The sequence below is a fragment of the Oscillibacter sp. genome, from assembly GCF_032060045.1.
Taxonomy (GTDB): Bacteria; Bacillota; Clostridia; order Oscillospirales; family Oscillospiraceae; genus Oscillibacter.
This window is the reverse complement of sequence record NZ_DAMBZJ010000005.1, coordinates 70,960-113,607: the sequence shown is the minus strand read 5'-3', so window position 1 is coordinate 113,607 and position 42,648 is coordinate 70,960. Positions and strand designations below refer to the sequence as shown.

Sequence of the window (42,648 nt, the reverse complement as noted above, 5' to 3'; positions counted from 1 at the left end):
CCTGAACCCCCGCTGCCGTTTTACCGAGGTGTCCAACTTACACTTGCAATTTGCGGATTTTTAAAAACCAATTCGCGGTCGCCTAAATTCATGCAAGACTTTCCAGTTGATAAATCTCAAGAGTTGGGTGGGTTTTCATAAATTGCAGCAATTGTTCTGCGTCCGCATTTTGCAAATCTTTCTTTTGCAGAAGGATAAAACTCTTTTCCCAGTTGACCAAAATAATATCCCTGCAAAACACGGCCTGCAATAAGTCTTCAAAGGACACTATTTTCCGATCATTCTCCCAAATACCCGTGTCTTGGAAACTAACTTTTTTGCGTTTGCCAGCATCAAGCGACCTATATCCGGACCAAATTCGCTCCGTTTCCTTATGTAGACGTTTATCGGAATCTATCCGGGGCTGAATCAGATAGAAAATTCCCAGTAAAAAAGCCACCGCGCCTGCAATCAGCACAGACATAAGCTCCTTTGGAGCCATAATACCCGGAATGAGGGCAAACAGTCCCAGTATAACTAAAAACGCTCCGTAAACTTTGGATCGTTTCCGACTTCTTTCAGAGATACTTTTCGAACCCTTTGGAACGGCGTTCAACTTGTCGATCGCGACCCACATCTTGGGGCATTCTTTCCTGCTTTTCATTTCCGTCAATTTTTTAAGTGCATCAAATAGCTGCGATTTGCCGCATTCTTCATAAGGACTCAACAAAAACGTGAATAGCATGTAGTACCTGCCAACTCCTTTTCCTATAATTTATCAGTAAGCGCAGATCGCACCCGGAAGCCGCGCTCCTCGTTTCGCGCCAAACACAGACAGGAACCGTGTTTGCGTTTAAAAAAGCGATCCAGCCTGAATGCCATGGGTGTTCTTCATACCTCCGCATATAGCATAAAGCAATACAGAGGAGGCATGTTGAAAAAGCCAAAGTGTGGCCATCAGAATACAGCAAAGCCTGCCTCTTATAATATTTTCAGCATTGTACGATCAGGCTCAAAAAGTTTGTCTACTGTCGTTCCCAATAGGTTTGCCAGCTTAAAAGCCAATAGCAGTGTCGGATCATATTTGTCATTTTCGATTGCATTTATGGTCTGACGTGTGACACCTAGCGCTGTAGCTAAATCTTCCTGCCTATAATTTTTTTCTTTCCGTCGTTCTCTTATGCTGTTCTTCATAGTGCTCAACGCCCCATGGTAACATACAGGATTCCACCAAAGACTATAAGAAAAAGGAATACCACAACCGAAATTAGCAGTTGCTTTTTCCCGCTGTTATCGTCAACTCTTATCTTCTCGATGCTTGTGACCAGAAAGTATACCAAAAACTGTAGAATGAAAAGAAAAAAGGGCAGTGAAGTTTCTTGGCCTTTCACGAAGTTATATCCCGCCCATATTAAGAGCGAGAATACCGTAAAGGCCCAACTCCATTTAATTCCTTTCTGGTTTATTCTAAGCTCCATCTCATCCATTTTTCTCATAAGAAATCCCCCTAAATGTCAAACAAGTTTTACATTTAGAGAATACAACGGATCCGAAAGAATGTCAATAGTTTTTTACATTTAAGGTGGACAGCTTTTTACAGTCCACTTTTTCAAGTCCAAGGCCACTACGTATTATTTACTCACGATCCATTGCATGACACCGGTATCATTCCAATTGCGACAGTACCTTGTGGGCAATGTAGAGCGCCAGCACAGCCAAGCAGGCGATAAAAATGTTTACGGTAAAAAGCGTTGCCCGTCCCAGCCACGCAACCAGCAGGAAGACTCCCATCAGTCCACCTCCTACGAAAAAAGCCTTCCATCGGTCGTTCTTCTTTTTTTTACCAATCTGAAATGCATGTTTCATGAAAATTTCTACAATGAAAATGGCTGCTGCAACAATAATGCCAATGGATATGACACTTCCAATCGAAACAGAAATTTGATAGTTCCGCGGATTTCCTGAAATAAAATCGTGGATCAGGGCAATTGTTTCATTGGCCATCACAATTTTGATCGCGCCAATAATGGACAGGGACCAACAAACAGTGTCAAAAATGTCAATGATTCTTTGCTTTAGGGTTGTCGGAGGCAGGCTGGCAATCACGTCATCGCAAAAAGCCTGATAATCCTCTCCGATAACGGCGCGGATATTCTCTCCCCGCTGTTGAGCTGAAAGTACCATTTCCGTTAAATCATGGCGTACAAGCTCCTGATGATATACCGAGATGTTGGCTCCACGCAGGTAACAGATCATGTCGGTAAATGCTTCCTTGTTCTCTGGGTTCACCTGTTTATCTAAAAAATTATTCATCCGGTTCAGTTCTTTTGTTTTTTGGTTCATATGATGATCCTCCATTTTGGAATAATTTGTTTACTGCATTTTCAAGTTGGATCCAGTTGGAATAGAAACAATCCATTTCTTCCTTTCCGGATTTTGAAATAGAAAAGTATTTTCGCTTGGGACCGACCGGAGATTCCAGATACTTTGAAATAATAAATTCATTTTTCTCCAGTCGCAGTAAAAGCGGATAGATTGTCCCTTCTGAAATATTAGAAAATCCGTATTCCTGTAATTTTTCGGATATCTCATACCCATAGGTTTCTTTCTGGCTGATTACTTTTAAAATGCAGCCCTCCAGGGTTCCTTTCAGCATTTGTGACGGAATCATTCTTTCACCACCTATCTTGCATTGCAATGTAGATTGCTATATTGTAATGCATAATAGGGTCGATGTCAATCCCTTTTGATGTTCCCGCTTAAGCTTGTTGATTGCAAAAGAAGCAGGCATCCTTTCATGGTAAAGGATGCCTGCTTCTCTCGTAGTTTTCAAAAAGCCTCATTTCTGGTTCAAGGTCCCATCTTCTTGCCGGTACGCTTCATTATTATCTAACCGCTCTTTATTGCCCACCTTTATTAGCAATATAACGGCGAGCGCCATAAACGGTAGTCCGCCAATAAGGCCGGTGATTGCCGGGCCAAGCAGTGGATTATATCCGCTCTTTGCAAAAATAATCGGCAGTGACGCGCCCGCGTTTACCGTTGAGTGAATCATGGCGGCCGGGAAGGCACTTTCCAGTTTGATTGTGATATAGCCTTCAATAATTCCAAGCATTACGCAAAAAACGATCATCGCCAAAATGCCGAACCACGGATAGCCCCAATAATCGGTTCCGTAATTGTGCCCCATTACGATAATAGGTAAGTGCCAGATTCCCCATATTACGCCTGTAATAATTAACGAGGCTCTGTCAGATAAAAACATGCGCAGTTTAGGGAGCAGATACCCCCGCCAGCCAAGTTCTTCGCCCATGGTCGGTATGATATTTACAATCGGGCCGATGGCAACAAAAATCAAAAACTGAACGCCCAAGAGCGCGGATGCACTAGGCCCATGCGCACCACTGGAAGTGACCATTGCCATTAAAGCCGTAAGCTCTGCGTCAAACGAATCAGGGAAAATCAGAAAATAAACCGCTCCGCTCAGCAACAGCAAGACTGTCGGGCCGAAGTACAGAAGCAAATAATCTCTCATATGCCCCTTGAAGTGGGGGCGCAGATACATATTTTTAAAGCCTTCTTTTGTTATAAGCCGTGTTAATACATTGGATAGTGCAGGCATAAACATGGCAACTGCCAAAATTACTGCGGATGCCCCGCTTCCATAGGTCAACCCGCAAAGCGGTACCAACAAAAAGACAATCCAGGCAAGGATAATTGTAAGGGTAATGAATATAATCAGTCGTTTTTTTGTCATCAATTTATCGTGTTCCATAATAACAGTTTCCTTAATTTCTTTATTCGCAGTTATGTCGAAGCTTTTCCGTGATACTCTGAAAACGCTGCTCATCGGAAAGCACCGAAAACGCCGGATTATTAACGATCACATCCGACATACTTTTCCTGATTGTTTTTTCATCTCGTGGAAGATCCCCTCCCAGATCAAGCTGATCCAGCCAGCCGTCCAGACGGTCAAAAAAAGCATCCCCATGCAAGCACAACGGATAGATATCGCTTGTTACGATCTCGGTGTACTTTTGCAGCATTTCAAGGGCCTTATCATGATGCTTCTGGGCAATAAACCCCTGCGCCGCGGAAATATAAAGGCCGACCAGGACGCCGGGATGAAGATGCCTCATGTCAAACGTTTCCGCTACGACGAGCGAGCGCCGCAGTACCTCCTCAAATGTGCACGGGTCATCTGCACATAGCATAAGGTAAGCCGGTAAAAAATTGAACAGGACGACCAGATTCTGAAAAATTCCAACTTGTAAAACGGATTTTGCTTCCTCAGTGCGCCCTGTCATCTGGTAAGCGGACGCCAAAATTGATTCAGGGGGCAGCGCAGGCGCGATTGTTCCGTCAAGCAGCGAAAGTGCGGTATTGGGATCACCGGAAACAAGACCGCACAGGGCCTCCATATACAAAGCCTGTCTGGTTATGGATACGTCCTCGCACTCCTCTTTAATCCGGGCAAAAAGGCTTCTTGCCTCCTCCGTCACGGACGCGGATTTCTGAGAGTCCTTCAGCAATTCCAGATGATTGACCATCAGCGTCCCAATTTGCAGCAGCAGTGGAAAGCATGAATGGTATTTTTTAATAATCCCCCGGCAGGTTTCCATCACGCAATCAAACGGTTTTGATGCAAAATCATCTGACAGGCTCCGGTACAGTTTACGAATCTCCTCTTTTGCCATCTGCGGCTTATAATCTATCAATTCGTCAACGCTGATGTTAAAGTACGCCGCCAGTTGGGGAAGAAGGGCAATATCGGGATAGCTTTGCCCCGTCTCCCATTTGGAAACCGACGCTTTGGACACTCCCATGTAATTGGCCAGCTCATCCTGCGTGATACCCCTTTCTTTACGCTTATTAATAAGGACTTTTGCAATATTGATCTCCTTCATTCGAATCACCTCTGAAGTTAGTTTAGTTGTCAGGCAGAAGAAAATCAATGGATTTGCAGTTGATAACGGTTGAATAAATCAACCGTTGCGATACTTTTGGCCTGCACTGTTATTGTAATGCATTAGTTGGGTCACTATACAGCAAATAAATCGGGTCTGAAATATCAAAAGCAACATGCCGATTTACATTCTTGGCATGTTGCTTATTATTTGTGGGCCACGTCAATTCTGGCTATCCATGCTATTATTAGACAGGAATTTGAACCATTACGCCCTCAAGCTATATAATTAAAAATTCAAAATAATTACGGCGGTTCGGGTTATGCGCATGGCATGCAATTTCAGCAGCCCGTTAAGTTGGTAGTTGCTTCTTCGATACTTCCTGCTGGGCCTTTTTACTCAACAATGAGTATACCAATTTATAGGAAGCGTACACTATATCTGCAAGTACATTCTGTGGCACATTCCCATCCAGATATACAGTACTCCAATGCACCTTATTCATATAGTAACCCGGCACGATGTCCTCGTATTCGCGGCGTAGTATATCACTGAATATAGGCTCCAGTTTTAAGGTAATAATGGGGCGCCCATTTCGGTCGTCAATACCGATATAGGCATACATCTTACCACCTAATCGATATTTGTATGCTTGCCATATCGGTTGAAATTCTTTTTCAGTAGCTGGAAGTTTTATCAAGTATTCATCCAACCACTGGTAGTTTTTCATACTGTCCTCAGCCCATGGTGTTACGCTGTTTTTCATATCAGCCATTCTGTTCTCCTCATCTAATAAGTTCCCTATCAATCTTAAAAACCAAATAACAAATTTTTAAATAATGTATATCCTTTAATTTTACCATGAACAAAACGAAAAGTCATGTATGAGTTCAAATCCTCATACATGACTTTATGTTGTATTATTCGGTCAAAACACACATGTTATCAACAGCATACCAGATTTTATCAACAAAACGCATTTCCGAACTTCACGATCTGCAAAGAATGAAACTTATGTGGTTTGTGCGCTCCGTCTCAGATTTGCAGCCGCGTTCATGATTGCTTCTTTCCACTCTTTGCGTTTGGAAACTGTAATCTTTAGTAATTCATCGTTTGTTGTATCAATAATTACCGCTTTTTGAAGCAAGCCGAATTTACCATCCCGAACTGCTTTTATTTGTTCCAACGGAATGGAAATAACGCCGTTTTTGCTCGTCATTTTATTGACAATAGCAGCGGTTAAAGACGTTTTCAAGTTGAATCCTTCCAGCTTTTCAGGGATTGCCAATAGCCGCCGATCCGTGAGATAAATATATGAAGTTGTACTCAATTTTCCAAAGAACTGCTTATCTTCGGTTGTATAAGTACCTAGTGCGGACATAAGTTTATTTTCCACGGTGTTACCTTTAAAATCCGTCCCGCATCGTGGACAGCACGTTGTTTCTTGGCTGTGATTCTCATCTACATAATCACAGATGAGACATTTTTCATTCTTCATAAAGTGTAGGTCTCCTTTTCATGAATTGATACATATTTTATTTTACCATATATGTCAAATTTAGTTATTTTTATTTTGTGACATTTCCGGCAAACACAATAAGATAGCACCCCCACTAAGTACCCAGTCATAATCGCACATTCAGGCTTCTCGCCCCGTTTCGCCGCCAACGGTAACATGGTCTATGCCATCAAGATACGGTGTTAAATCTATCGCTTCTAAAAGTGGAGCGCAGGCAATAAAACGCCGCTTTATCGGGTAGAATAAAAAGAGCGGAAGCCTTTCGTCTGCTAACTTTTAGTTTTCAACAGTACAGCCAATATTTACATTGTAACCGCTAAAAGACAACCTTTATATTTCATTTTTCATTCCTCCTTTGAGGAAATTGTATCGTATATCTCCATTCCGTCATAGTAAAAATCCGACATGGTTTTCAGATACTTTTGAGGGGTAACACCACTAATTGCTTTGAAGTCTTTATCAAAGTGAGCTTGGTCAAAATATCCAGCATGTTGCGACAATGCCGCAAAAAAGCAAGGCGATGTTTGAATGTGTTTTAACACGTAGTTAAACCGAGTTAAACGTGCATAGTTTTTAATACTCATTCCGATTTGCGTAAGAAACAAGCGGTTTGGCTGTCGCTCGCTATAACCGGATTGTCGGGCAACTTCTTTCACTGGTACTTGTCCATAACTATCAGAAATCACTGTGGTAGCTAATAACAAACCGTCGGAAATAATGTGTTTTTCCATACTGCTTGTCGTTTTTAATAATCAAATTGTCCCCTCATGTTTTTAAAGTATATTTTTATTCGTCTTGTCTATATAATTCAAATCAAGCAACTATAAATAATGTGTATTCACCTTATTCTATCATGGAAAATTAAAAAGTCATGTATGAGTACAAATCCTCATGCATGACTTTTTATGCGAACCACGTTGTATTAATATATCATTATTGTTACTGAGATTCAAATTGCCCTCACTAGTGAGTATGCTCACTTGCCTATGTAAAAGAGAAAAGCCGGAAGCAAATAAGCCGATAAAATATCATAAAATCCATGTGCTATTATAAGCGGAACAATACTCTTATTTTTAGATTTGTATAAATATAGGCATAGAACAAGCGTGTTTACAGTAGTGTTAAAAAATTCTCCAAATACAAATCGTACCGGCGGCCAATGAAATGCGTAGAATACGAGGCAGTTGACCAGAATAACGACAGCTTTCGATTTGCATAGCTCCTGTGTTTTTTGTAATATAAATCCTCTGAATATTAATTCTTCTACAAAACCCACGCACAAAAAACAGTACAGCGACATAATGATGATGTTGCCCCAATCAGGCTTCACAGCTAAGACCGTGTAATCCATTTTCATCAATAGAAGTGGTATTTGCTGCACGATGAACATACACAAACCAAGTATTAAACCTTTTGGTATGTCAATAAATAAAGGTTTTTTTAACCCAACATATGCGGTGGCCTTTTTTTCTACTTTAACTACATAGATCATAAGAACTGTAGCAGATGCAAGATAGGCCATGATTCCAACCCAAAGTCCGTCAGTTTTCAAAATGGCAGCAATTCCACTGAAAACGAAATCAAATACCAACATAAGAAAAAAACAAATAATTATTTCAATTAATAAAATTCTTCTATTTACTTTTGTAGAACCCATGCATTTTCCTCCATATCATTGCCTTAATTTATATAAATAAACTTTTTTACATATAGTCATACACTACTTGAAAACAAGCACAGGATTGGCGAAAATATTTTGTGTCCGACAAGGACGATAACGCTGTTGGGCGCAAAATAGGGCGTCAAGACTGTCTTGGTTTTTAAGTGGTATGACTATAATATCATAAAAAGCGAAAAGTCATGTATGAGTTTAAACTTTCATACATGACTTTAATTTGGTGCGCCTGAAGGGACTCGAACCCACACGTCTTGCGACACAAGAACCTAAATCTTGCATGTCTACCAATTCCATCACAGGCGCATATTCCGTTTTCCCTCTATTTTTACACGGGGAGGAAACCCGAGAGGGGGAGCAGTGCCCACATTTCCGAACTTAGGGGACCATCCTTCGCAGAGGTGACGACACCTAAATCTCGCATGTGTACCAATTCCGTCATGCCCACGTATATCAGCGGTGAGCCGTTCTTTATATGCCACCTCAGACTGCGGGTAGAAGCAGCGGGCGAAAACGCCGCTTAAAAACAGCCCGCCTTCAAGTGGATATTCTACCACAATTCCGCCTCTTGAACAATAGGCAAATTTGCCGTATACTAAAATAAGAGAAACTTCCGCGCTCACCCATTTGAAAATAGAAAAGAGGTTCGCCATGTCTACGCCCCGTATCGCCACCATTCACGACCTGTCCGGCTTTGGACGGTGCTCTCTCACCGTGGCACTGCCTATTTTATCCGCCATGGGGGCTCAGTGCTGCCCGCTGCCTACCGCCTTTCTCTCCACTCATACCGGCGGCTTTCAGGGCTTCACCTTTCTGGACATGACTGACGAAATGACCCGCGCCGCCGCCCACTGGAAGTCTCTCGATCTGCGGTTTGACGCAATTTACAGCGGCTTCTTGGGCAGCGCCCGCCAAATCGGCGTGGTGGAGGAGTTTTTTTATGACTTTCGCCAGCCTGATACCCTGACGGTAGTAGACCCTGTGATGGGGGATCACGGATTGGTCTACAAGACCTACTCTCCCGAAATGTGCGACGGAATGGCGCGGCTGGCCCGCCTTGCCGATGTGATTACCCCCAATCTCACCGAGGCGGCGCTTCTGCTGAAGTTGCCTCTTGGGGAACTTCCCTCTCCCCGGGAAACAGTGGAGCGCCTGAGTCTGGACGGAAAACGCTCCGTGGTGCTCACCGGTGTGTCCATGTCGCCAGGAATGACGGGCGCCATGTGCTTTGACGCGAAAACCGGGCGGGCTGAGTCGGTGCAGACCGACTTTGTGGCCCACGAATTTCACGGCACCGGAGATGTATTTGCCTCCGTTCTTACGGGGGCACTGATGCAGGGGAAACCACTGACCGCCGCCGCCATGCTGGCGGCCAAGTTTGTCCGCGCCTGTGCGGAGCGGACCGCTGGCGCGGAGCTGCCCATGCGGGAGGGCGTGGAATTTGAGCCGCTACTGGGATATCTGACGGAGGAAGTCCAATGAGCACAACGCATCTTCCCTCAACGATGCGGATCAACGCGACGTATTTTATGCTTCAGATCTGGTTCTGGGGGATGATGGCGGCTTTTACGGGCTATCAAACCGCCATTGTTCTGGGCCGTGGCTTTTCCAGTGGACAGGCCGGGGTCTTCATTGCGCTGGGCTGCCTTGCGGGTATTTTTTCTCAACCACTTTTAGGCGCCTGGGCCGACCGGCATCCCAGCGTGCCCCTAAAGCACCTGTTCGGCGGGTGTATGCTGTTGGCGCTGGCGGTACACGGCGTGTTTTATTTTACCCGCCCCGGTTTTTTTGGCACCGCACTGATTTTTCTGGCGCTGGGCGCTTTGGAGACAAATTCCTTTCCCCTGATCGACTCCATGTCCATGCAGTTTTTAAATGCGGGCGTGAACGTGCGGTACAGTTTGGGCAGGGGATTGGGGGCCGTTTCCTATGCCGGAGTGTCCATTCTGGTGGGGCAACAGGCCCAGCGTTTCGGCGTGGAGTCTGCCCTGACCACCCACGGAGTGCTGGTACTGTTGATTCTTTTGGCTTTGACGGCCTATCCCGCCTTTCCCCGATCCGCCGGACCGGAGAGAACCAGCACAACGCCTCACTCCCCGCTGTACATCTTAAAGCACAACCCGGCGTTTACCGCCATGCTGGGCGCGGGCTTCTTCGCGCTGATGGCCATCATGCCCATCGTGAACTTTCTTGTAAATTTGGTGGAAGATCGGGGGGGCAGTAGCAGCGATCTGGGGCTTGCGCTGTTTCTCATGGCCGCGTTTGAGTTACCTGGTGCGATTTTGTTCCAGTGGCTGTGGAAACGCATGGGGATTGAAAAGGTAATGCTTGCCTCCGTGATATTCATGGCAGCAAAGCCACTGCTCTTTTTCCTGTGCGGAGATCTGCGGCTGCTTCTGCTTTTGCAACCTGTACAGATGCTGGGATACGGACTGTTTAACCCCGGCAACGTCTATTTCGCCAACGAAAATGTGTTGCCGGAGGACCGGGTACAGGGCCAATCACTGAAAATGGTGGCGACCAACGGCTTGAGCGGCGTGGTGGGCAACTTGATTGCCGGACGGATAATTGATTTGGGTGGTGTGAACGCCATGCTGCTGTTTTGCTTTTTCAGCGGCGTGGCAGGAATTTGTCTGGCAGTGTTTTCCCTGCGGCTTCGGAAGCAGCAAAGACTTGCCTGATTTTCCGCGCTTGAAGCGCGAACGGTAATACATACAATACGATCGCCCAAACGGGGCGGAAAGGAACGGATTATGAATTGTACGTTTAAAAAACAGTTGGGGGGTACCTTTTTGGCGTTTGCCCTGACCACAAGCCTGATGTTGCCTACCGCGGCGGCATCTTCTTCGCTCTCCACAGAGCGGCAGGCGGCGGATTCAGCAGCGGTCGAAACCGCCCAGAAGTATGGACTTGCGGACAGTATTTCCTATGCGCTGTGGGACGAGGGTAAGCTTTCCTACACCGCCGTTTTAGGTGGAGACAAAACACCAGCCACTGAATCTCTGCCCACCTTTGCTTCCACTAGACGGGACCTCTACGGCATCGGTTCCATCAGCAAAATTTACACCACTGTGGCGGTGATGAAACTGGTGGAAGCCGGGAAAATCAATTTGGATTCTCCCGTGACCAATTATTTGAAGGACTTTAAAATGGCGGATTCCCGGTACACCAAGATCACGGTGCGGATGCTGTTGAACCACTCCTCCGGTCTTGCGGGAACCTCCTCCGTCAATGCATTTTTGTTTGACGACGACGACCAGCAGGCAACGGACGAGCTTTTGCAGCGCCTTTCTACCCAAAAGCTGAGGGCCGACCCCGGCGCTTTCTCTGCCTATTGCAACGACGGGTTTACCCTTGCAGAGCTGATTGTGGAAGCAGTTTCCGGCAAGGACTTTATGGACTATGTGCGCGCCGAAATTTTGTCTCCACTGAGGCTGAATAACACCTTCGCCCCGCAGGATTCGTTTTCCAAGAGTCTCTTGGCTCCTACCTATGCCTCTGCCGGCGATTCCCGTGAGCTGCCCGCCGAATCCCTTGGCGTTGTGGGCGCGGGGGGGCTGTACGCCACGGCAACCGACTTGGCCTCTTTCGGCGGCGCTCTTACGGGAACGACCCTGCTTTCCTCCAAATCCACCGCCGCCATGGCCGCCCCGGAATACGACCGGGGCATCTGGCCCGACGAGCCTTTGGGCCTTGTAAGCTTTGGCCTCGGCTGGGACGCGGTGGAGTTTGCTCCCTTTGCCCAAAATGGCATTCAGTGCCTTGTGAAGGGAGGAGACACCCTGCGTTATCACGCGGCGCTGCTTGTGTTGCCGGAGTATAATCTGGCAGCAGCGGTGGTTTCCGCAGGGGGCGTATCGGTTTACAACGAGCTGGCTGCTGCCCAGCTTTTGATCAGCGCATTGAAGGAAAAGGGCGTGGAAGTGGACGAGACGGTCCCCACGCTTCCCGCCGCGACTGTCTCTGCCATGCCCCAGCCGCTGGTGAAGGAGTCCGGATACTACGGAACCACCAAACAGCAGGTGCAGATCACCGTCTCCTCCGACGGGAAGCTGCTGCTCCATCAGGTGACCCTTGCAGGCGTTCCAGATCAAACCCTGACCTATTACAGCGACGGCTCCTTCCGGGACGAGAGCAACACGGTGGCGGTGAAGCTGGCGCGCGAGAGCAATGGCTACACCTATTTCTACCAGCAGGACTACACGCCTCTTCCCGGGCTGGGAGTTCTGCCCACCAGCGACTATCTTATGGTAAAGATGCCTGAAAATTCAGTCTCCGCCGAAGCCCAGGCCGCGTGGGACGCGCTGCTTTCCGAAAGTGCGGTGCCTTTGGCGGAAAAGTATACCTCGCAGCTCTATCTGGCCCTGTCGGATTCCGCTCAATCTGCCGCCGCACAGGGGGGCACCAAAAGCGTTCCGGGCTACGTGGGGGGGTATCGCATTGCCAGCCCGACGGAGCTGGTGTACGACCTGCCCATCGGTCGGGACGCCAATAACATGACGGTGGAGGGAAAGGTCCTGTGGATTGGCAGTGCACCCTACTTAATGGACCGCGGGATAAAAAACCTCTTCACCGGAACCAGCGCGTCTTACTCCACGATTCAACCCGACGGCTATGCCCGCTGGTACACGGTAGGGGAGAAGGACGCAGGTAAAACCATGACCGTCACCCTTCCCGAAAACGCAGGCTTCTATGTCTACGACGCCGAGGGCACAGCCATTGCCTCCTCTCTCCTGTGGGGTGACCGCTCCGTGAAGCTGCCCAAGGGCGGAATGGTTGTGTTTTCCGGCGACGCCGGCGCAAGATTCCATCTGTCCTTTGCATCTTGAAAAAAGCGCTTGCCGCGGCCCCAAATTGGGGCCGCGGCTTTTACTTTAAACGGGACGGAAATGTAAATTCTTTACTTTCTTTCTTGTGCAGGCCACCAAAAATCCGGGTGCCGACAAATCCGGCGTTGTGCTAACCGTCAAATTATTGTATAATGCTTTTACGGCCATGTTACGCATTTTATGGCGTATGGAGCGATTTTTCGGGTTTTCTGCCCAAGCAACAAATCGAAGGGAGTACAAAACATATGACTGCAAAGGACATTCGCAATATCTGCCTACTAGGCCACGGCGGAAACGGCAAGACCTCTCTGGTAGAGTCCATGCTGTATCTCACCGGCGGCACGGACCGTCTCGGTAAGGTGACCGATGGAAATACGACCTGCGACTATGATCCCGAAGAGATTAAGCGGAAAATCACGATCTCTTTAAGCATCGCTCCCATCGAATTCAAGGACGTGAAGATCAATGTGATCGACACTCCGGGTTATTTTGATTTTTCCGGCGAGGTGCTGGAGGCTCTCCGCGTGGCGGACGCCGGCATCATCGTCTGTTCCGCCAAGGGCGGCGTTTCCGTGGGCACCGAGAAGGCGTGGAAATATCTTCAGGAGCGGAATATGCCCCGGGCGATTTATATTTCTAAAACCGATGAGGAAGGCGGAGACTTTAACGGCGCTTGGGAATCCCTCCGCGAAAAGTTTGGTCGGGCCGTGTGCCCGACTATGATGCCCATGTGGGACGAGAACAAGAAAATTGACGCGCTGATCGACGTGGTTTACAAAAAGGCATACGCCTTAAAGCCCGACGGACGACGGGAGGAAATTCCCATTCCCGCCGACAAGGCGGAGGTTGTGGAAAAGTTCTATCAGCAGCTTTGCGAGTCTGTGGCCGAAACCAGCGAGGAAAAGATGGAAAAGTTCTTCAATGGCGATCCCTTCACACAGGAGGAGCTGCTGGAAGGCCTTCACGCAGGCGTGCGGGATTTGATTCTTTGCCCGGTTATGTGCGGCAGCGCCTATTCCGGCATGGGAACCCAAACCGTGCTGGACACGGTTGCAAAGCTGTTCCCCAACCCCGTGGAAATCCCTAACCGCAAGGGCACCGACGCCGACGGCAATCAGGTGGAAATTGACCTGACAGAAACCGGCGACCCCTATGCGTTTGTGTTCAAGACCACTTCCGACCAGTATGGCCGGTATTCGTATTTCAAGGTGATCTCCGGCAAAGTCACGGCGGATATGACGCTGACCAATGCCCGCACCGGCGAAGCCATGAAGCTGGGCCACCTGTACACCATGAAGGGCAAAAAGGCCGTGGAGGTCAAGGAGGTCTGCTGCGGCGACATTGCGGCGGCGGCCAAAATGGAGAAGGTGAAAACCGGCGATACCCTGTGCACTTCCAAACGAGTGGTGAATCTGACCGGCATTCCGTTCCCCATCCCTTGCTATGCGCAGGCCATCGCCCCCAAGACTCGGGGGCAGGACGACAAGGTGGCAGGCGGTCTTTTCAAGCTGGGTGAGGAAGATTTGACCTTCTCCCTCGTTAACAACGCCGAGACGCACCAGTTGGTTCTCTCCGGCACCGGCGACATTCAACTGGATGTGCTGCGTGCGAAGCTTCTGTCCCGCTTCGGCGTGGAAACCGTGCTTTCCCCCGTCCGGGTGGCATACCGCGAGAAAATCCGCAAGACCGTAAAGGTGCAGGGGCGCCACAAGAAGCAGTCCGGAGGACACGGCCAGTTCGGTGATGTGTGGATTGAGTTTGCGCCTCAGAGCGAAAGCGAGGAGATGGTTTTCTCCGAGAACGTATTCGGCGGCTCCGTGCCGAGAAACTTCTTCCCGGCCGTTGAAAAGGGCCTGCGGGAAAGCTGCGTCCACGGCCCGCTGGCGGGATACCCCGTGGTGTTTTTGAAGGCCACGCTGGTAGACGGTTCCTACCATCCGGTGGACTCCTCTGAAATGGCATTTAAAACCGCCGCCAACCTTGCGTTTAAGGCGGGTCTGGAGCAGGCGAATCCGGTGCTACTGGAGCCTATTGGCGAGCTGCACGTTTTCGTGCCGGACAACTTCACCGGCGACGTGATGGGCGATCTTAACAAGCGCCGGGGCCGCGTCCTTGGTACCAATCCCATGGGCGACGGCGAGACGGAAGTTGTGGCCGAGGTCCCCATGGGCGAAATGGGGACCTATGCCATTGATTTGCGGTCCATGACCCAGAGCCGGGCCCGCTTCACGCTGGACTTCACCCGGTATGAAGACTGTCCTCCCGCCGCGCAGGAAAAGGCCATTGCCGAGGCAAAGGCCCTTGCTGCCGCCGAGTAATTTCTTCGCCAAATGCAAAACCACCCGCCCCGGCTATAAGCCGGGGCGGTTTTTCATAGAAAAAAGCAGGCCCCCGGAAATTTTCCAGAGGCCTGCTTACATTGCTTTTAAATATGAAAGGAGCGCTTACTTGCCGAAGTATCTCTTCAACAGACCGGCGAAAGCCTTGCCATGTCTAGCCTCGTCACGAGCCATCTCGTGGACGGTGTCGTGAATCGCGTCCAGATTATACTGCTTAGCAAGCTTTGCAAGCTCGAACTTGCCCATGGTGGCGCCGTTTTCCGCCTCCACACGCATCTCCAGATTCTTCTTGGAAGAATCGGTGACGACCTCGCCCAGCAGCTCCGCAAATCTGGAGGCGTGATCGGCCTCTTCCAGACCGGCCTTGTGCCAATAGTCGCCGATTTCGGGATAGCCCTCGCGATAGGCGGCCCGGCTCATGGCCAGATACATGCCCACCTCGGTGCACTCGCCGGTGAAGTTGGCCCGCAGACCCTCCACAATCTCATTCTGAACCTCAACAGGCACATTGTCCCCAAAGGACTTGCCAACGCCGATCACATGCTCGGCAGCCCAAACCATTTCACCCTTCTGCTCCACAAACTTGGAAGCGGGGGCATTGCACTGGGGGCACTTCTCGGGGGGATTTTCACCTTCAAATACATATCCGCAGATAGAACAGACCCATTTCTTCATAATATATTTCCTCCTTATAACCCGGCGTGCCAAGCGCCGGCTTTTGGCTGACAGTTGTTTCTCGCTGTCGATGATATGAGTATATACGAATACGCGCATGTGTTAAGTTGCAAATGCAACTTCTGAAAAATTTACTGTGTTTTTCGTTGATGACATAGCCGGCCCAGCACCGCCTTCATGGGGAAGGTGCAGTACCACGCATAAATGGGCGACGCCAACACCAGCAAATCGCAGGAGAGGACGGAATCAATAATTGCCTGCACATCGTCCTCCTGCACGCAACCAAAGATCGTCCAGTCCCTCTGGCATGCACGGCAGGCGGTGCAGAGTCTTAAATCTTTTTCCCGAAGTAAAATCGTTTGGCAGCAATGGCCCCGTTCCTCTAACCCTTGTATAAACGGAGTCAGAAGCGCATTGGTATTGCTCTTCTCCCTCGGACTTCCTTGTAGAATGCAAACCTTCCCGCCTTTTCCGCCTCCCTTATACGCATCCGGCAGAAAAACCGATGGCCGCTTGCGCGGCCATCGGTTTTTGTATCTCGTGAGACTGTAACCGCTTACAGCTCCTTTTTCCAGAGGCCGTGCAGATTGCAGTATTCATAGGCGGCCAGAGCCTTTTCGCCGTTCAGGCAGAATGTGGCCTCGGGCGCATCGCCGGGCTTGAACTCGTGACGCAGAGCACCATGCTCAGTCTTCAGGTAAACCCACTGGATATAATGCTCCTCAAGCATGGGGTGTGCCACTGCACCAACGGCAACCTTCACAGTATCCCCCTCCACAGTGACGACGGGGACGTGCTTCTCCTGGCTGGCGTCAACGGTGTTGGCCTTCAACTCCACCATGGGGTCGCCGCAGCAGACCAGCTGGCCTCCGCCCGTGTGAACCATCTCCACCAGGTTGCCGCAATGCTTGCAAATATAAAATTTCAGTTCGCTCATGATATGTGCTCCTTTCCACTTTTCCCGTAATGTCCGCTCCACTTAAAATTCGCGGAGAACGGGTCCTTTTTCCGAGCTTTTTAGCTCTGCTTCCTGTGGGCGAAAGGGTATCCGGGCTCGGTTTGTTCCGCTTTTTGGACCGGTCCCCAATCTCTTGCGCCCATGCTTGTGTTTCCATTAGAATAGCATTGTGCAAATGGGAAGTCAATACGCTTTTTGACGGGACAGGTCGGTCGCATCCGCAATTTTTGCGGCAATTTCGGACAGCTTAAGTTCCAAACGCCTGTATGTAAAGTTTGTCTGACTTTCTTTCATATTCCCCTCCCGCCTTTATTTGCACCGCTTTTGGTTGTATTAAAATATAACCAAAAATAGTTGTACTTTCAATACCAATAAAGGTGGTGTTACAGTGTTTGAGATTGACACGCAATATGCAAATGCAAACGTACCCCGGACGATACGTTTTGCGGAAAAGTTTTTGAGGATCTGAGCAACACGGCAGAGAAGGCCGGCATTTCCTTCAATATGCTGGTGCTGTAATGCTGCCGGTATGCCTTAGAGCATCAAAAATAAAGCGATGAACACTCTTCAGAATAAAAGGCCGCCGTTTTCCCTTGCTGTATTCGCAGATAAACCCGCCCCCACGCTACTTGGCGCGGGGGCGGGTTCAATATTTTGGGAACAGTTTAGGAGGCATGCTTCCTGCATGGAAGACTTCTTTTGAAAATTGGCTGTCTTTTATTTTCCTTCTCCATAACATCTACAAATCTTTTGGCTATGCTTTGGCCCAAGGGTGAAAAGAGGGTGTTCTATGAACGTGGGGATCAAAACCGAAAAATTGCATATTGACGGCATGACTTGCGTGAACTGTCAAAACAAAATTGAAAAAACGCTGCATAACACTGTGGGCGTTCAAAAAGCAGAGGTAAACTATGCTGCCGGAACGGCGGCAGTGACCTATGACGCGAATATCCTTTCCGGCAAGGATCTTGCCGCAATCATTCAAAAGCTTGGCTATCAGGTGGTAACGAACCGCCGGGGCCAAAGCGGAAACAGGGTGCGCTCCGCCGGGTTTTTGCTGATGATTGCCGCGCTCTATATGCTTATGGAGCACTTTGGCTTTTTGAATCTGCTTTCGCCCAGTCAACTGGCAGAAACGAACATGGAATACGGAATGCTGTTTGTCATTGGACTAATTACCTCCGTCCACTGTGTGGCAATGTGCGGCGGCATCAACCTTTCCCAATGCATCCCCCAAAGCGAAGCGCCCCAATGTGAGGGCCGCTTTCCCTCCCTCAGACCCGCTTTTTTATACAACCTCGGCCGCGTGCTTTCCTACACCGCCGTAGGCTTTGTGGTGGGGGCCCTTGGCTCCGTTGTCACCTTTTCGCCTGCCGCGCAGGGCGTTTTGAAGCTGATAGCGGGCGGGTTCATGGTTCTGATGGGCTTTAATATGCTGGGTATTTTTCCGGCACTGCGAAGTCTAACCCCGCGTATGCCAAAGCGAATCGCTAGGCGGATTGATTCCGAAAAGGCACGGCGAAAAAGCCCGCTGGCGGTGGGCCTGCTCAACGGCCTTATGCCCTGCGGCCCCTTGCAGGCCATGCAGATCTATGCCCTTTCCACTGGAAACGCCTTTGCTGGTGCGCTGTCCATGCTGCTGTTCAGTCTGGGCACGGTGCCGCTGATGTTTGGTCTCGGGGCGCTCAGCTCTGCTTTGGGCAGACGGTTTACCAAACGGGTGATGACCGTGGGGGCGGTTCTGGTAGCGGTGCTGGGTCTTTCTATGTTCTCTCAGGGCTGGAGCCTGTCGGGCTTTGCCACAGCCACAGGCCAGACCGCTACCCCGGAAGGCGGCCCCGTTCTGGAGGATGGCATTCAGGTGGTCCGCAGTACTCTTTTACCAGGGCGGTATCCGCAAATCACTGTTTGGGTCGGAACACCCGTCAAATGGGTGATCGACGCGCCTCAGGGCAGCATTAATGGCTGCAACAATCGGCTTTTGATTCAGGAATACGGGGTTGAACACGCATTTAAAACCGGGGAAAACGTTATTACCTTTACGCCAGAGGAGACGGGCACCTTTGGGTATAGCTGCTGGATGGGAATGATCCGCAGCAGCATCACTGTGGCGGAACCGGGAGCGGAGATTGAACCGCCGTCCGATCGCTCCTCGCAGGACTCTGCCCTTGGCGCTTTTTCCGGCCCGTCTTGCTGCGGCTGAAGCCGCAGGACTCACAGCAACGCACGTCGGTGCGCAATTTCCCAACATCACAAGGAGGAACAACACCATGCATACGCAGGTAAAACCCCACAAACACACAAAATGGAAGGCGGCGGGAGGGTTTGTATTTGCCCTTGCATCCGTCCTTGCTCTGGCCGCCTGCTCTGGTGGGACCGGTGGGGATACCCCCCCGCAAACATCCTTGAGCAACGGGGAGGACCTTGTCATCAATCTGGAAGGTATTACGGACCAGGTCTCCTTTTATCAGGCGGAGGTCAACGGAACCGCCATGGAGGTCCTTGCTGTAAAAGCGCCGGACGGCACCGTCCGCACCGCGTTTAACACCTGTCAGGTCTGCTACGATTCCGGGCGGGGGTATTACGAGCAGTCGGGCGACAAGCTGGTCTGCCAAAACTGCGGCAACCAGTTTTCCATGGACCGCGTTGAGGTTGAGGCAGGCGGCTGCAATCCCTGGCCGATTATGGATGAGAACAAAACCGTGACGGAGGATTCCATCACAATTTCCTACGAATTTTTGGATCAATCGGCGCAGATTTTTAAAAACTGGAAAGTGGAATACTAACTGGGATAGAGAGTCGGGAATGACCCGACCGATGGGTGGAAACCCGGCGCTTCGTATCCGGGGTAGGGTCATTCCGCAATACGGCCACAGAACCGGAATCCAACACCGTTTTGGTTGCAAATGGGCAGAGGCGGGTATATCATGGAAACCACTGTCCCCGGCAGAAGGTTTTTTTACGGAGATTATTACCGCGCGGTTCCCGTTACTCCGTCCGGGTACGGGAGATGAATTTCACAACAGGGCAGGTGTCCCCTATGACAAAGGACAGCAAGAATATTCTGGTGGTGGACGACGAGCCGAAAATTTTGGAGGCCGTGGCTTCTTTCTTAAACAGCAAGGGTTTTGCGGTTTACACCGCCGAAAACGGCCCGCAGGCGCTGGAACTTTTTGCGCGATTGAATGTGGCGCTGGTGGTGCTGGACCTCATGATGCCCGGTATGCCGGGGGAGGAAGTCTGCCGAACCATCCGCAAAAAGTCACGGGTGCCCATTGTCATGCTTACCGCAAAGGCGCAGGAAAATGACCAATTGGAGGGACTTGGGCTGGGTGCGGACGACTATATCACAAAACCCTTTAGCCTGAAAGTTTTGTGCGCCCGGATAGAAGCCTTGCTGCGCCGCGCCGGGGACGACCTGATTCCACTGACCATGAAAAATTCATGGAATGACGGCGATCTTTATGTGGATTTCGAGCAGAATGTCATCCGAAAGCAGGGAAGGCCCGTGAGTCTAACCCCCAACGAGCTGAAAATTCTGTCCGCTCTGCTGAAATACCCCGGAAAGGTGTTTACCCGCTCCGAGCTGATTACCCTTGCTTTGGGGGATGAATTTGACGGCTATGACCGGGCCATTGACAGCCACATGAAAAATCTTCGGCAAAAAATTGAGGACGATCCCCGGTCACCTGTGTATATTCTCACGGTGCACGGGCTGGGCTATAAGTTCGGGGGGGAATGACATGCGCAGACTCAGAGGGCAGCTATCTCTGACCATGGCACTGATTGTTCTGTTCTCCGTGGCGGTGATCAGCCTGCTGTCCAACGTCCTGATTGCGGCGGAATTTGAAAAATATCTCTTGGAACAGCAGAATGCAAAAGCCTACGACATGATTTCCAATTTCAGCGGCCAGTATGATGGACCGACGGGGCAATGGAACACGGAATATCTTCACGGCGCGGGGATGTATGCCCTGTACGACGGCTATATCGTCAAGGTATACGACAAAGCGGGTGCCATCGTCTGGGACGCGGAAAACCACGATATGTCCGCGTGCCATCAAGTGATGACGGATATTTCCGCGCGGATGAAGAAATGGCGGCCCGACATGCAGGGCGCGTTTGCCGCCCACGACTATCCCCTGATCCAAAACGGGCAGGAAGTAGGCTCCCTCTCCATCAGCTATTACGGCCCGTATTTTTTAAGCGACAGCGACTTTCGCTTTCTCAGCGGGCTCAACACGGTGCTCATTGGGGTGGGGCTGGCCTCGCTGTGCGCCGCCTTGCTTGTCAGCACGATTCTTGCAAGGCGCATCGCCCGCCCCATTATCCGAACCGCGTATATCGCAAAACAGATTTCTCAGGGCGACTATTCCGCCCGCTTCGAGGGCAACACGGGAACCATGGAGCTGGACGAACTGACCGCCGCCATCAACCATCTTTCCGACCGACTGGCGGGGCAGGAGCAGATGCGAAAGCAGCTGACCGCCGACGTTGCCCACGAGCTGCGCACCCCCCTCACCACCCTTTCCTCCCATCTTGAAATGATGATTGAGGGCGTTTGGGAGCCCAGCGCCAAACGGCTGCAAAGCTGCTATGAGGAAATCGGCCGCCTTTCGGGTCTGGTGGCCGATTTGGAGCGGCTGGAGGAGATGGAGCACGAAAATCTTCTCCTCCATAAAACCCGGGTGGACCTGATGGAGGTGGTTCGCACCGTATGCGCTCGCTTTGCCGCAGACCTTAAAAAGAAGGACCTATCCTTAAAGGTGGAGGGCGCCCCCTCTGTTTTGAGGGCCGACCGGGACAAGCTATGTCAGGTGATGGTAAATTTGCTTTCCAACGCGGTGAAATACACCGGGGCCCACGGACACATCCATGTCAGGGTGGAAAACGGCGAGGACTGCGCCACACTCATCGTGGAGGACGACGGTATCGGCATCTCTCCACAGGAGCTGTCCCTTGTATTTGAGCGGCTTTATCGCACCGACAAATCCCGAAACCGGGAATCCGGCGGCGCAGGAATCGGCCTTGCGATTGTAAAGTCCATTGCACTGGCCCACGGGGGAACCGTCCGTGCGGAAAGTCGGGGCGAACAGGGAAGTCGGTTTATTATGACGCTACCCAAGCTGTAACACATAAAAGGACGAGCCGTCGGCAAGACCGACGGCTCGTCCTTTTAACTTCATGGGATTATGCAGCGCAGGGCATGTCGTCAATCCGCCATCTTGTGAAAGAACACCATATATTCGTCCACAATCTTCTGGAAAAATTCCACCGTGCGCTCCACGATGTTTCCCTGCTCGTCAAAAAGGCTTGGAACGTTGCCGATATAAGCCTCCGGCTGCTGCAAGACAGGAACATCCAGGCACACCAGCGTCTGGCGCAGATGATGGTTTGCCCCAAAGCCGCCCACAGGACCCACAGAGCCACTGACCACCAGACCAGGCTTCTTCGGCCACACGCTCTCGCCATAAGGACGGGAGCCAACGTCCAGCGCGTTTTTCATCGCCGCAGGCATGGAACGGTTGTATTCCGGCGTGAAAAAGAAAACGCCATCCACTGTTTTCACGGTTTCTCTGAACGCGGTCCATTCCGCGGGGACCTTTCCCGCCACATCCAAATCCTCATTGTAAAGCGGCAAATTACGGATTTCGATAAACACCGCTTCAAAGTCTTCCGGCAGCAAAGCAGCAAACTGCTTGGCAATCTTCTTGTTGTAGGAATCGGCCCGCAGGCTTCCGACGATAAACCCGATCTTTCTTGCCATATTATGTTCCTCCTTTATAAGATAAGCCGTCCTGTATTTTTAGCATTGCTAACCATGATTATACAAAACCATTGTGGACAATGCAATAGGGCAGCAAGCGCCGATTGGACCCGCACGGCAGACCCAATCGCCGCTTGCCTTTACAACCATTCTGGAATGGAAAAAGAGGGGGCATTTTCATCGCGGGGCACTTTGAAAAATTATTATTCGCCCCAATAACTTTGCGCCAGCCGCTGACCCTGATCAATCTTGGCCCATTGCTCGGCTTCGCTCAGCTCGTTTCCGCCGTCGCAAGAGGCAAAGCCGCACTGGTGGGACAGGTACAGCCGTTCCTTTGGAATCATGGACGACGCCTCGTCCAACAGACGGAGGACGCGGGCCTCGTCGTCAAGCTGATTATTTTTGCTGGAGAGCAGACCCAAGACAATTTCCGTGTCGGGCCGGTCCTTAAACGCCGCCAGTGCCTCCAAAGACCCCGCGCGATCATCGTCCCACTCCAAGAAAAACCGGTCGTACCGCTGCTGGCCCAAAAAGAGCTTTGCAATGGCGCTGTAAGACCCGCCACCCATGTTTCGGGAGGCATAGTTGCCCCGGCAGTTGTGGGTCCACACCGTCAGGCCCAAAGAGTGCGCATAGTCAATGATCGCGTTGTTGATGTTTACAAAGTCCTCCGCAAGGCCCAGCACTTCCGGGGAATTGGTGCCACCGGTGAAGGGGGAATTGTCGTTGTCGGCGGCAAACAGCTCCCACAGGCAGTCATCAAATTGAATGATTTTTCCGCCCGCTGCCGCGTATTCCGCCACGAACTCCTTATAGGCCTGAATCACGCCCTGCTTTAAAGCCTCGTTGTCGGCATAGACCTGACCGGGACCTGCCAGCTTGTCAAAAATTGCAAGCTCGGTATAAGCGTGGGCCGCCGCCCACACGCACTGCTTCAGCGCCGCACCCTCCGGCGCCAGAGCCGCCAACTGCTTATAAATCTCAATAAAGTGGTGGTTTTTTCCGGACAGGGGACCGGTGATGGCGATGCCGATGTCCCGGCGTGTCTCGAAATGGCCGTGCTCGCCCTTGTCGCGAAAAAAGTAGCCGTGGTCGGCAAGCCGGCGCTCCGCGCCGCCAAGGCCCCAGATAAAGTCCAGATGCCACATTGATTTGGAATACTCGCCGTCTGTCAGCACCGTCAGCCCGTGCTCGGCCTGCTTGGCCACAACAGCCTTTGTGGCCTCGGCTTCCACCTGCTGATAACCGGGGAAGTCATCATAAAACGGATACCGGATGTCCTCCCGGTCTTCAATTTGGCGTTTATAGGCCAGCAGCGCCTCAGGACGAAGCAAACTACCCACTGTCTGAAATCTATTACTCATGGATATTCCCCCTACTTGTTTGATGGGTATATGATAGCACGGAAGAAACCCATAGGGTAGCACCGATATCCTATTCCCATCCATAGGCTGAGGCTATACCACTTCGCCGGGAACACCGTAATGTCGGATGGCCTTGTCCAGCTCTTCCAGATATAACTCCGCCTGCGCAGTGAGCCGGATGGAGCGGTGGGAAATCCAGCCTACCTCGATGGAGTCCTCCACCCGCAATGGGATGGCGGCAATATTGTCGCCATTGAGGTCGGCGCTGATGATGCCGGAGGAAATGGTATACCCATCCAGCCCGATCATCAGGTTAAACATGGTGGCCCGGTCGGTCACCTTGATGCTTTTTTTGTGAAACTCGGTGCTGAGAATCTCCTCTGAAAAATAGAAGGAGTTATACTCGCCCTGTTCATAGGTCAGACAGGGAAAGCCGTCCAAATCCTTCAGCGTGACATACTCCCGCTTTGCAAGGGGGCTTGCGCTGCCGGTAAAAATGTGGGGCTTGGCGGTGAACAGGGAGTGAAAGGTCAAATCGCTCTCCCGCAAAAGCTTTTCAATCACCTTGCGGTTAAACGGATTGAGATAGAGAATACCGATTTCGCTGCGCAGGGTTCTGACGGACTCCACAATGTCGTGGGTCCGGGTTTCTCGCATGGTCAGCTCGTATTCGTCGGCATTGGTTTTGCGAACCATGCTGACAAAGGCATTTACCGCAAAGGCATAGTGCTGAGAGGAGACACTAAATACCCGGCGGGGCGGCTTTTTACTGAGATACCGCCGCTCCAGAAAATCGGCTTGCTCGATTACCTGCCGTGCATAGCCCAAAAACTCCACGCCGTCCTGCGTCAGAGTTATGCCCTTCGAGGTCCGGGTGAACAGCTCCACGCCGGTTTCGGTTTCCAGCTCCTTGATGGAGCTGGACAGGCTGGGCTGAGACAAAAAAAGACTGTCCGCCGCCTTGCTGATGGAGCCACAGTTTACCGTTTCAATAAAATATTTTAGCTGCTGTAAGGTCATGGCCTGCTCGCCTCCTTGTTCCATAGGACCCGCGGAAATTGTTCCGTCACCATTAATCCTGCGGTCCCTTTTTTCGCCAAAAGGTTTCGGCAAAAGTCCGCGGCATTCCATCTGAAAAAGGGCCGCGCCAACTGATTTTGGGCCGTATTTACATAGGGTGGCCCCATTATAGGCAGAGAATCCACGGAAGTCAAGAACCAGCTCGGCGAGCAATTTTATTATTAGAACCTATTGACAAATTAAAATTGAGGCGATACAATACCCACCATACCAATCGATCAGGTAGGTAATTAGTGCAAGAAAGGGTGAAGGATATGACGACGCTGTTTGAAAAACTGCTGCGGGGCAATTTCCGCTGTGGACGAATGCTGTACTCCCGGACAAGTGATATGGCCGGGCGCATCGGCATGTCCTGTTCGCGCCCCTGGTGACAAAGCCGCACCACACAGGCCATACCTCTTATCCGGGAGCTGAATGACAGCCCCGGCTTTTTTATTTTTAAGAATTGAAAGAGGAATTGACATGAGTAACTATAAATTTGAGACTTTGCAGCTTCACGTGGGGCAGGAGCAGGCAGACCCCGCCACCGATTCCCGGGCCGTGCCCATTTACCAGACCACCAGCTACGTATTTCACAACTCCGCCCACGCCGCCGCCCGGTTTGGTCTGGCGGACCCCGGCAACATCTACGGAAGACTAACCAACTCCACGCAGGACGTGCTGGAAAAGCGCATCGCGGCACTGGAGGGCGGCGTGGCAGCCCTTGCCACCGCGTCCGGCGCGGCGGCCATCACCTATACCATTCAGGCGCTGGCGCAGGCAGGGAACCACATCGTCTCTCAAAAGACCATCTATGGCGGCAGCTATAACCTTTTGGCCAACACGCTGCCTCAATTCGGTGTAACCACCACCTTTGTGGACGCACACAATCTGACCGAGCTGGAAAACGCTATTCAGCCGAATACCAAGGCCGTTTTTGTGGAGACGCTGGGCAATCCCAATTCCGACATTCCCGACATCGGCGCGATTGCGGAGATTGCCCATAAGCACGGCCTGCCTCTGGTGATTGACAACACCTTCGGCACGCCCTATCTCATCCGCCCCATCGAGTATGGCGCCGATATCGTGGTCCACTCCGCCACCAAGTTTATCGGTGGCCACGGCACCACGCTGGGCGGCATCATCGTTGACTCCGGCAGGTTTGACTGGAAGACCGCCGGGAAATTCGCCCCCATTGCCGACGCCAACCCCAGCTATCACGGGGTAAGCTTTGTGGATGCGGCCGGCCCCGCCGCCTTTGTCACCTATGTGCGGGCCATTCTCCTGCGGGACACCGGAGCCGCCATCTCTCCCTTCAACGCGTTTTTGCTGCTTCAGGGCGTGGAAACCCTCTCTCTGCGCTTGGACCGGCACGCGGAGAACACGAAGAAGGTGGTGGAGTTTCTGGCGAATCACCCGCAGGTGGAGCGCGTGAACCATCCCTCTTTGCCCGACCATCCGGACCATGCACTGTATGAGAAATACTTCCCCAACGGCGGCGCGTCTATTTTCACCTTCGAGCTTCGGAGTGGGCAAGAGGCGGCTCACGCCTTCATCGACCATCTGGAAATCTTCTCTGCTTGCCAATGTGGCCGACGTGAAATCTCTGGTGATTCACCCCGCCACCACCACCCATTCCCAGCTCTCCGCCGAGGAGCTTGCGGATCAGGGCATCAAGCCCAACACCATCCGCCTGTCCATCGGCACAGAGCATATCGACGACATTCTTGCGGATCTTCAAAAGGGATTCGCCGCAGTGAAAGAATAGCTGCGCTGAAGCGCCAGCTTATGTAAGCTAATAAACATGGCCTTTTGCTTGAAACGGTTTTTTGAACCGAACAAGGCAAAAGGCCATGTTTATTTTCAATTATGCATCCTCGACAAACAGGATTCCCTCTGTGGACCGAAGGGCACACAAGAGCGCATTCCGGTCTGAATCCAGCCCGGTGCGCTGCACGTCGATGATTGCGCTGTTAAAGGAGTCGTTGTTTCCCCCCACAAATTCCAAATGTGCCATATGCCATTTGTTTTTTCGTACCTCGGCAAGGATTGTGGAGAACGGCGTTTTGGAGGCATACTCGATGTAAAATCGCATCACCGTAGAATCTTTTAGATACTTTTCATCCAGACGGTTCAAAATCACAATTACAGAGAACAAGAATACGCACATAATGACCGCCGCTTCATAATATCCACTTCCGGCGGCAAGCCCCATGCAAGCGGAGGCCCACAGACCAGCGGCCGTGGTCAGTCCCTTGACATACTGCCCCCGCTGGTGCCCGGTAATTACGATGGTACCCGCGCCGAGAAAGCCGATGCCGCTGATAACTTGCGCACCAAGCCGCGCGGGGTCTGAATTTCCGCTGGAGAAAATGGACAGATATTGACTCAGCAGCATGACAGACGAAGCGCCGATGCATACCACGATATGTGTGCGCAGCCCGGCCGCATGGCGTTTTTTCCCCCGCTCATACCCGATGACGGCACCACAGAATGTGGCCAGTAAAAAACGAAAGAAGATGGATGCAATCGTCACTTCTCTCAAGGGATTCAATAGGTCCAGCAACTTCATCAACTCCCTGATCGAAAAATTTTATGGCACTGTTTACCCACAGGGTCTATCCGGAAAGGCTGCGTTCCACTGTCCGTCCGGCTGAAAACAGTCTCAAAATCGAAGCTGCATTTCCGCGTGTAGGTACCTACCATAAGTATATGCTTTGCTATCTATAACAACGTGAATCTCCCGGCACGTCCAGCAAGTAATTTCCTTAAAATTCCACAAAAACGTTTTCTTTCCCATACTTTCAAGCGAACTGTTGCAAATACAACTAGCATTTTAATGTATTATTATATTATAAATTAAGAACACGATTTCATTTTAGCGTGCGGTTCAAAAAATTGTAATGCTAGTTAAAGGAGATTTTTAAAAAGTCGAAACATGGACAAATCCTAAATGGAGTTTCAGTCCCCTCAGTTTGGAATTTTAGCTATAGCGGGGTCGTAAATCAAAATTAGAAGTAAGGATATGATTGCATGAAGACAAAACGCAAGGCCCCGGAATCGGGAAACAGCAAAATAAAAAAGAGCAAAGGAATTTCACTGATCAAAAAAGTCGGATTTAAACTGTCATTGTTTTCTACCTTTGGAATTTTGCTCGTAGGTGCATTGACTGTTACCTACATGTCAATCAGCAGTCATCGGCTTATTGAGCAAGCCAATATGGAGCGGAGTAATGCTGCACTCCATACGATGCAAGCTGTTTTGCAGGATTATCAGAAAGATTCCGTAATCGCTGCAACCTCTATGGCCAGCAGCGAAGCCATGATTCACGCAGTAGAAAGTGGGGATGCGGCCGCTATAAGGGATGCGGCAGAGGAGGCACGCACTGCGATGGGGCTGGACGTAGACTTTGTAACTGTATCAAATGCGCAGGGAATTGCTATCGCACGTACCCACAGCAATCAAATCGGTGATTCTGTTATCTCACAGGAGAGTGTTGCGATGGCACTCAACGGAGAGATTAACACGCATATTGATCTGGGCAATGAAATTAAATTAAGCATTCGAACTGGCGCACCTGTTAAAAATGCATTGGGAAAGACCATAGGTGTCCTATCAACCGGCTACTCTATGGTGGACCCCGCCTTCGTTGATCGCATGAAGGAAATGACGGGAAATGAATTTACTATTTTCATTGGTGACGAGCGTGCCAACACCACCGTCATTGAAAACGGACAGCGTGCAGTCGGTACAAAGCTGGATTCTAAAATTGCAAAGACCGTGTTGGAAGACCGTCTTGAATATCAGGGAAATGCAGATATATTGGGGAAGTCCTATGCTACGGTATACTCCCCGATGATTGACAGCGACGGAAATGCTATCGGAATTTACTTTACAGGCGTATCAATTGAGAAAATCAATGCCGCGTTGTATACCACTACGATTTTCTCAATTCTGGGCGTGGTTGTCCTCTTAATTCTGGTTGCTGCACTTCTTACTCACTACATCCGAAAATCAATTGCAAAGCCCCTGGCAAACATGTCTCAGGTTGCTTCTGAACTGTCTCGGGGAAATTTAAATATTGAACTTACATATCAGTCCAGCGATGAACTGGGCGTATTGGCCGATGCAATGCGCTTAACCCTCTCCTCCTTGCGAAGTTACATACGCGACATTTCAGAAAAGCTGGGGCAGATGTCACGCGGAGATATGCGGATTACTGCGGATCTCGAATATGCCGGGGACTTTGTTGCCATCAGGCAAGCAATCGAATGGATCTCCTCAAACCTCAATCGTACATTGCTGTTGATTAACACCACCTCAGAAGAAGTCAACTCTGGTGCAGATCAGGTTTCTGCCGCGGCACAGGCGCTTGCAGCCGGAGCCACAGAACAGGCGGCAACCGTTGAAGAGCTAAACGCTTCTATCGCCAGTGTAACCCAGCAAGCGGAACTGAACACTATGAATGTTCAAAAATCTGTGAAGTATGTTGAACAGGTTGAAAATGATATCACAGAGAGTTACGACCACATGCAGCGACTGAACACCTCCATACAAGAAATCAGTATGACTTCTCAGGAAATTTCGAAAATCACCAAGTTGGTGGAAGACATTGCTTTCCAGACCAACATTCTTGCGCTGAATGCCGCTGTGGAAGCAGCGCGAGCCGGAAGTTCCGGAAAGGGGTTTGCTGTGGTAGCCGACGAAGTGCGCAACCTTGCGGCAAAATCTGCAGAAGCAGCCAATCAAACTGCTGCGTTGATTGAAAAATCAGGTACTACTGTATCCGAAGGAGAAAAGCTGGCTTCGGACACGTTAAAACGGTTGATAGAGGCTTCTGAAAAATCGAAATTCGCTGTACAGTCTATTCGTGAAATTGAAACTGCAACCAGCGAACAGGCCGCTTCGATTGAACAGATTAACGAGGGTTTGTCACAAGTTTCTGCAGTGGTACAAACGAACGCCGCTACTGCGGAAGAAAGCTCCGCTTCCAGCGAAGAATTGGCAGCTCAGGCCCAGACCTTGCAGCACGAGGTTAGTAAGTTCAAGCTTGCTGATACACAACCGCTTTCTATGTATCTGGCCGAAGAAAAAGTGCAGGCCCCTATGCTGCCTGCTGAAAAGTATGATGACCACACAAGCCTTGCATTCAAGGCAGCAAAGTATTAAAGCCAGCGCGAACTCTCTGGAAAAGTATAAACACATCGCAACGGTCACATTGGAAGCGCTGAAAAAAGATCAGCTGTGCACACAACAACCCTGTTTTCCTTACAAGATAAAGCTATCGGTTGCAATTTTGCCGCCGGTAGCTTTATCTCGTTTCTATTCAACAATCATTTACACCCTAACCACAACTTCACCTCTGGCATACAAAGGCTGCCGTTGAAATACTGTCTTCTCATTTTCTGCGCTTACGGGAGATGTTAAGCCATTGCCGCAATCCTCACAAAGTCATCCAGAGGTTGAACGTGAGCTTAACACGCATACAGCCAAGGCGATAAGCGCTGACTCGTATCGCCGGTACTGATGGACTGACCAACCCGAAACCCGGGCAGATTTTGTGCTCTAAAATTAATCGGAGGTGCGTCTCCCCCTATTGATGCACCTGCAGTAAATCCGCCGATGATTGCTGCATTGACCTGATTATATACCGCCAGATAGTATGATGTATTTCCTCTAAGCATAACCGATGTGGTGAGTGGGATTACAAAAATTCCTCCGGAAATGGAACTGGCTGTGTTTGTTACTGCAATGACCTCCGCCTGACCATTGTTTCTCGGTATAAGGATTGCCATTTGGAAGGCGCCGGTACGTGCACCTACTTGCGTAATGTAAGCTGCAACCTCTGTGACAACCTTATCAGAGCCACAGTCAAAAACCAGCGCAGCAAAGGCCTCGTTGTTTCCTCCGCCTTGATTATAAGAAATTCCGGCGTTAATTGTTCCCAGTGACCCGGTTTCAATATATGTATTATTTCCACTTGAAGGCCCGGTGGCACCTGTAGCGCCTGTTGCTCCTGTGGGACCCTGAATGCCCTGTGTACCCGTTCCGGTGGGGCCAATAGGACCCTGCATGCCTTGCGGGCCCGCAGGACCGATGGGTCCTTGAATACCTTGAGGACCTGTGTTTCCGGTGGGGCCGATGGGGCCCTGAATCCCCTGTACACCCGTGTCCCCGGTAGGGCCAATAGGCCCTTGAATACCTTGAGGGCCTGTGTTTCCGGTGGGGCCGATGGGACCCTGAATCCCCTGTGCACCCGTGCCTCCGGTGGGACCAACAGGTCCTTGAATGCCTTGAGGACCTGTGTCTCCGGTGGGGCCGATGGGGCCCTGAATCCCCTGTGCACCCGTGCCTCCGGTAGGGCCGATGGGACCTTGAATCCCTTGTGGGCCTGTGTTTCCGGTGGGGCCGATGGGGCCCTGAATCCCCTGTGTACCCGTGCCTCCAGTGGGACCAACAGGTCCTTGAATGCCTTGAGGTCCTTGAATGCCTTGAGGACCTTGTATCCCTTGCGGACCTTGTATCCCTTGCGGACCTTGCATTCCCTGCGGGCCTTGCGTTCCCCGTGCACCCGTGTCTCCAGTCGGGCCTTGAATGCCTTGAGGACCTACGGGGCCGGTGGGACCTTGTACCCCCTGCGCACCCTCGGGACCCGTGGAGCCGATGAAACCTTGTACTCCCTGAGGGCCTGTGCTACCAGTGAGTCCCACGGGCCCCTGAACACCCTGGGGACCCTGAGCCCCCTGCGGACCTTGCATTCCCTGTGCGCCAGGGGGGCCGACGGGTCCCTGTATTCCCTGCGTACCTGCGGGGCCGGTGCTCCCTTGCATTCCCTGTGGACCAGTGGGGCCGGTGGGACCAATAAGGTAATTGCTGCAACAACACGGATCGTATGGCAATAGACAAGACGTGCGAAACTCGTTATTTTTATGGACTATCATGATCGTAACTCCTTATGTGCCGCTCCGTACACGGTCAAATATTAAACAGAGAATATGTAATTTTACCCTTAAAGCTGTTACAGTATATGCTTAGGGCGAAAATGAGAAACAGAAACACCAGTCTGTGTGAATTTGCATGCATCTTTTATGAAACTTACCGGCAGAACCATAGGGCACCAACACAGAACCTCTGGAATAATAATTTCCTCATATTGTGCGGTGTACCTCTACGCAAGAAAACAAGCAAAACCGTGATTTAAGTACATACATTACTATAAAGTGCGCATCCAAGACGTTCAAACCATCACAGCAAAGCTTGTTTTCTCTGTGCAGTATATGGATAAGCACCGCAAGTGCGGTTGTCACTTTTGTGAAATATGAACTGAATATTTGTAAAAAATGGGTATTGTAAAAACGTAAAAAATATGTAAATATTAACTTGTTCTCTGATATATTAGATATATATTAGTTATATATCACCATATTTTTTGTTTAAATTCTAGAGAAGGGGTACGTTGACAATGATCGAAAAAAGCCGTTCGGCATACGAGTATATTAAAGAAATGATCCTCTCTGGTGAGCTTCCTCCAAAGATCGATATTTCCGAAAAACAGTTGCAGGAAAAATTAGGGATAAGCCGTACGCCGATTCATGAGGCACTCAAGCGTCTGCAAGACGAAAAATTCATTGAAACCTACCCCCGGAAGGGTACCTTTGTCACCGATGTAACGATCGAAATAGTACGGGATATCTACGAAACTCGCCTTTTGATCGAGCCGTTCATCACCCGGAACGCGGTGGATACCGCGTCCAAAGAATGGATGGAGGATCTTCGTAGACGATTAGTTGAGGAACACTCGCTCCAAGACAAGAGTGATATTCATGCAGTCATGGCGTTGGATACTGAGCTTCATGCAGTCATTGTGTCCTCTTGCTCCAACAGTTTCTTGCGGGAATCTTTGGGTTTGGTCTACGAGCATGACCGCAGAATTCGCCTAAAAACAGACCAAAATCCAGCGCAAGTCCGTTTCTCACAGAAAGAGCATGTAAAAATACTCGACGCAATGTTGTCTGGAAACAGGGAAGAGACAGAGCAGTTTTCCAGAGAACATGTAATTCATTCCAGAGATCTTACCTTTGAGAGTCTCGGTTTTTTGAAAACGGATTACTTGAGTGAATTACCGACGCATCGCCGGTAGTTTATAAAAAACAAAGGAGAAAAGAGAGAAATGAGAAAGATTTTTGCTGCGATACTGGTCTCTGTAATGCTCACGGGGCTTGCCGCCTGCGGTAGCTCCACCAGTTCCTCTGGCGCTTCCAACGGATCTGAAAAAGACGCCAACGCTTCTACTTCCAGCGCCCCTGTCGTGATCCAAATTGCATACGAGAACAACCCTGGTGAACCCATTGACTTGGGCTGCAATGAGTGGGCACGTTTAATCCAAGAGCGTAGTAACGGAACCATGACCGTTGAACTGTTTCCCTCCAGTCAGATGGGCACCAAGACTGATCTGGTCGACCAGATGCAGATGGGCCAAGGCATCATCACGATTGGTGACGCTGCTTTCTGGGCTGACTACGGCGCAAAGGAAATGGGCATTGCTTCCGCTCCCTACATCTATGACAGCTGGGATCAGTATTTCAATCTGCTGAAAACTGATTGGTGGCAGACGCAAGTTGACCAGCTGGTCGATAACGGTTTGCGCATCGTCAGCGCCAACTGGGCTTACGGTGTCCGTGAACTGATGACCACTAAGCCTGTCAGAACGTTGGACGACCTGTCCGGCATGATTATCCGCACGCCCAACAACATGATGCAGATGAAGACCTGGGAAGAAATGGGCGCAGCTCCAACCGCAATGGCCCTGGGCGATGTTTACACAGCTACACAGCAGGGCACCATCGATGGCATGGAGAACCCCATGGCCACACTGTACGGTCAGACCTATTATGAAGTTGCCAAGTACATCACTATGATAGACTACATCCGCATGCCCATTCAGTGGATTACTTCCGAGGATTGGTTCGAAAGCCTGACCGAGGAGCAGCGTCAGATCCTGTGTGAAACCGGTGATGAGGCTGGGCTATTCCACAACCAGAAGCAGGACGAGATGAGTGCCCAGTATGTGAGCGACATGGAAGCCAATGGTGTTGAGATTATCACTCCCGAGGCCGCCGAGATGGCTCGTTTTAAGGAAGCTGCTTTGCAAATCTATAGCAATCCGGATGTAACCGCTAACTGGAGCGACGGCTTGTATGATAACATCCGCAGCATGATTAGCTGATTGCAACGATAAACTCAACCGGTTTAATCTTCAACGATAACGAAAGGGGACAAGTCAACAAACTGGCTTGTCCCTTTCTTTTAAGCTAGACATGTGTAATGGAGCGTTTATTCCCAAAGGGCAGCCTGTGGGCGAGCATATAGGAAGAGCTGCTGTTGATATTCGGTTGGGCAGCCACGTTCATGTTCACAATGTGCAAAGCAACCGGGAATTAATGTAAGAAAGAGAAAACCGTATAAATTTCCGGAGTTATGGAAGGCCCGAAAGCCGTGTCGGTATCCACAATAACGGGTTGCTCAAAAATGCAAAATAAAAAGAAATGGGTGCGAATATGAAAGAAAAAAACAAAATAAGCCCGTTGCAAATTCTCGGGAATCTCGACCTGTATTTTACCGTGCTTCTATTGTCAGGGCTAATCCTGCTGACCTTCATGGGTGTACTCAAACGGTATATTTTCCGCAGTCCCATCTCTTGGATGGAAGAAGTGCAGGGATTACTCTTTATGTGGATTACATTTATTGGCGGTGGCGTTGCTTTCCGCAAAGCCGCACATGTATCTATTGAGATTCTGGTGGACTCGCTGCCAAAAAAAATCGGTGTTTTGATTGAACGGTTTAACATTTTAATTCAACTGGTAATCCTCGGCTATTTATGCAGACAAGAGTTTCTTTACTATTTACAGCTCACTTCTACTGGTAAGGTCACAAATCTGCTGCGGCTGCCTTACAGTCTGGTTTATCTGGCGCTTCCCATTGGTGGCATATTGATGATTGTGTCCATGCTGTGGGCATCTTACCAGCAATTTGTACGGGGAATTAATCTAAAAGAAGGAGAAATCAAATGAATGCCATTGCATTTGCTATAATTTTGATGCTGGTACTTCTGTTTATGAAGGTGCCGGTTTGGCTGTCCGTTATTGCAGGTACGGCCAGTTATTTCTTTTTGAATCCAGCTGTCACCTCTATGATTCTGGCCCAGCGTCTGGCGTCTTCTGTTCAGGGGCTGACACTGCTGGCAGTACCCTTCTTTGTGTGTGCTGGCATTTTCATGAATTCCTCCGGCGTCAGTAAGCGAATCATGGATTTGTGTGAATTATTGACAGGCCATATGTGGGGTGGTCTTGCACAGGTAAACGTAATGTTGTCCACGCTGATGGGCGGACTTTCTGGTTCTAATCTGGCGGATGCAGCCATGGAAGCAAAGCTCTTGGTTCCTCCCATGGAAAGAAACGGAATGAGCAAGGCATTTTCCTCTGTGGTCACAGCCGCATCCGCCATGATTACCCCAATCATTCCTCCGGGAATTGCCATGATTCTCTGCGGTTCTCTGGCAAATGTGTCTATCGGCAAACTGTTTATATCCGGCATCGGAGTCGGAATTCTGCTGTGCGTCGGCGAGATGATTTGCGTCTCCATGATCGCTCACAAACGAGACTACAAACCCACTCGTACCCAGGATGAAAAGTTATCCGGAAAGAAGGTCGCGCTTGTTATCCGCTCGGCAATTCTGCCTATGTGCTTGCCGATTATTATCATTGGCGGCGTGCGTCTTGGTGCGTTTACCGCTACAGAGGCCGGTGCTGTGGCCGTGCTTTACTCGATTTTCTTGGGTCTGTTTTACCGAGAATTGAATCTTGAGAAGATTATCAAGGGACTGAAAGAAACGGTGATTTCCACCGCTGGAATTATGTTGATTATTGGTGCGGCCTCTGCCCTTAGTTGGGTGCTGACCAAAGAGCGGATCCCCCAGACGCTGACCGAGTTGATCCTTCAGATAAGCCCCAACAAATATGCGTTCTTGCTCCTGATGAATGTCTTCTTACTGCTTTGTGGTATGTTCTTGGAGGGCAACGCCATTATGATCATACTTGTTCCCCTGTTGTTTCCCATTGCCATGGAGTATGGGATCAACGAGATTCAGTTCCTAATGGTCATTATCTTCAATGTTTCCATTGGCTGTATGACGCCTCCTATGGGTACCCTCATGTTCGTGGTATGCAATGAGACAGGGTGTAAACTCAAGGACTTTATAAAAGAGAGTGTGCCATTTTTCGTTGTATTAATTATTGAACTTCTAATGCTGACGTTTATCCCGGTGCTAACTACAGGTCTCGTTACCTTATTTGGTTGATCTGAGAAATATTTGGAGACGCATTAAATGGGGCAGGAATTGCCGCATTGCGGCAATTTATTCTGTCTGGCTGTGACCTGATAATATTTCTCAATACTTTCAACGAAAAGTCTTATAAAGCATGGTTTAATAATGAAACAGCAAGCCAATAGGCGGTATTATTCAAGTAAGAATGCATTCAAAACCTCAACAACCTATAAAAAGCCCAAGCACGTTTGCAGTGCTTGGGCTTTTTTCCGTGTTTGTCATTTATACGCTGCTTTTATCCAGCCAATTCAGTTTTCAATTTTATATGGGAATAGGCTTGCGTCTGTGCATTTTATTCTTCGTCTCCGTCCATTTCTTTCCAGAGTATCGGATTGCTAAATAGTTTCCGTCGGGCGACCATAAAAATCGGTTGTTTAAAAACCCACTGTCAGACCACAGTGTTTCGCCATTTTCCAAATCAATGATTTGCATTTCCTTTAATGAGATAAGGCCGCTGACTGAATCTTCGCTCATCCCTGCGCTTTCAGCTCGGTACTTTCCATATGGAGAACCTGCGCTGGCAAAAAACGGGTCCCCCTCAAACTCCACATATTGCTTCGTATCTTGGGAATAAACGTATTGTTTTTCGGAAGCCGTTTAAAGATAATATAAAAATTCTGACTAAGCCTAAAATGGTAAGATGCGCCGGATAGTAAATATAAAAAAGCCACTTCATCCCTTCCCATTTACCCTTCTCACCATTGTAAAGATACAGAACCGGAATCGAGAGGGCAACGGCCATTTGCATAAGACCATAGACGGGGTTGAGAAACAGCGCATAAACAGTCGCGTATATTACGACGTACAACACCATGCCAGTCATCTGCTTTTTGAAATTCCCACGATATTTGCCGATATGCACAATCGCCAAAACAGCAATGGAACTCCAATCCGCACAAAAAGTGATGATCCATATTAATAACATGGCAAGGTTTTTCATCCAAGGATTCAATTTCAAATTTTTGCTTTTTTCAACAGAGAGTGCAATCAGTCCCTAGGCCAGCGCTCACATGACGCTGGTCTGATCAAATATATCGTTCTGAAAGGGAATCAGATCTTTTTGAAACATCAATGCATAAGCCAAATGATCTATCGTCATAGCAAGAATTGCTATTAATTTCAATTGGTTGCCGTTTAACTTAGATGTTGCACCAGATTCTGCCAATGCATTATGCATCCCATCCACCCACTACTTTATATAAATAATCCCTTGCAATAGCATCACAAATAATTTCATAGAAAAATAAAAAATCCATGTGCAGGTTCGAATCCTGTCACATGGATTTTCTATGGTGCCGGTGGCCGGACTCGAACCGGCACGCTGTCGCCAGCGGTGGATTTTGAGTCCACTACGTCTACCAATTCCATCACACCGGCAGGTGTAACGGGAGTATTATAGCACAATGCCACGAAACGTTCAAGAGAATTTTCGCGTTTTTCCGAAAGTTTCTTAGTGCGCGTACCATAATAATACGCCGGGGGAACAAAAATTCGTTCCCCCGGCGTTTGTTTAGCGTTTACGGTGCAATAAAATAGGATTCACCATTCTCCAGCGTTCCCGGTTGGGCCACCATGGGCGCCAGTTCCGCATCCTTGCTGATAGCGGCAAGCCGCGTCCGGATGGCGTCCAACGCAGTCCCGTCCCCAGTTACATAGACCCGATCCATCAAAGGAACGATATCCCCGAGAGACTGGCCTGAAACGGCCGCAAACTTCTCTGCGGTAAGGTCCTCTGTTGGAGCGAACAGCTCGGGTGGCAGCATAATTGCCAGCTTCACGTCATACTCGGCGAGAGCGGCTTTCATCTCTGTCAAAAACGCGTCGATTCCCTGACGCAGACTGTCTGGCCGGCCAGTCGCCGCCAGGCCGTAGTCAATCTTATTCAGCTTTCCTATGGTGGGATAGTTCACGTCTGTCAGGAGAATTTCATCAAAGCCCGCCGCTGCGCAGGCGGTGGCCAAGTCAACGAGATATTGCCGCGCACCCACCTTGGATGGGTCCAGCCAGCGTTCGTTGTTCCCGTCGTAAAAGACATATCCGCCGGTGTTTATCAGGCCCCTGCCCACCAGATCTGCACTGGAGGCCACCGGATCCCGGAAGCATGCAATTTTGGCGACGGCATACACGCCCTCGTCTTTCAGCATATCCCCCAGCGCCGCAGCAGAGCCTTCCACAGTCTTCGCCGCCGTCGGCGGCGCGGCCTGAGAATCAATATAAACCAAGCCGTCCGTATCCTTCACGGTGTATACCACAGCGTTCACCCCGCCGGGAGAAACTGCGGCCCAAGCGGCTTTCCAGTCGGTCAGCGGGCCCACTGGAAGCGCGGCGGCTTGAATGCTTTTCTGCTCCGGTTCCTCAATGGTAAAGCTTGCATCGCCGGGTTCATCCGCCGATGTGCTGCCGGAGCCCTCAGGCTGGTCTTTTGAAAATTGCGGCAGGTCCAGCCTTGGGCGGTCAGAATCGTCGTAGACCACGTACTTTTGCAACCGAATCACTGTCAGAGCCCCCAAAATCACCAGCACCAGCAAAACCGCCAGCAGGATCTTCCACTTGGGGCCCTTTCCATGGTAGGTGCTGTATCCTCTCGGTCCCGCCATAGCGTTCCTCCTCCGAAGTTTTTCCTCAGTCCCCGATGGCGTCCATCAGAGCCACGCGGCGCGCGTGCCGTCCGCCCTCGAAGTCGGTATTCAAAAAGACCCTTACCATTTCCAGCGCCAGCATCGGCCCGGTAAAGCCCGCGCCCATGGCCAACATATTGGCGTTGTTGTGCTGGCGGCAAAGGCGGGCCTGCACCGTGTCCGCACAGTGGGCACAGCGGATCCCCTTCACCTTATTCGCGGCAATGGAGATGCCGATCCCGGTGGTGCAGATGACAATGCCCTGCTCGCATTCGCCGGAGGCCACGGCCCGGGCCGCCGCCTCGCCAAATGGGGGATAGTCACAACTCTCTGTGGAGAAGCACCCGAAGTCGTGACACTCGTACCCGTCCTTCTCCAACTGCTGTTTAATTTTTTCCTTCAGCTCAAATCCGCCGTGGTCGGAGCCCAGTGCGATTTTCATAAAAACTTCCTCGCATTCATCGGTTTGACGGCGAGCCGCGCAGGCCACGGCGCAGCAAATGCTGCTTTCCGCGCCCCGGTCCACCGGGGGTGCGATGCACCTTTTGTTTATCTTACACGCAATTGGAGAAATTTGCAAGACACCACTTACAGCGCATGCCAGATGGGCCGCTGCTTTTCAAAGGTGCAAAAGCGGGTGAAGCCGCACTCCCGCAGCAGAGCTTGCCCTTCCCGAATCCCTTTACCCACATCCGTGGGGCGGTGGGCATCGCTACCCAGCGTAATCAGCTCACCTCCAAGGCTGCGGTAAAGCCTGAGCCACTGTGCGTCGGGAAGAAAGCGTCCGCCCCGGTTGGTGTTCACCTCGATACCTCGTCCGCCCTGAATCAGCGTCCGCAAAACCTCCTCCAACTCTGCGCCATAACCGTCCAGACTGATGTGAAAACCCCGGTAGTCGTTCATATACCGCAGGGGCAGCGTCATGTGGCCCAGCACGGTGAATTTTCCCCACCGGGCCATTTTCAACAGGTTTTCCAGATAGTCCTCCACCTCGGCATAGCAGGTTTTCTCGTCCGGCTCCTGGATCCACCCAATGTCCTGAAGCCCAAACCGTTCAGAGAACATATGGACCGAACCGATGATGAAATCCAACTCCGGCATGCCCGCAAGCAGCCGCTCCGTCCGAGCCTCGTCCACCTGCGCATCTCCCAGCTCCAGACCCAGCCGCAGCTTCACCGGGCCGGACCAGCAGGCGGTGGCATTGGAATATTCCGCCGTCAGTGCGCCCCAGTCAAATTCCTCCAGCGGAATAATCGTGCGGGGCTTCACCGGCTCAAAGTGATCGGTAAAGCAGAGTTCGTCCAGCCCCGCTTCCGCAGCGGCGGCGGCCATTTCCAGCATAGGGACGGAGCTGTCGGGGGAGACACGGGAATGAGTGTGGTAATCGGCCAGATACATGCAACGCCTCACTTTTTATATTTCTTAAAAAACTTCTTGCGGTCCTCATAATTACTGTCGCCCACAGATTCAGCAAATTTTATAAGGGCCTCCTTTTGGGCTTTGTTCAGATTTTTTGGGGTTTCGATGTAAACGGTGACATACTGGTCGCCCCGCCCCCGCCCGTTCAGCAGGGGAATGCCCTTGCCCCGCAGGCGGAAGGTGGTACCCGTCTGGGTACCCTCGGGCAGGGTGTATTTCACCTTCCCATCGATGGTGGGAATCTCAAGCTCCGCCCCCAGCACCGCCTGTGCAAACGTAATGGGCGCCTCGCAAAGCACGCTGTTGCCCTCCCGGCGGAACAGCTCGTGGGGCTTCACCGTGATGGTGATCAGCAGATCCCCGGCGGGGCCCCCGTTTTTGCCCGCGTGGCCCTGCCCCCGGATGGAAATGGTCTGTCCATCGTCAATTCCGGCGGGAACCTTCACCTCGATGGTGTGGCGGCTGCGAAGCATGCCGGTGCCATAGCACTCTTTGCAGGGCTGATGTATAATGCGGCCCTTTCCGCCGCAGCGGGGGCAGGGACCCGTGGACGCAAACACACCCAAGGGCGTTTGCTTGCGGGTCTGCACCGTGCCGCTGCCATGGCAGTCGGGACAAACTTCAGGAGTGGTCCCCGACTCGCAGCCGTTGCCCTTGCAGGTGTCGCAGGTTTCGTACCGCTCCACCGTGACCGACTTGTCGCAGCCAAAGGCCGCTTCTTCAAAGGACACGGACACGGCCTGACGGATGCTTTCACCCCGCTGGGGCGCGTTGGGATTGGCCCGGCGCTGTCCGCCGAAGCCACCGCCAAAAAAGCTACCGAAAATGTCCCCCAGGTCGCCGAAGTCAAAGCCGCCCGCGCCACCGTAGCCCCCGCCGAAATTGGGGTCCACGCCAGCGTGACCGTATTGGTCGTATCGGGTCTTTTTATCCGAATCGGACAAAACCTCGTAGGCCTCGTTGACTTCTTTGAAGCGGGTTTCCGCCGTCTTGTCACCGGGGTTCAAATCCGGATGGTTCTCTTTGGCCAGCTTGCGGTAGGCCTTTTTAATCGCTTCATCGGACGCATCCCGGGAAACGCCCAAAATCTCGTAATAATCTCGTTTTTGATCTGCCATATAGTGCTTAAGTCCACGAATCCTCTCCGCCGCTGCGGCGGACAGGCTCCGCTTCCTTATTCCTCCTCTCCGTCCCGCGCCCTCGGCGCGGCGCCTTGGGTCGGGCTATACGGGGTATGCGGAGCCGCCGCCAAGGCCGCTCCGCATTCCATTAACTTGTTACTGATTGCCGTCCTTTTTCTCTTCTTCGTCCACGACCTTGTAGTCCGCGTCGTAGTACTGGCCCTGCTGGCCACCCGCGTCGGGACCGGCGCCGGGCTGCTCGCCCTGCTGGGGGCCTGCCTGCTGATAGAGCTTTTCACTCACAGCATAAAATGCCTGCGTCAGCTCTTCAGTCGCGGCCTTGATGGCGGCGTTGTCGGTTCCCTTGAGAACTTCCTTCAGCTTGTCGATGCCGGACTGCACCTTGGTCTTGTCGTCGGCAGGAATTTTGTCGCCCATTTCGTTCAAGGTCTTCTCAGACTGGTAAACCATCTGATCGGCCTGATTGCGGGTTTCCACTTCCTCTTTCAGCTTCGCGTCCTGAGAGGCAAACTGCTCCGCCTCGCGCACAGCGCGCTCAATATCATCCTTACTCATGTTCGTAGAGGACGTAATTGTGATATGCTGTTCCTTTCCGGTGCCCAGATCCTTGGCGGAGACGTTGACAATGCCGTTGGCGTCGATGTCGAACGTGACCTCGATCTGAGGCACGCCGCGGCGGGCAGGGGCGATGCCGTCCAAATGGAAGCGGCCAAGGGACTTGTTGGCGGCCGCCATCTCCCGCTCGCCCTGAAGCACGTTGACTTCCACGGAGGTCTGGTTGTCGGCGGCAGTGGAGAACACCTGGCTCTTCTTTACGGGGATGGTGGTATTGCGGTCAATCAGTTTGGTGAACACGCCGCCCATCGTCTCGATGCCGAGGGACAGGGGAGTCACGTCCAACAGCAGCAGCCCCTTCACGTCGCCGGTGAGAACACCCGCCTGCAGCGCCGCGCCCATAGCCACGCACTCGTCCGGGTTGATGCCCTTAAAGGGATCGCTGCCGGTGAAGCTCTTC

40 protein-coding genes, 2 tRNA genes and 2 pseudogenes are annotated in these 42,648 nt (G+C 50.8%); 14 read left to right on the top strand and 30 right to left on the bottom strand.

Annotated features, from left to right (window positions below; all coding sequences use genetic code 11):
- Positions 1 to 88: 88 nt before the first annotated feature.
- The 13 genes and pseudogenes from RT018_RS03715 to RT018_RS03655 all read right to left on the bottom strand — a co-directional run bounded on the left by RT018_RS03715 (position 89) and on the right by RT018_RS03655 (position 8,386).
- Positions 89 to 724, bottom strand: coding sequence for a hypothetical protein (locus tag RT018_RS03715; protein WP_312939401.1), 636 nt, complete (start codon positions 722 to 724; stop codon positions 89 to 91).
- Between the two features lie 236 nt (positions 725 to 960).
- Positions 961 to 1,173, bottom strand: a complete 213-nt coding sequence (locus RT018_RS03710) for a helix-turn-helix transcriptional regulator (protein ID WP_312939399.1) — start codon at positions 1,171 to 1,173, stop codon at positions 961 to 963.
- Between the two features lie 5 nt (positions 1,174 to 1,178).
- Positions 1,179 to 1,475 carry a DUF6442 family protein gene (locus tag RT018_RS03705; protein ID WP_312939397.1) on the bottom strand — a complete coding sequence of 99 codons (297 nt, stop codon included), beginning with the start codon at positions 1,473 to 1,475 and terminating at the stop codon, positions 1,179 to 1,181.
- 169 nt (positions 1,476 to 1,644) lie between these two features.
- Positions 1,645 to 2,322 (bottom strand): hypothetical protein, encoded by a 678-nt coding sequence (locus tag RT018_RS03700; protein ID WP_312939395.1) that lies wholly within the window; start codon positions 2,320 to 2,322, stop codon positions 1,645 to 1,647.
- The gene (locus RT018_RS03695; protein WP_312939392.1) at positions 2,285 to 2,650 is read right to left on the bottom strand and encodes a PadR family transcriptional regulator; all 366 of its coding nucleotides are present in this window, start codon (positions 2,648 to 2,650) and stop codon (positions 2,285 to 2,287) included. Before RT018_RS03695 ends, RT018_RS03700 begins: the two co-directional genes overlap by 38 nt.
- Before the next feature lie 168 nt (positions 2,651 to 2,818).
- Positions 2,819 to 3,754 (bottom strand): type II CAAX endopeptidase family protein, encoded by a 936-nt coding sequence (locus RT018_RS03690; protein ID WP_312939389.1) that lies wholly within the window; start codon positions 3,752 to 3,754, stop codon positions 2,819 to 2,821.
- Positions 3,755 to 3,776: 22 nt separating this feature from the next.
- Positions 3,777 to 4,886 (bottom strand): helix-turn-helix transcriptional regulator, encoded by a 1,110-nt coding sequence (locus RT018_RS03685; protein WP_312939386.1) that lies wholly within the window; start codon positions 4,884 to 4,886, stop codon positions 3,777 to 3,779.
- 352 nt (positions 4,887 to 5,238) lie between these two features.
- Positions 5,239 to 5,661 carry an MmcQ/YjbR family DNA-binding protein gene (locus tag RT018_RS03680; protein ID WP_312939383.1) on the bottom strand — a complete coding sequence of 141 codons (423 nt, stop codon included), beginning with the start codon at positions 5,659 to 5,661 and terminating at the stop codon, positions 5,239 to 5,241.
- A gap of 237 nt (positions 5,662 to 5,898) precedes the next feature.
- Positions 5,899 to 6,384 (bottom strand): hypothetical protein, encoded by a 486-nt coding sequence (locus tag RT018_RS03675; RefSeq protein ID WP_312939380.1) that lies wholly within the window; start codon positions 6,382 to 6,384, stop codon positions 5,899 to 5,901.
- A gap of 144 nt (positions 6,385 to 6,528) precedes the next feature.
- A pseudogene (locus RT018_RS03670) lies at positions 6,529 to 6,720 on the bottom strand (DUF5131 family protein); the annotation flags it as partial.
- 29 nt (positions 6,721 to 6,749) lie between these two features.
- A complete protein-coding gene (locus RT018_RS03665) occupies positions 6,750 to 7,136 on the bottom strand; it encodes a helix-turn-helix domain-containing protein (RefSeq protein WP_312939377.1) in 387 nt (128 codons plus the stop codon).
- Between the two features lie 245 nt (positions 7,137 to 7,381).
- Positions 7,382 to 8,062: a CPBP family intramembrane glutamic endopeptidase gene (locus RT018_RS03660; RefSeq protein WP_312939375.1), complete on the bottom strand. Its 681-nt coding sequence runs from the start codon at positions 8,060 to 8,062 to the stop codon at positions 7,382 to 7,384.
- A gap of 239 nt (positions 8,063 to 8,301) precedes the next feature.
- Positions 8,302 to 8,386: transfer RNA gene (locus RT018_RS03655), tRNA-Leu, on the bottom strand.
- Between the two features lie 345 nt (positions 8,387 to 8,731).
- Between RT018_RS03655 and RT018_RS03650 the strand changes: the two genes are divergently transcribed.
- From RT018_RS03650 to RT018_RS03635, 4 genes are all read left to right on the top strand, one after another.
- Positions 8,732 to 9,562 (top strand): pyridoxamine kinase, encoded by an 831-nt coding sequence (locus RT018_RS03650; protein ID WP_312939373.1) that lies wholly within the window; start codon positions 8,732 to 8,734, stop codon positions 9,560 to 9,562.
- Entirely contained in the window at positions 9,559 to 10,761 is a 1,203-nt protein-coding gene (locus RT018_RS03645) for an MFS transporter (RefSeq protein ID WP_312939371.1), read from the top strand. The genes RT018_RS03650 and RT018_RS03645 overlap by 4 nt, the downstream gene beginning before the upstream one ends.
- Positions 10,762 to 10,833: 72 nt before the next feature.
- The gene (locus RT018_RS03640) at positions 10,834 to 12,909 is read left to right on the top strand and encodes a serine hydrolase domain-containing protein (RefSeq protein ID WP_312939369.1); all 2,076 of its coding nucleotides are present in this window, start codon (positions 10,834 to 10,836) and stop codon (positions 12,907 to 12,909) included.
- 245 nt (positions 12,910 to 13,154) lie between these two features.
- Positions 13,155 to 15,227: an elongation factor G gene (locus RT018_RS03635; protein WP_312939368.1), complete on the top strand. Its 2,073-nt coding sequence runs from the start codon at positions 13,155 to 13,157 to the stop codon at positions 15,225 to 15,227.
- A gap of 126 nt (positions 15,228 to 15,353) precedes the next feature.
- Here the strand turns inward: RT018_RS03635 and RT018_RS03630 are convergent, their stop codons facing one another.
- The 3 genes from RT018_RS03630 to RT018_RS03620 all read right to left on the bottom strand — a co-directional run bounded on the left by RT018_RS03630 (position 15,354) and on the right by RT018_RS03620 (position 16,860).
- Positions 15,354 to 15,923 (bottom strand): NADH peroxidase, encoded by a 570-nt coding sequence (locus tag RT018_RS03630; protein WP_312939367.1) that lies wholly within the window; start codon positions 15,921 to 15,923, stop codon positions 15,354 to 15,356.
- Between the two features lie 131 nt (positions 15,924 to 16,054).
- Positions 16,055 to 16,375 carry a flavodoxin family protein gene (locus tag RT018_RS03625; RefSeq protein WP_312939411.1) on the bottom strand — a complete coding sequence of 107 codons (321 nt, stop codon included), beginning with the start codon at positions 16,373 to 16,375 and terminating at the stop codon, positions 16,055 to 16,057.
- Positions 16,376 to 16,479: 104 nt separating this feature from the next.
- A complete protein-coding gene (locus tag RT018_RS03620) occupies positions 16,480 to 16,860 on the bottom strand; it encodes a desulfoferrodoxin (RefSeq protein WP_312939365.1) in 381 nt (126 codons plus the stop codon).
- An 811-nt stretch (positions 16,861 to 17,671) separates the two neighbouring features.
- On the opposite strand from RT018_RS03620, the gene RT018_RS03615 reads away from it, so the two are divergent.
- The 4 genes from RT018_RS03615 to RT018_RS03600 all read left to right on the top strand — a co-directional run bounded on the left by RT018_RS03615 (position 17,672) and on the right by RT018_RS03600 (position 22,013).
- Positions 17,672 to 19,084 carry a sulfite exporter TauE/SafE family protein gene (locus RT018_RS03615; RefSeq protein ID WP_312939363.1) on the top strand — a complete coding sequence of 471 codons (1,413 nt, stop codon included), beginning with the start codon at positions 17,672 to 17,674 and terminating at the stop codon, positions 19,082 to 19,084.
- A gap of 67 nt (positions 19,085 to 19,151) precedes the next feature.
- Complete coding sequence (locus RT018_RS03610; protein ID WP_312939360.1) at positions 19,152 to 19,667, top strand: DUF2318 domain-containing protein; 516 nt, start codon at positions 19,152 to 19,154, stop codon at positions 19,665 to 19,667.
- 254 nt (positions 19,668 to 19,921) lie between these two features.
- Positions 19,922 to 20,623, top strand: coding sequence for a response regulator transcription factor (locus RT018_RS03605; protein ID WP_312939359.1), 702 nt, complete (start codon positions 19,922 to 19,924; stop codon positions 20,621 to 20,623).
- A 1-nt stretch (position 20,624) separates the two neighbouring features.
- Entirely contained in the window at positions 20,625 to 22,013 is a 1,389-nt protein-coding gene (locus RT018_RS03600; RefSeq protein WP_312939357.1) for an ATP-binding protein, read from the top strand.
- Between the two features lie 80 nt (positions 22,014 to 22,093).
- Here the strand turns inward: RT018_RS03600 and RT018_RS03595 are convergent, their stop codons facing one another.
- From RT018_RS03595 to RT018_RS03585, 3 genes are all read right to left on the bottom strand, one after another.
- The gene (locus RT018_RS03595) at positions 22,094 to 22,648 is read right to left on the bottom strand and encodes an NAD(P)H-dependent oxidoreductase (RefSeq protein WP_312939354.1); all 555 of its coding nucleotides are present in this window, start codon (positions 22,646 to 22,648) and stop codon (positions 22,094 to 22,096) included.
- A 203-nt stretch (positions 22,649 to 22,851) separates the two neighbouring features.
- Positions 22,852 to 24,012, bottom strand: a complete 1,161-nt coding sequence (locus RT018_RS03590) for a cobalamin-independent methionine synthase II family protein (protein ID WP_312939351.1) — start codon at positions 24,010 to 24,012, stop codon at positions 22,852 to 22,854.
- A 93-nt stretch (positions 24,013 to 24,105) separates the two neighbouring features.
- Complete coding sequence (locus RT018_RS03585) at positions 24,106 to 25,032, bottom strand: LysR family transcriptional regulator (RefSeq protein ID WP_312939349.1); 927 nt, start codon at positions 25,030 to 25,032, stop codon at positions 24,106 to 24,108.
- 522 nt (positions 25,033 to 25,554) lie between these two features.
- On the opposite strand from RT018_RS03585, the pseudogene RT018_RS03580 reads away from it, so the two are divergent.
- Positions 25,555 to 26,839 (top strand): annotated as a pseudogene (locus RT018_RS03580) (O-acetylhomoserine aminocarboxypropyltransferase/cysteine synthase family protein).
- A 99-nt stretch (positions 26,840 to 26,938) separates the two neighbouring features.
- Here the strand turns inward: RT018_RS03580 and RT018_RS03575 are convergent.
- Positions 26,939 to 27,643 carry an MgtC/SapB family protein gene (locus RT018_RS03575; protein ID WP_312939346.1) on the bottom strand — a complete coding sequence of 235 codons (705 nt, stop codon included), beginning with the start codon at positions 27,641 to 27,643 and terminating at the stop codon, positions 26,939 to 26,941.
- Positions 27,644 to 28,104: 461 nt separating this feature from the next.
- Between RT018_RS03575 and RT018_RS03570 the strand changes: the two genes are divergently transcribed.
- On the top strand, positions 28,105 to 30,240 hold the full coding sequence (locus RT018_RS03570) for a methyl-accepting chemotaxis protein (protein WP_312939344.1): 2,136 nt from the start codon (positions 28,105 to 28,107) through the stop codon (positions 30,238 to 30,240).
- A 305-nt stretch (positions 30,241 to 30,545) separates the two neighbouring features.
- Here RT018_RS03570 and RT018_RS03565 read toward each other — a convergent pair whose 3' ends face one another.
- Positions 30,546 to 31,829: a collagen-like protein gene (locus RT018_RS03565; protein ID WP_312939342.1), complete on the bottom strand. Its 1,284-nt coding sequence runs from the start codon at positions 31,827 to 31,829 to the stop codon at positions 30,546 to 30,548.
- 704 nt (positions 31,830 to 32,533) lie between these two features.
- Here RT018_RS03565 and RT018_RS03560 point away from each other — a divergent pair.
- From RT018_RS03560 to RT018_RS03540, 4 genes are all read left to right on the top strand, one after another.
- A complete protein-coding gene (locus RT018_RS03560) occupies positions 32,534 to 33,211 on the top strand; it encodes a GntR family transcriptional regulator (protein WP_312939339.1) in 678 nt (225 codons plus the stop codon).
- 30 nt (positions 33,212 to 33,241) lie between these two features.
- On the top strand, positions 33,242 to 34,297 hold the full coding sequence (locus RT018_RS03555; protein ID WP_312939336.1) for a C4-dicarboxylate TRAP transporter substrate-binding protein: 1,056 nt from the start codon (positions 33,242 to 33,244) through the stop codon (positions 34,295 to 34,297).
- Between the two features lie 331 nt (positions 34,298 to 34,628).
- Positions 34,629 to 35,141, top strand: a complete 513-nt coding sequence (locus RT018_RS03545) for a TRAP transporter small permease (protein WP_312939332.1) — start codon at positions 34,629 to 34,631, stop codon at positions 35,139 to 35,141.
- Complete coding sequence (locus RT018_RS03540; protein ID WP_312939329.1) at positions 35,138 to 36,427, top strand: TRAP transporter large permease; 1,290 nt, start codon at positions 35,138 to 35,140, stop codon at positions 36,425 to 36,427. The genes RT018_RS03545 and RT018_RS03540 overlap by 4 nt, the downstream gene beginning before the upstream one ends.
- A gap of 288 nt (positions 36,428 to 36,715) precedes the next feature.
- On the opposite strand, the gene RT018_RS03535 is transcribed toward RT018_RS03540, so the two are convergent.
- The 9 genes from RT018_RS03535 to RT018_RS03495 all read right to left on the bottom strand — a co-directional run.
- Positions 36,716 to 37,003, bottom strand: a complete 288-nt coding sequence (locus RT018_RS03535; protein WP_312939327.1) for a hypothetical protein — start codon at positions 37,001 to 37,003, stop codon at positions 36,716 to 36,718.
- Positions 36,993 to 37,442 carry a TraX family protein gene (locus tag RT018_RS03530; protein ID WP_312939409.1) on the bottom strand — a complete coding sequence of 150 codons (450 nt, stop codon included), beginning with the start codon at positions 37,440 to 37,442 and terminating at the stop codon, positions 36,993 to 36,995. Before RT018_RS03530 ends, RT018_RS03535 begins: the two co-directional genes overlap by 11 nt.
- Positions 37,443 to 37,460: 18 nt before the next feature.
- Positions 37,461 to 37,631, bottom strand: a complete 171-nt coding sequence (locus tag RT018_RS03525) for a hypothetical protein (RefSeq protein ID WP_312939325.1) — start codon at positions 37,629 to 37,631, stop codon at positions 37,461 to 37,463.
- Positions 37,632 to 37,744: 113 nt separating this feature from the next.
- A tRNA-Leu gene (locus tag RT018_RS03520) sits at positions 37,745 to 37,831 on the bottom strand.
- A 140-nt stretch (positions 37,832 to 37,971) separates the two neighbouring features.
- On the bottom strand, positions 37,972 to 39,051 hold the full coding sequence (locus RT018_RS03515; protein WP_312939323.1) for a putative glycoside hydrolase: 1,080 nt from the start codon (positions 39,049 to 39,051) through the stop codon (positions 37,972 to 37,974).
- Between the two features lie 25 nt (positions 39,052 to 39,076).
- Positions 39,077 to 39,514, bottom strand: coding sequence for a ribose 5-phosphate isomerase B (gene rpiB, locus RT018_RS03510; protein WP_312939320.1), 438 nt, complete (start codon positions 39,512 to 39,514; stop codon positions 39,077 to 39,079).
- Positions 39,515 to 39,660: 146 nt separating this feature from the next.
- Positions 39,661 to 40,470, bottom strand: coding sequence for a histidinol-phosphatase HisJ family protein (locus RT018_RS03505; RefSeq protein ID WP_312939318.1), 810 nt, complete (start codon positions 40,468 to 40,470; stop codon positions 39,661 to 39,663).
- Positions 40,471 to 40,478: 8 nt separating this feature from the next.
- Positions 40,479 to 41,609, bottom strand: coding sequence for a molecular chaperone DnaJ (dnaJ, locus tag RT018_RS03500; protein WP_312939316.1), 1,131 nt, complete (start codon positions 41,607 to 41,609; stop codon positions 40,479 to 40,481).
- Positions 41,610 to 41,768: 159 nt separating this feature from the next.
- The coding region (locus tag RT018_RS03495; protein WP_312939314.1) for an Hsp70 family protein at positions 41,769 to 42,648 on the bottom strand (880 nt) is incomplete at its 5' end.

What these genes read in the sequence shown, in the direction of transcription:
- RT018_RS03620 (WP_312939365.1), bottom strand. Translation starts at nt 16,860, where the DNA reads ATGAGCGAACTGAAATTTTATATTTGCAAGCATTGCGGCAACCTGGTG.
- RT018_RS03525 (WP_312939325.1), bottom strand. Translation starts at nt 37,631, where the DNA reads ATGCATAATGCATTGGCAGAATCTGGTGCAACATCTAAGTTAAACGGC.
- RT018_RS03600 (WP_312939357.1), top strand. Translation starts at nt 20,625, where the DNA reads ATGCGCAGACTCAGAGGGCAGCTATCTCTGACCATGGCACTGATTGTT.
- RT018_RS03695 (WP_312939392.1), bottom strand. Translation starts at nt 2,650, where the DNA reads ATGATTCCGTCACAAATGCTGAAAGGAACCCTGGAGGGCTGCATTTTA.
- RT018_RS03585 (WP_312939349.1), bottom strand. Translation starts at nt 25,032, where the DNA reads ATGACCTTACAGCAGCTAAAATATTTTATTGAAACGGTAAACTGTGGC.
- RT018_RS03635 (WP_312939368.1), top strand. Translation starts at nt 13,155, where the DNA reads ATGACTGCAAAGGACATTCGCAATATCTGCCTACTAGGCCACGGCGGA.
- RT018_RS03605 (WP_312939359.1), top strand. Translation starts at nt 19,922, where the DNA reads ATGACAAAGGACAGCAAGAATATTCTGGTGGTGGACGACGAGCCGAAA.
- RT018_RS03710 (WP_312939399.1), bottom strand. Translation starts at nt 1,173, where the DNA reads ATGAAGAACAGCATAAGAGAACGACGGAAAGAAAAAAATTATAGGCAG.
- RT018_RS03565 (WP_312939342.1), bottom strand. Translation starts at nt 31,829, where the DNA reads ATGCAAGGTCCGCAGGGGGCTCAGGGTCCCCAGGGTGTTCAGGGGCCC.
- RT018_RS03700 (WP_312939395.1), bottom strand. Translation starts at nt 2,322, where the DNA reads ATGAACCAAAAAACAAAAGAACTGAACCGGATGAATAATTTTTTAGAT.
- RT018_RS03610 (WP_312939360.1), top strand. Translation starts at nt 19,152, where the DNA reads ATGCATACGCAGGTAAAACCCCACAAACACACAAAATGGAAGGCGGCG.
- RT018_RS03685 (WP_312939386.1), bottom strand. Translation starts at nt 4,886, where the DNA reads ATGAAGGAGATCAATATTGCAAAAGTCCTTATTAATAAGCGTAAAGAA.
- rpiB (WP_312939320.1), bottom strand. Translation starts at nt 39,514, where the DNA reads ATGAAAATCGCACTGGGCTCCGACCACGGCGGATTTGAGCTGAAGGAA.
- RT018_RS03560 (WP_312939339.1), top strand. Translation starts at nt 32,534, where the DNA reads ATGATCGAAAAAAGCCGTTCGGCATACGAGTATATTAAAGAAATGATC.
- RT018_RS03595 (WP_312939354.1), bottom strand. Translation starts at nt 22,648, where the DNA reads ATGGCAAGAAAGATCGGGTTTATCGTCGGAAGCCTGCGGGCCGATTCC.
- RT018_RS03615 (WP_312939363.1), top strand. Translation starts at nt 17,672, where the DNA reads ATGAACGTGGGGATCAAAACCGAAAAATTGCATATTGACGGCATGACT.
- RT018_RS03575 (WP_312939346.1), bottom strand. Translation starts at nt 27,643, where the DNA reads ATGAAGTTGCTGGACCTATTGAATCCCTTGAGAGAAGTGACGATTGCA.
- RT018_RS03570 (WP_312939344.1), top strand. Translation starts at nt 28,105, where the DNA reads ATGAAGACAAAACGCAAGGCCCCGGAATCGGGAAACAGCAAAATAAAA.
- RT018_RS03715 (WP_312939401.1), bottom strand. Translation starts at nt 724, where the DNA reads ATGCTATTCACGTTTTTGTTGAGTCCTTATGAAGAATGCGGCAAATCG.
- RT018_RS03645 (WP_312939371.1), top strand. Translation starts at nt 9,559, where the DNA reads ATGAGCACAACGCATCTTCCCTCAACGATGCGGATCAACGCGACGTAT.
- RT018_RS03680 (WP_312939383.1), bottom strand. Translation starts at nt 5,661, where the DNA reads ATGGCTGATATGAAAAACAGCGTAACACCATGGGCTGAGGACAGTATG.
- RT018_RS03690 (WP_312939389.1), bottom strand. Translation starts at nt 3,754, where the DNA reads ATGGAACACGATAAATTGATGACAAAAAAACGACTGATTATATTCATT.
- RT018_RS03590 (WP_312939351.1), bottom strand. Translation starts at nt 24,012, where the DNA reads ATGAGTAATAGATTTCAGACAGTGGGTAGTTTGCTTCGTCCTGAGGCG.
- RT018_RS03705 (WP_312939397.1), bottom strand. Translation starts at nt 1,475, where the DNA reads ATGAGAAAAATGGATGAGATGGAGCTTAGAATAAACCAGAAAGGAATT.
- RT018_RS03630 (WP_312939367.1), bottom strand. Translation starts at nt 15,923, where the DNA reads ATGAAGAAATGGGTCTGTTCTATCTGCGGATATGTATTTGAAGGTGAA.
- RT018_RS03540 (WP_312939329.1), top strand. Translation starts at nt 35,138, where the DNA reads ATGAATGCCATTGCATTTGCTATAATTTTGATGCTGGTACTTCTGTTT.
- RT018_RS03665 (WP_312939377.1), bottom strand. Translation starts at nt 7,136, where the DNA reads ATGGAAAAACACATTATTTCCGACGGTTTGTTATTAGCTACCACAGTG.
- RT018_RS03640 (WP_312939369.1), top strand. Translation starts at nt 10,834, where the DNA reads ATGAATTGTACGTTTAAAAAACAGTTGGGGGGTACCTTTTTGGCGTTT.
- RT018_RS03505 (WP_312939318.1), bottom strand. Translation starts at nt 40,470, where the DNA reads ATGTATCTGGCCGATTACCACACTCATTCCCGTGTCTCCCCCGACAGC.
- RT018_RS03515 (WP_312939323.1), bottom strand. Translation starts at nt 39,051, where the DNA reads ATGGCGGGACCGAGAGGATACAGCACCTACCATGGAAAGGGCCCCAAG.
- RT018_RS03555 (WP_312939336.1), top strand. Translation starts at nt 33,242, where the DNA reads ATGAGAAAGATTTTTGCTGCGATACTGGTCTCTGTAATGCTCACGGGG.
- RT018_RS03650 (WP_312939373.1), top strand. Translation starts at nt 8,732, where the DNA reads ATGTCTACGCCCCGTATCGCCACCATTCACGACCTGTCCGGCTTTGGA.
- dnaJ (WP_312939316.1), bottom strand. Translation starts at nt 41,609, where the DNA reads ATGGCAGATCAAAAACGAGATTATTACGAGATTTTGGGCGTTTCCCGG.
- RT018_RS03675 (WP_312939380.1), bottom strand. Translation starts at nt 6,384, where the DNA reads ATGAAGAATGAAAAATGTCTCATCTGTGATTATGTAGATGAGAATCAC.
- RT018_RS03545 (WP_312939332.1), top strand. Translation starts at nt 34,629, where the DNA reads ATGAAAGAAAAAAACAAAATAAGCCCGTTGCAAATTCTCGGGAATCTC.
- RT018_RS03660 (WP_312939375.1), bottom strand. Translation starts at nt 8,062, where the DNA reads ATGGGTTCTACAAAAGTAAATAGAAGAATTTTATTAATTGAAATAATT.